The following is a 57,168-nucleotide window of genomic DNA, read 5'->3' on the forward strand; positions in this document are numbered from 1 at the left end:
GCTACTGGGCGGCGGCGACCGTGATGACGGGCATCAGCCTGTCGGTGCTGGATACCACCATCGCCAACGTCGCGCTGCCGACCATCGCGGCCGACTTGAATGCCTCGCCGGCGCAGGCGGTGTGGGTGGTCAATGCCTACAACCTGGCGGTGGTGATGATGCTGCTGCCGTTGTCGGCCCTGGCCGAGCGCATCGGTTTCCGGCGCATGTTCACCTTCGGGCTGGTGCTTTTCACCCTGGCCTCGCTGGGCTGCGCGCTGGCCGGCACGCTGGCGCAACTGACGGCGGCGCGCGTGTTCCAGGGCGTGGGCGCGGCGACGCTGATGTGCCTGTTCGGCGGCCTGGTGCGCAACATCTATCCGCTCAAGATGCTGGGGCGCGGCATCAGCATCAACGCCACCACGGTGGCGGTGATGTCGGTGCTGGGGCCGACGATCGGCTCGGCGATCCTGTCGGTGGCGCCCTGGCCGTGGATCTTCGCCGTCAACCTGCCCATCTGCGTGTTGGCCATGTTCGGCCTGCGCCACCTGCCGGAAGTGCCGCGCAACGACGTGCGGCTGGACTGGATCAGCGCGCTGCTGTGCATGGCGACGCTGGGCGTGTTCATTTCCGGCATCGACATGATGGGCGAGGACCTGCTGCGCGGGATCGGCCTGGTGGCGATTGCCGCCGTGGCGGGCCTGGTACTGGTGCGCCGCGCCAGCCGCCAGCCCGCGCCGCTGGTGCCGGTGGACCTGCTGCGCATCCGGCCGCTGGCGTTCGCGGTGGGGGCGTCGGCCTGCACCTTTGCGGCGCAGATGGCCTCGTATGTGTCGCTGCCTTTCTATTTCCAGCAGGTGCTGGGACGGCCGTATCTCGAGGTGGGCATGCTGATGGGCGCCTGGCCGGTGGGCACGGCGTTGATCGCGCCGCTGGCCGGCCGCCTGTCGGACCGCTACTCCGCCGCCACCCTGAGCGGCGTGGGCGCGGCGACCATGGTGATCGGCATGCTGTGGCTGGCGGCGCTGCCCGCTTCCGTGGGCAACGTGCCCATCATCGCCGGCATGTTCGTGGCGGGCGTGGGCTTTGGTTTCTTCCAGACGCCGAACAACCGCGCCATGCTGTCGGCCGCGCCGCGCGTGCGCAGCGGCGCGGCCGGCGGCCTGCAGGCGACCACCCGGGTGTTCGGGCAGAGCTTCGGCACGGCGCTGGTGGCGATCGCTTTCAGTGTCAGCGCGGCGCACGGACCGGGGCTGGCCCTGGTGCTGGGCACGATCTGCGCGGCGCTGGCGGTGGTCGTGAACACGGTGCGCTTCAGCAAGCTGCGGGCGCCCTAGCGCCAGCCGATCGCCGCGGGCGCCGCGTTCCGGGCGGGCTGGCGGCCCTTCTATAATGGCGACCGGCGCTGGGGCAGGATGCCCGGGCGCGACGATTACCTATTTTTAAGGCGTTCAGGCATGAAGATCACGGTCGTGGGTACCGGTTACGTAGGGTTGGTGTCGGGGGCATGCCTGGCCGACATGGGCAACGACGTCATGTGCCTGGACGTGGATGCGGCGAAGATCGCCCTGCTGCGCCAGGGGGGTATCCCCATCTACGAGCCCGGCCTGGAAGACCTGGTGCGGCGCAACGTGCAGGCCGGCCGCCTGCATTTCACCGACGACGTGGCCCAGAGCGTGGCGTTCGGCGACGTGCAGTTCATCGCGGTGGGCACGCCGCCCGGCGAGGACGGCTCGGCCGACCTGAAATACGTGCTGGCCGCCGCCCGCAACATTGCCCGGCATATGACCAGCCGCAAGCTGATCGTGGACAAGTCCACCGTCCCGGTCGGCACCGCCGACAAGGTGCGGGCCGCGGTGGCCGAGGAATTGGCCAAGCGCGGTGTCGAGGTGCCGTTCAGCGTCGCCTCGAATCCGGAATTCCTGAAGGAAGGCGCCGCGATCAACGATTTCATGAGCCCGGACCGCGTCATCGTCGGCGCCGACGACGACTACACCATCGGCGTCATGCGCCGCATCTACGAGCCGTTCCAGCGCACCCACGACCGCCTGATGGTGATGGACGTGCGCTCGGCCGAGCTGACCAAATACGCCGCCAACGCCATGCTGGCGACCCGCATCTCGTTCATGAACGAGATGGCCAACCTGGCCGAAGCGCTGGGCGCCGACATCGAGCAGGTGCGCCGCGGCATCGGCGCCGATCCGCGCATCGGCTACCACTTCCTGTATCCGGGCGCCGGCTACGGCGGCTCGTGCTTCCCCAAGGACGTGCAGGCGCTGGTCAACACCGCCGCCGAGAATGCGCTGCCGATGCGTGTCATCGAGGCCGCCGAGGCCGCCAACCATGCGCAGAAGTTCCGCCTGTCGGAAAAGCTGGTGGCGCGCTACGGCGAGGACCTGAGCGGCCGCAAGATCGCGCTGTGGGGCCTGTCGTTCAAGCCCAATACCGACGACATGCGCGAGGCCCCCAGCCTGACCGTGATCGACGAGCTGACGCGCCGCGGCGCCACCGTGCGCGCCTACGATCCGGTGGCCATGCACGAGGCCGGCCGGATTCTGGATGGCAAGCCCGGCGTGAGCTTCGCCACCGACATGTACGATGCGCTCGACGGCGCCGACGCGCTGCTGATCGCCACCGAATGGAAGGTCTTCCGCGCGCCCGACTTCGACCGCGTCAAGGCCTTGCTGAAGACGCCGCTGATCATCGACGGCCGCAATCTCTACACGCCGGCCGACGTGCGCGCCCAGGGCTTCGAGTATTCGGGCATCGGCCGCGCATGAAGATCCTGCAGCTCAACTTCGAGAAGGGGTGGCGCGGCGGCGAACGCCAGACGCTGTACTGCATGCGCGCGTTCCGCAATGCCGGCCACCAGGTCGAAGTGCTGTGCCGCGAGGGCGGTCCGCTGGCCGAACGCGTGCGCCAGGAAGGTTTCGTGGCGCACCCCGTCCGCAACGTGCCGGCGCAGCTAGCATTCCTGGCGCGCGCGGGCAGCGGCTACGACATCATCCACGCCCAGACCGCCAACACCATCACCTGGGCGGTGCTGACCAAGTGGCTGCACCGCCGCCCGGTGGCGTTCTCGCGCCGCACTTCGTTCGTGGTCAAGCCCAACGAGGAATGGAAGACCGGCTACAAGTGGCGCCACACCGACCTGTTCGTGGCCATCAGCGACATGGCCGCGAGCGAACCGCGTCGCCTGGGGCTGGATCCGGTCATCATTCGCAGCGCGGTCGAGCCGCACCGGATCAACCAGGAAAACGTCGCCGCGCTGGTGCGCGAATTTGGCCTGGAAGGCAAGAAGGTCATGGCCACGTCGGCCGCGCTGATCCGCGACAAGGATCCGGTGACGCTGGTGCGGGCGGTGGCCGAACTGGCGAAGACGCGGCGCGATTTCGTCTTCCTGCACTTCGGCGCCGGCGGCGATCGCGAGCAGCAGGCGCGCGACGAGGCGCGGGCGCTGGGGGTCGAGGACGTCTACCGTTTCGCGGGCTTTCGCAAGGGCGTCGAGGATTTCTACTGCATCCTCGACGTGTTCGTCATGAGCTCCGAGGAAGAGGCGCTGGGCAGCAGCGTGCTGGACGCCTTCCTGCAACGCGTGCCGGTGGTGTCCACCGATGCCGGCGGCCTGAAGGAAAGCCTGGCGGACGGGCGCGGCGTGCTGTGCGCGGTGGCCGACTTCCACGCCATGGCCCAGGGCATGGCGCGTTGCCTGGATGACGCCGCGTTCCGCCAGGAAATCACCGAGCGCGCGTATCAGTACGTGCGCGACGAGCACGACGTGCAGAAGATGGGCAATCGCTATCTGGCGCAGTTCGAGCGGCTGCTGGCGGCGCGCTAGCGGCGTCGCGGCCCGACCGCCCGGCTCCTATCCGCGCGGATCGATACGGGTCTCGAACTTGGCGCGGTGCACCGAGAAGAACGTGCGCACGTTGCGCACGTTGGCGTGCGCGGTGAAGGCGCGGTGCGCCAGCGCGTGATAGGCCGGCATGTCCTTGACCTGCGCGATCACCACGAAATCCGGTCCCGGCGACACGCGGTAGCACTGCAGCACCGCCGGTTCGGCCAGCATGATCCGTTCGAAGGCGTCCAGGCTTTCGGCCGCCTGCACGTCCAGCGTGATCTCGACGATGGCCGTCAGCGTGCTGCCCAGCTTGTCGGCTGCCAGGATGGCCACCTGGCGCGCAATCACGCCTTCTTCCACCAGGCGCCGCACCCGTCGCAGGCAGGTCGGCGGCGAGGCGTGCACGCGCGCGGCCAGTTCCTGGTTGGTCAGCGAGTTGTCGTCTTGCAACTGTTCCAGGATGCGCAGGTCCAGATCGTCCAACTCAGGCAGGGTGATCGGCTGGTTTTGCATGATTAATTCATAAATTCATGATTAGTGAAATATTATTTAATCACAAATATGTAAGTGAATAAACTGTCAAATATGACCAGATAAAGAAATCAAATTTCTTGGCGGGACGCGCACAATGCGTTCCGTACTCGAACTTTCAGGAGTCTCTCCTATGTGCGGCATTGTTGGCGCCGTCGCCCAGCGCGACATCACCCCGATCCTGGTCGAAGGCCTGAAGCGGCTGGAATACCGCGGCTATGACTCCTGCGGCGTCGCCGTCTACGCCGACGGCCACCTGCGCCGCACGCGCAGCACCCAGCGCGTGGCCGAGCTGGCCGAACAGGTCGCGCAGGACAAGGTGCAAGGTTTCACCGGCATCGCCCACACCCGCTGGGCCACGCACGGCGTGCCGGCCACGCACAATGCCCACCCGCATTTCTCGCACCTGGGCAACGACGAGCCGCGCATCGCGCTGGTGCACAACGGCATCATCGAGAACCACGACGAACTGCGCGCCGAGCTGCAGGCCGTGGGCTACGTCTTCGAAAGCCAGACCGACACCGAAGTGATCGCGCACCTGGTCAACCACCTGTATGCCGGCGACCTGTTCGAGGCCGTGCAGAACGCCGTGCGCCGCCTGCATGGCGCCTACGCCATCGCCGTGTTCTGCCGCGACGAGCCGCACCGCGTGGTCGGCGCGCGCCAGGGTTCGCCGCTGGTGGTGGGCGTGGGCCAGAACGAGAACTTCCTGGCCTCGGACGCGCTGGCGCTGGCCGGCACCACCGACCAGATCATCTACCTGGAAGACGGCGACGTCGTCGACCTGCAGTTGGCGCGCGTCTGGATCGTGGACGCCAACGGCAAGAATGTGGAACGCCAGGTGCATACCGTGCAGGTGCACACCGGCGCGGCTGAACTCGGCCCCTACCGCCACTACATGCAGAAGGAGATCTTCGAGCAGCCGCGCGCCGTCGGCGACACGCTGCAGGACATCGAGGCCATCACGCCCGAACTGTTCGGCGACGACGCCTACAAGATCTTCAAGGACATCGACTCGCTGCTGATCCTGGCCTGCGGCACCAGCTACTACGCCGGCCTGACCGCCAAGTACTGGATCGAATCGATCGCCAAGATCCCCGTGGCGGTCGAAATCGCCAGCGAATACCGCTACCGTGACAGCGTGCCGAACCCGCGTTCGCTGGTCGTCACGATCTCGCAGTCGGGCGAAACCGCCGACACGCTGGCCGCGCTCAAGCACGCCCGCTCGCTGGGCATGGAAAACACGCTGACCATCTGCAACGTGTCCACCAGCGCCATGGTGCGCGAATGCAAGCTGTCGTACATCACGCGCGCCGGCGTCGAAATCGGCGTGGCCTCGACCAAGGCCTTCACCACGCAGCTGACCGCGCTGTTCCTCTTGACGCTGGCGCTGGCGCAAGTGCGCGGCCGCCTGACCGACGAGCAGGAGGCCGAACACCTGAAGGCGCTGCGCCACCTGCCCGTGGCCATCGGCTCGGTGCTGGCGCTGGAACCGCAGATCATGGCCTGGGCCGACCGCTTTGCCTCGAAGGAAAACGCGCTGTTCCTGGGCCGCGGCATGCATTACCCGATCGCGCTGGAAGGCGCGCTCAAGCTCAAGGAAATCAGCTACATCCACGCCGAGGCCTACCCGGCCGGCGAACTCAAGCACGGCCCGCTGGCCCTGGTGACCGAGCACATGCCCGTTGTCACCATCGCGCCCAAGGACGAGCTGCTGGAAAAGCTGAAGTCCAATATGCAGGAAGTGCGCGCGCGCGGCGGCGAGCTGTACGTGTTCGCCGACGCCGACAGCAAGATCCAGAGCGCCGAAGGCATGCACGTGATCCGCATGCCCGAGCACTACGGCAAGCTGTCGCCGATCCTGCACACGGTGCCGCTGCAGCTGCTGTCGTACCACACGGCCTGCGCCCGTGGCACCGACGTGGACAAGCCGCGCAATCTGGCCAAGAGCGTGACGGTGGAGTGATGCCTCGGGGCGTGGCCCCGATGTTGAAAACGAGAAATAAGGTCGGTGTCTCGACAACGCCCGACGCGGCTTTCCGCATTTGAAGAGCGTTGTCTCTCGACACCTGGGCCGCCATCAAGGCGGCCTTTTTCTTTGTGCCGTTCAGCGGTCGACGCGGATCACGATCTTGCCGAAGTGACGGCCCGAGGCCAGGCGCTCGAACGCGGCCGGCGCCTCGTCGAAACCGTAGACCCGGTCTATCACCGGCGCGATGCCGGCGCTGTCGACCAGCCGCGTCACATCTTCCAGCATCTTGCGGCTGCCCACCAGAATGCCCTCCAGGCGCTTGTGGCCGGCGATCAACGCCAAGGGCGAGACCGGCACCGAGTCGAAACCGCTGACACCGCCGATGATGCCGACCGCGCCGCCGTGCCGGACCGCCGCGACCGAGCGTTCCAGCGTGCCCTCGCCGCCGACTTCCAGCACCACGTGGGCGCCTTCGCCGCCGGTGACGCGCAGCACTTCGTCCTGCCATTCGGGGTTGTCGCGGTAGTTGATCACGTGGTCCGCGCCCAACTCGCGCGCCCGCGCCAGTTTCTCGTTGCTGGACGAGGTGATGATGGCGCGCAGGCCCGCTGCCTTGGCCAGTTGCAGGCCCCAGATCGATACCCCGCCGGTGCCCAGCAGCAAGGCGGTCTGGCCGGCTTTGGCGCGTCCCGCGACGAACAGGGCGCTCCAGGCGGTGACGGCGGCGCATGGCAAGGTCGCGGCCTGTTCATCCGAGAGCGAATCGGGAATGGCGACCAGGGAGTGCTCGGAGAAAATGACCTCGCTGGCCAGCACGCCGTCGCTGGCGGCGCCCGGCACCCGCGCGGTGTTGACGGGGTCGGACTCGCCATCGATCCAGTCCGGAAAGAAGGCGCCCATCACCCGGTCGCCCGGCCGGTAGCGTGTGACCCCGGCGCCGACGTCCACGACTTCACCAGCGGCGTCGGACGCTGGAATGACGGGGGCGTCCGCCGGTTTCAGGTAGCCGCCACGCGCGACCATCAGGTCGCGGAAGTTCAGCGAAACGGCCTTGACGCGCACGCGCACCTCATGGGGACCGGGGGCGCGCGCTGCCAGCGCCCCGCGTTGCAACGAGCCGATACCCTGGCCGGCGGTGATCCGATATGCCTGCATGGTGATGTCCTCTGTCTTGGTTCCAGAGAGCCGCACGGCGCGGCCCAGTGCCCGTAAGATATCCGGGACCCGCGCTATCCAGTGACGTCATGAATTCCCTTCAATGTTGCCTGCAAGGAACCAGTGAGGTCGCTACGCCAACTCCCGCCAGGCCATTGCCACTTACATTGCCTCCATCCGCTACCGCGGCGTCGGGCGTGGATCGCGTTGAATGGTGTAGCGAAGGAGATGGTTCATGCGCCGGAGGGCGGGGATCGCGAGCATGATGCCGATGGATATTCTCGACAGCAGGGAAAACCGCGCGACGTCATCGCGGCGATAGCAGTCGGCCTCTTCGGCCAGTTTCAGCGGCGGCGCGAGTGCCTCCAGCTCACGCGGGTCGTCGATTCCCCACTTCAACTGTGCGCCGGTGGCGCGCACCGACGGAATGCGCTGGACGAAGCGAACGCCCAGGGAACTGAGCGCGTCACAGATGAATTCCCCGTGTTGAAACCTGGAAACGATACCCCCGAGTAGCGCCCTGACGTCGTCTCGCGACAGGTACATCAGCAGGCCCTCCGCGATTACGAGCACTGGCAGGTCGGCGGGAACCTGCTCAAGCCACGCGACATCCTGGACAGCGGATGCGATCAGGAAATAGCCTTCCTGCATCGCGAAAAGCCGACGCCGAAGGTCGACCACCTCGGGGTAGTCGACGTCGTACCAGCGCACGCCCGGCGCTGGGGCGATGCGGAAGTAGCGCGTATCCAGCCCGCAACCCAGGTGAAGTACGACGCATCGAGGATGGCGTTCGATGAAGCGGCGCGCCCATTCGTCAAGATGGTGGGCGCGCATCGCCAGACCGATCATCATGTCGCGGCCGACCTTGAGCCTGGCGAAGTCATAATCGATGCGTTTCACCGCTTCCGCGGCATAGCAGTCGTTCAGGAGCGAGTCGCCCAGTTCGGATTCGCCGGCCTTCGCGAACAGCGTGATCAGCAGGGTCTCCTTCTCCTGCGTCAGGTGCACTTTCTCTGGTTTCATTGCGCTACCCTCATTGATGTGCCGCGTCGTTGGTTGACGGTGCAATTTATCTAGATATAATTTATCCAAATTAAAGCGGCGAAGCTACCTGCTGGATGGTGCGCGAAACAGCCCGTCGTTGCGGATGTTGGCCTATCGATGGCAACAGCGCTGCATGCGTTGCGTAATTTCATATCGATCACTGGAAATTGTAAATAGCATGAAGATGAGCGAAGGTGTTGAATGGGCATTGCACTGTTGCCTGACCCTGGCGTGGGTCGGCAATGACGGGCCGGTGCCGACGTCCAGGCTCGCCGCCGCATTCGAACTGCCTTCGCACTATCTGAACAAGTTTCTCCAGAGTCTGGTGCGTGCCGGAATTTTCACTTCTTCGGCGGGCGCCAAGGGGGGCTTTCAACTCGCGAAGGCTCCCGAGGCGATCTCCCTGTTGGATGTCGTGATGGCCATCGAGGGAGATGAGTGGGCATTCCGGTGCACCGAAATCAGGCAGCGTGGCGCGGGATGTCTTGCCAAGCCAAACGACTTCGCGCGTCCCTGTGGAATCGCCGCCGCCATGCAGCGAGCCGAGACCGCATGGAGAAAGGAGCTGGCCGCGCAGACCATTGCCGATCTGATAAAGGCATCTCCGCCATCAGGGAGCCAGCGAATGAAGCAATGGTATGCGGGCTATTCAAGCTAGCCGTTGGAAAAGAGGGTTTCCCTCTTTTTTTGGTTCGTTAATCTAGATATTAAATATCCTGATATGAAAATGGAAAACGTCGAGCAATCAAAGCGCTCCCTGGGCTCAACCCTGGTTTTGGCCTTGGGTACGTTTGCGGTCGGTATGGATGCATTCATCGTTTCCGCATTTTTGCCGGAGATGGCCGAAGACCTGTCTGTGAGCGCATCGATGGCCGGGTGGTCGGTCACTGCGTTCGCCCTTGCCTATGCATTGCTTGCCCCGATCATCGCGACGATGACTTCCACGGTGGCCCGGCGCAGGCTGCTTGTGTCGTCGCTGGTTTTGCTCGGCCTTGCCAACATCGCTTCCGCGGCATGTACGACATTGGGGCTTCTCATACTGACGCGGATAGCCGCCGCCGCATCGGCGGCGGCCTACACCCCGAACGCGGGGGCGACGGCTGCCGCCATGGTGCATCCCGGTCAGCGGGCGCGAGCGCTTTCCGTCGTGATCGGAGGGCTCACCGTCGCCACTGCATTGGGCGTTCCGCTTGGCCATGCGATCAGCGTGTTCATGAACTGGCGCGCCTCATTGGCTTTTGTCGGCGTTCTTGCATTCGCGGCGGCGGCAACGGTCTTTTTTGTGATGAAGCCCATGCCCGGAGGCGCCGCCATCGGTTTGCGGCAACGATTGTCGGTGCTTGCAAGACCAGGTGTCGTGGGCATACTGATGCTCACGGTTTTCGGGATGGCCGCCGCCTATTCGGCGTACGCCTTCGTCATCTCCATCCTGGAAGGCTTTCAGGTCCCGCCCGCCAATTTCACCATGATGCTGTTCATGTATGGGCTTGGCGCCTTTTGCGGCAACTATCTTTCCGGGTGGGCTACGGACAGGCACGGGCCGATCATGACGCTTGCCTGCGCATACCTTGTCATGACCTTGGCCCTTGGCGGCCTGGGCCTCATGTTCGGCGGGAAAGGACTTGAAGCGATCTATCCGATTTCTTTCCTGATAGCGTGCTGGGGGGGCAGCAGCTGGGCCCAGTCACCCGCACAGCAGCAAAGGCTGATCAGCCTGGCTCCACAGGAAGCCAACCTGGTCATTGCGCTGAACTCTTCGGGAATCTATATCGGGATCGCTATCGGGACAATGATAGGCGGCCAGCTGATTGGCCTGGGCGGGTCGTATCCGTTATGGGCCGGGGCGGCACTGGCTGCAATTGCGATGTGCTACATCATGATGTCTGGAAGTACAGGGCGCCAAGGCTCCGATCGCGGATAGCGCTGGGCAGTCGAGCGGCGCCGGGCCGGGCCCCGGGCACGTAGCCGCGCCGGAATCGGGCACCTTGAGAACATAACCTGGGGCTGGCCGGGGATGCCGTGAGCCAGGCCGCGCGGTTCCATCGCGGTCAGCACAGCGACAACATTCTCACGCTGAAACTGGTTCTTGCCACACAGGACCGCAGAAAATATAATGAGAATCGTTTTCATGAACGTGTCGTGGCCATCCTCGTCCCGAACGGCGGCCGCTTTTTTTTATGGCAAGCACCCAGTCCGGTGCGCCTGGCTTGGCCAGCGCGCCGCCCTTGCGGAAATTCCATCGCCTGCGACCCGGCCTGAGCTTGCAGCTTGCTTGCGAGGCCGGTGGCGAGTCGTCGACGGGGTTGGCGACTGTGGACGATTCCCTGCGGATCGTACTGGTGCTCGACGGCAGGATCGACGTCAGCTACGGCCGGGCCGCGCTGAATCTGGTTCGTGGTCAGGGGGCCGACGCGGGTCTGGTGATGCTGCGCGAACCCGAGGAATGCCGGCGTGTGGTGCGAGGGGGAGAATCGTCGCGGCGTGTCAGCATCGGCGTGAGCCGGCAGTGGCTGGAACAGTCGCTCGGCGAGACCGCGGTGATTGCCCCGCATCTGGCGACGCGCTGCTGGAGCGCATCCACGCGGATCCGGCTGCTGGCCGAGCAGTTGCTGAGTCCTCCGCCTATGCCGCGACAGCTGGGCAGCCTCTACCTTGAATGCCGTGCCATCGAACTGGTCATCGAGGCGCTGTCGCATGGCAGGGCGGGCGATTGCCATGGCACCGATCCCATGCCGTTGCCCGCGGCGGTTCATCGTCGTATGGTCGATCTTACGCATTGGCTGCGCTGCCACGCCGACCAGCCCTTGAGCATCGACCAGATCGCGCGCCACATGAATACCACGGCCACCACGCTGCAACGCCATTTCCGGCAGGCGCTGGGGATCACGGTGTTCGACTTCCTGCAGCACGAGCGCCTGCGCCTGGCCCGCCACGCCCTGGAATCCGAGGGGGTGAGCGTGACGCAGGCCGCGGCCATGGCCGGCTATGCCAATCCGGGCAGTTTCTCCACGGCATTCCGCCGCCACTTCGGGCTGACGCCGAACCAGGTGCGCGCGCGCCTGTAAATCCCCGCGCGGCCGCGGCGATTGCCGTTTGCGCGAACGATTCCGCCGTTTCCACAAACGACGTGTGCCACGCTCCCATGCTCTACTTGCCTGAGAACGAATCTTATTTGCTTTCAGGAGAAGTCCCGTGCCCGCCGTCGTCCCGATGCGTCCTCATTCCCGCCGTGTCGCGCGTCCGACCGGGCGCTTGGCTTATCCCTTGTTGGCGGCGCTGCTCGTCCAGGCGGGAACCGCGCTGGCGGCCGACGATGCGGTGAGCCTGGAAGCGGTGACGGTGAATGCCTACCGCCCGGCGGAGACGATCGGAGGGTCGACCAAGACCGATACGCCGTTGCGTGAAGTGCCGCAGTCGGTGTCGGTGATCGAGCGGCGCGAGATGGATCTGCGCGGCGTCAGGAATCTCAACGAAGCCACGCGCTACACCGCGGGCGTGCTGCCCGAGAGCCAGGGCATCGACAACCGCGTGGATGATCTCTACATCCGCGGTTTCGATGCCGGCAGCTTTGGCGCGAACGTGATGCTGGACGGCTTGCGCGCGCCGTCGGACACTAGCCTGAGCTGGAACCGGACGTCCTTCAACACCTGGAACCTGGAGCGCGTCGAGGTGCTGAAAGGCCCGTCCAGCGTGTTGTACGGCCAACTGGCCCCTGGCGGCATGGTGAACCAGGTCAGCAAGCTGCCGACGCCGGAGCAGGATCAGGTGGTGCAGTTGCAGCTGGATAGTCATGGGCGCGCGCAGACGGCGTTCGACCTGGGCGGGGCCAATGGGGACGAAAACGTGCTGTGGCGGCTGGTGGGCCTGTATGGCGATGGGTCCACCCAGATCAAGCACACCGACCACGAGCAGTGGTTCATCGCGCCCAGCGCCACCATGTACTTCAATGACCATGCCACGCGCCTGACGCTGCTGGGGATGTACCAACAGGATCGCGGCGGCAGCACCTTCCAGTTCCTGCCCTACGAGGGCACCGTCGTGCCGGCCGCCGAGGGCTACATCAAGAACACGACGTTCCTGGGCGAACCCGACTGGAACACTTACGACCGCAATATCTGGACCGCCGGCTGGCAGCTCGAACACCAGTTCAACGACGCCTGGAAAGTCAGCCAGAACGCGCGCTACACGCACGTGGACTCGTTGTACCGCGCCACGGTTGGCAATGGCGTGCGCGGCGCCGCGCTTACCAACCTGAGCACGCTCATCGGCGGCCGCATCCTGAATCGTCGCGCGGTCCAGGGCGAGGGCGACTCCGATGCGCAGACCATCGATACGCGCGTGGAGGGCAAGTTCGCGACCGGGCCGGTCGCCCATACCATGGTCGCCGGTTTCGACTGGCAGAAGACGCAGTGGACCTTCCTGCGCCAAGCGGCGGCGGTGTCGCCCGCCGCCATCGCCATCAATGTGTACGACCCCGTCTACACCCACTACGATTTCGAACCGACACTGGCGCCGCAGATGTCCACCCGCGAGACCGATTCGCAGTATGGCGTGTATCTGCAGGACCAGATCGCGCTGGACCGCTGGCGCTTCACGCTGGGCGGCCGACAGGACTGGACGCGCATGGATTCGCTCAATCGCCTGACGGGGACGCGCCAGGTGACCCGCGACGAGGCCTTCACCGGCCGCGCCGGCGTCACGTATCTGTTCGACAATGGGCTGGCGCCCTACTTCAGCTATTCGGAGTCGTTCCAGCCGACCGGCGGAACGACGCGTTCGGGCAGCGCCTTCAAGCCCACCACCGGCAAGCAGTGGGAGGCGGGCATCAAGTACGAACCGCGCGCCATTGACGGCATGATCACGTTGTCGGCCTACGAGCTGTCGCAGCAGAACGTGCTGACGGCCGACCCGCTCAACGAAGCCGACGAGGCCTACCAGGTGCAGACCGGCAAGGTGCGGGTGCGCGGCATCGAGCTGGAAGGCCGTGTCACGCCGCTGCGCGGGCTGAGCCTCATCGGCGCCGTCACCCGCATGGACTCCAAGGTGGTGCGCAGCAACGATGGCAATACCGGCAACCGCATGATCCGCGTGCCCGACTGGATGGGTTCGATGTGGGTCGATTACACCTTCCATGGCGGTCCGCTGGCCGGCCTGGGCATGGGCGCGGGCGTGCGCTACGTCGGCCCGACTTATGGCGACCTGGCCAACTACCTGCATATTCCCGGCTACACGCTGTTCGACGCCGCGCTGCGCTATGACGCCGGCAAGATCGGCGGCATGAACCTGCAACTGGCGCTCAATGGCAGCAACCTGGCCGACAAGCGGTATGTGGCCACGTGCTCGGCCGCCACCTCGTGCTATTACGGCACGGGCCGCACGGTCATGGCGACCGCGAGGCTCACGTGGTGAGTGCGGGCCGGCCCATAACTGCGTGGCTGCTGCTGGTGTTGTCGCTGACGGTGGCGGTCTTCCTGCCGGCGTCCGCGCTGGCCGATGATGGATGGCCGCGCCGTTTCGACAATGCCGACGGCACGCGGACAATGCTGGCTGCCGCCCCGCGGCGCGTCCTGTCGACGTCGGTCACGGTGACCGGCACGCTGCTGGCCATCGAAGCGCCGGTGATCGCCAGTGCCGGCAATGCCAACGGCCGTTTTTTCGACCAATGGGCGGCAGTGGCGCGCGCACGCGGTCTCAAGCCGTCATGGCCGGCCGGGCAGGTGGACCTGGAGGCCGCCTACGCGGCGCGGCCCGATCTGATCGTTGTTTCCGCCACGGGCGCGGATTCGGCGCGTGAGCAACTCGACGCCTTGCGCGCGATCGCGCCGGTCATCGTGGTGGACTACAGCCACCAGACCTGGCAGGAACTGGCCCTGCAGCTGGGCCGGGCGCTGGGCACGGAGGCCGCCGCGACGCGCGCCGTCGCCGGTTTCGATGCCCGGGTTGCCGCGGCGCGTGCCCGCTTGCGCGTACCGCAGGGCAAGGTGAACATCATCAGCTATAACGGCCCGGGCACCAACAATCCCATCGCCACGCCGGCCAGCCCGCATGCGCGGCTGCTGGCGGCCCTGGGGTTTCGGATCGAGGCGCCGGATCCGGCCTGGCACGTCGCGCTGGGCCGCCCCGGAGACTTCGTCTGGGCGCCGTATGAAGCGCTGACCCGCTTGACCGCGCAAACCACCTTCGTGTTGCGCGCGGATGCCGACGATGCCGAGGCGATGTTGCGCGATCCGGTGCTGGCCAACCTGCCTTCGGTACGCGCGCGCCAGGTCTATGGCCTGGGCCGGAACGCTTTTCGCATAGATGCGTACAGCGCGGGCCAGATCCTCGACGCGCTGCTCGAACGGTTCGGGACATGACGCCGATGCCAAGGGCGCGCACGCCGCTTGCGCGTCGCCATACCTGGTGCTTGTTGCTGGCCTGTGCCCTCGCGATTGCCTTGCTGGCGCCGCTGAGCCTGATGATGGGGGCGCGTCCGCTGTCGCTGACGACGGTGAGGCAGGCCTTGGCCGTCTTCGATCCGCTCGACAGCGCGCACCTCATGGTGCGTCACCTGCGCTTGCCGCGCACGCTACTGGCGCTGGCGGCCGGAGCGGCGCTGGGCGCCGCCGGGGCGTTGATGCAGACCTTGACCCGTAACCCGCTGGCCGATCCAGGGCTGCTGGGCGTCAATGCGGGCGCGGCGCTTGCCATCGCCGCGGCCACGGCACTGGGCGTCGTGCACGGCCCGGTCGCGCAACTGCTGGCCGGCCTGGGCGGAGCGGCGCTGGCGGGCGCGCTGGTCCATGCCATTGGCGGACTGCATCGCGGGCGCGATCCCCTGCGGCTGGTGCTGGCGGGCGCGGCCATGTCGGCGATCCTGTTTGCCGCTACGCAGATCATCACTGTCAACAGCGACGATCGCGTCTTCGACCAATTCCGCCATTGGGTGGTCGGCTCGCTGCAAGGACGCTCTGGCGCCGTGCTGGCCGTGGTGCTGCCGGCAACCGTGACGGGCGTCGCCCTGGCGCTGGCATGGGGCCGAACCCTGGACGCATTGGCGTTGGGACGTGAGCTTGGCACGACCCTGGGCACGCGGCCGTACCTGGCCTGGTCAGGCACCGCGGCGGCTATCGTGTTGCTGGCCGGCGCGGCCACCGCCGCCGCCGGGCCGCTCGCCTTCATCGGGTTGGCCGCGCCGCACCTGGCCCGCCACGCCTGCGGGTCCGCGCATCGGCGCCTGATCCCCTGCGCCGCGCTGGTCGGAGCCTGCCTGCTGCTGGCTGCCGATACGCTGGGCCGGATGATCGTCCCGCCCGACGAGATCAGCGCCGGAATCATGGCGGCGCTGCTCGGAGGACCTCTTTTTGTCGCGCTGGCGCGCCGTGCCGGTGCTTGCTGACATGCGCGATTCCGTTCCCATGCCGCCGCGGCGGTACGTGCATCGCTTCGGCTTCCTGGCCCGGCGGCGGGTTTTACTCGGTGGCCTGGCGCTCGCCCTGTGCGCCGTCATCCTGGCATTGATTGCCCTGGGGATCGGCAGCGCGGAACTGTCGCTGGGCCGCATTCTCGACATCGCGATCGGACGATCGTCCGCCACGCCCGGTGAGCGCCTGATCCTGGGCTTTCGCCTGCCGCGGGTGCTGACCGGCCTGTCCGTGGGGGCCGCGCTGGGGGTGTCGGGGGCCGTATTCCAGTCATTGTCGCGCAATCCGCTGGGCTCGCCGGATCTGATCGGGTTCACGACGGGCGCGGCCACCGGCGCGCTGTTGCATATCGTGGTTTACGGTCCGTCCACCGTCGGCGCGGCAATGGGCGCGGTCGCTGGCGGCGCCTTGACCGCGGTCGCCGTCTGGCTGCTTGCGCGGCGCCAGGGCGCGATGGGCACGCGACGCCTGGTGTTGGTCGGCGTTGGCGTGGGCGCGATCCTGCACGCCGTCAATGGCCTGTTGCTGGTCAAGGGCGATCTCGATCACGCATTGCTGGCGAACCTGTGGTTGTCCGGTTCGCTCAATGCGCGCGCATGGGCGCATGCCTGGCTTGCCGGCGTGGCCATCGTCCTGTTCCTGCCGCCCGTCTGGTTGTCGGTGCGCCGCCTGGCGCTGCTTGAAATGGGCGACGACGTCGCCGGGCAGCTGGGCCTGCCGGTAACCCGGGTACGGCTGGCGATGCTGTTCTGCGCGGTGATGCTGGCATCCCTGGCCACCGGCGCAGCCGGGCCGATCGCCTTTATCGCGTTGGCCGCGCCGCAGCTCGCCCGGCGCCTGCTGCGCAGCACCGGACCGTCGGTGGGCGGGGCGGCCGCCATGGGCGCCTGTCTGGTGGTGGCGGCCGACCTGCTCGGCCAGCAGACGTTCTGGCCGTTGCACCTGCCCATCGGCAAGCTGACCGGTTTGCTGGGCGGCCTCTACCTGATCTGGCTGCTGCTGCGTCGGGGCGCCCGATGATTTCCTCTCGCGGACGATTACCCATGCAAGATTGCTCTGCATCCCCGCCTTGCGCGATGGCGCTGCGCGCGCGTGGGCTGACACTGGCGCATGACCTGGGCGCGGTGTGCCAGCAGTTGGACCTCGATATTCCGGCCGGACGCATTACGGTCATCCTCGGGCCGAATGGGTGCGGCAAGTCGACGCTGTTGCGGGGATTGGCGCGTCTGTTGGCGCCGCAGGCCGGCACGGTGCTGCTCGACGGCAAGGACCTGCGGCGCTTTGGAGCGCGCGAGCTGGCCGTTCGCCTGGGCTGCCTGCCGCAGGCGCCGCAAGCCCCCGACGGCATACGGGTGGCGGAGCTGGTGGCGCGTGGCCGCTATCCGCACCAGGCGTTCTGGCAGCCGTGGCGCGCGGAGGATGACGAGGCGGTACAACGCGCGCTGGAACAGACGCGCTTGACGGCCCTGGCCGATCGGCCCGTCGACACCTTGTCCGGAGGCCAGCGCCAGCGCGCCTGGCTGGCATTCGCGCTGGCGCAGAACGCGCCTGTGATGCTGCTCGACGAACCCACCACCTACCTGGATATCGCTCACCAGCTGGAAGTGCTGGATCTGTGCCGCAGTTTGAACCAGCGGCAGGGCAAGACCCTGGTGATGGTGCTGCACGACCTGAACCAGGCCGCCCGCTATGCCGATCACATCGTGGCGCTGCGCGACGGAAAGGTGCAGGCCAGCGGCCCGCCGGCCGAGGTCATCACGCCGGAGCGGGTGCGGCGCCTGTTCGGCATCCGCTGCGTCGTGATGGCAGATCCCGTGTCCGGGACGCCGCTGGTGGTGCCCGTTTCCAGCGCCGAAACCGACTGAACCGATACTCCAAGGAATCTAGCCTCATGTCATCTTCCCCTTTGTGCATCGGCCTGTCGCTGGCCGCCACGTGGTTGTCCGCCTCCGGCTGGCGACGCCCGGACAGTCGGGTCGAGCAACTGCACGGCGCGCCGTTCTACCGCGATGTGGCACGCCGCGCCGAGCAGGCGTGCCTGGACTTCGTGTTCCGGCCGGATGCCTTGTTCCTGGACGTGCCGGCGCTGGCGCGCGGGCCGGGCTTCAGCAGCCTGGATCCGGCGCTGCTGATGGCGGCGCTGGCGCAGGATACGCGGCATATCGGCCTGGTGACGACAGCCGCGACCTCGTTCAATCCGCCCTACGTGGTGGCGCGCCAGCTGCAATCGCTGGACTGGATCAGCGAAGGGCGCGCGGGTTGGAACATCGTCACCGCGTTGGACGGCAGCCGGAATTTCGGCGATGCGCCAATGCCGCCTTCGGCGCAGCGTTATCGCAAGGCGCTCGAGTTCACCGAAGTCGTGCGCGCGTTATGGCGCAGTTATCCGCAGGAGGCGGTGCTGGCGGACCGCGAGTCCGGGCAGTACGCGGATGTCACGCGTATCGCGCCGATCGCGCATCGCGGCGAGTATTTCAGCGTCCAGGGACCCCTGAATGTGCCTGGTCGCGCCCACGGCCGCATTCCCCTGTTCCAGGCGGGCGCGTCCGATTGGGGGCGCGACTTCGCCGCCCGCGTGGCGGATGCGGTGTTCGCCGCTACGCCCGATATCGAATGCGGCGTGGCGTTGCGCCGGGACCTGCGGCAGCGGGCGCTCGACCATGGCCGCGAGCCCGCGGCCATACGGGTGCTGCCGGGGTTGAGCCTGTATCTGGCGGCGTCGCGGGCCCAGGCCCGGGATTTGCATCGCGCGGCCCACGCGGACCAGGACCGGGCACGCCAGCGCCTGTACGTGGGAAGGGCGCTGGGCCTGGATCTTGAACGGCTTGATCCGGACCAGCCCATCACCGTGCGCATGCTGGGGCAACCCGGGCCCGACATGCGCAGCCCCACGCACGTGCAATTGCTGCGTCGGCTGGTCGAGCGCGAGCAACCCTGTCTGCGCGAGCTGCTGGCGCGGCCGGAGGCCGCGGCATCGGCGCATTGGACCGTGGTGGGAACGGTCGACGACGCGGTGGCCGAGATCCAGCGCCGGGCCGAGGCCGGCGCGGCGGACGGGTTCATTGCGCTGCCGGGTGGGGCGATGCAGTCGCTGGATCTGCTGCTGGACGGGGTGATGCCGCGGCTGGCGGCGATGGGATTGGCGCGGCGCGCCTACGCCGGCACCACGTTCGCGAGCAACCTGGGGCTGGCCGGGAGTTGCTGCGAGCCAGGCCGCGCGGTTCCCTAGTCGATGACCTTGCCCTGCCGGTCGATGTCCTGCCACTTGCCGCCTGACCACCAGCGATGTTCACCGTCGCTTTCTTCCTTGCAGCCGAAACCGACGCTGGCCTTGCCGTCTTCATAGGGAAAGGCGCAGTCATAGACCGGGGCGACGACGATGGCGCCGGTTTCCTCGTCCGCAAAGCCGATCTTGCCGTTCAGGCGGATGCGATAGCGGCCTTCCTTGGGGTAGTCGGGCCCGTTGTCGAACAGGTAGACCTGGTAAGGCTCCTGCAAATGCTGGTCGACCACGCGAAATCCACCCGCTTGTTTGTCAAGGTAGATGCAGTAGCGAAACGGGTTGCCGGCCACGAAGCAGTCGTCGATCCACTCGGGTTCGATGGCGCGTTGTTTCAAGGTCTGCCGGGCTTGCTCGGCGTCGGGGTCGACGTGGGTTTGCGCGGCGGCCAGGAGCGGCAACAGCAGAAAAGCGAAGCAGAGCGGGTGAAGGCGAGGCATTGCGGTAGCCGCGTCATCCGGCGCGGCGGCTGGGAGGAAAGGGGCCATCATAAGCCGGCTGCGCCCGGCCGCGCAGGGGCGCGGGCGATGCCGCTCGGCATGCCCGCGCCGCCGTCTGGTTCAGGCCGCGGCGGTCGTGGCGTCGCCGCCTTCCATGCCGCCGACGCCCACTGCCGCGCCGCCGCCGTCGATGGCCTGGGCCGTTTTTTCGGCCTCGGCCAGGGCGTCGCGGACTTCGGCGACCTGCTTCTGGGCTTCCTTGTCGTGCTGCCGCAGCTTGCTCTTGAGCATGGCGAGCAGTTCCTTCATGGCCCGGATGGCATCGCGCACGGCCTGGGCGTCGCCCTCGCGGCGCTTCTGGGCGGCCTGCGGCTCGTGGCGGGATTCGGTGGGGGCGCCGGCCTTGTCGTTCCGGTCGCCGGCCGTGTCGGTGTCGGTGTCGACGGACGCGGATGCGGCCTTGGCGGCGTCCGCCCGGGCCGCGGCGGCGGCGCCTTGTGCCGCGGTGTCGGCCGCGGGTGTGTCGGCCGTATCGGCGTCGCTGTCCAGCGCCGTGTCGCTGGCGGCGGCATAGGCCGCCAGGGCGCGGGAGGCGGCGGTCGTCGGCGTGGGCGCGCCGGCGCCCGTGGCATCGGCGCCTTCGGCCGTGCCGGCCGGCGTGCCGTTGGCGTCACCCGTGGCCGGGACGCCGCTCGCGCCATGCACCACGGGCGCGGCCGCCGCACCCGGCGACGCGCCGGCGGCCTGCACGCCGCCGCTGTCCTTGAGGGCGCTGGCGGCCTGGCCGAGCTCGCCGGCCAGCTGGCGCAGTTCACGCAGGATGGCCTTGGCCGCGGCCTTGCCCAGGAACATCAGCATCTTCTTGAGCGTGTCGATGCGCTGCTTGATCTGCGCGACGCGGGCGCGTGCCAGGTCGTGGCGCGACTGGGCCGCGTCGGTGGCCATCTGGAAGGCGGCCTTGCGCGCCTTGGCGGCGCGCTCGAGCGCATCGTCGCTGAGGATCACGCGGATCGAGACCGGTTTGTCCGCGGGCTGCGCGGCGGCCCGGTCCCGCGCCGCGTCCGCGTCGCGCCTGGCGGCGGCAGGGGCGTCGTTGCTGGCGGTGGCTGTGGTCGGAAGGAGGGTGTCGGTGAGCAGGGGCTGCATGGAGGATTCCGGTAAGGCGGGACACATGGCGTCGCGGCCGGCCGATGGCCGGCGCTGCGACGGCGAGGTGACACGACATGTACGGCAGGCCGATGCGCATTCTTTAACCGCGCCGGCAGGAATCCGTCCGACACTGCCGCGCTGCCCTGCGGCGGTGGTATCTTCTGCCCCATGTCCGTCCGTGATTCCTCCCTGTCCCTGTCCAGCGCGCCGGTGGCGCCGGATGCCGCCAGCGCCGCCCTGCCCGCGGCCCAACCCTATGTGCACGTGGCGGGCACGACGCGCACCCTGCATTTTTCCGACAAGGTCATCCAGAGCCGCATGTCGACCCTCAGCCCCGATGCGCTCGACCTCGAGTACACGCGGATGATGATGGGTTTCGTCCTGTTCGCGCCGGCGCCCGCGGACATCCTGATGGTGGGGCTGGGAGGCGGGTCGCTGGCCAAGTTCTGCCATCGCTACCTGGCGCATTCGCGCATCGAGGTGGTCGAGATCGATGCGGGCGTCATCGCCTTGCGCGATGCATTCATGGTGCCGCCCGATGGCGAGCGTTTCAGGGTGGTCCAGGCGGACGCGGCCGAGCATCTGCGCGGGCTGCGGGACGCCGCCGACGTGCTGCTGCTGGACGGCTTCGACGACGCCGGCATCCCTCCCGCCCTGTGCTCGGCGGACTTCTACGCGGATTGCCATCGCGCCCTGCGCGACAACGGCATCCTGGTGATCAACTTCCATGTGAACCATCCGCTGCACCACGCCTACCTGGACCGGGTGCGCGCCGCGTTCGGCGGCGCCATGTTCGAGGTGGTGGACGATGACATGACCAACAGCATCGTGTTCGCCTGCAAGGGCGACCTGCTGGACGATCCGGCGGCGGCCGACCTGAAGCGGCCGGCGGTCATTCCCAAGGACGCCTGGCGCCAGTTGATGCCCACCCTGCGCGTCATCGGCGCGACGCGCGAACTGAAGTGACGCGGCGCGGTTTTCCGGCGTCCGCTAACGTCCGGTAGCGCGCGGCGGGGTTTTGTTGCACATGGCGAGCCTGCGTCCGTAGCCGCCTTGCTAGCATCCACGCTTTTCCCGCACCGCCAGGATCCTTTCCATGAGCATCTTCTCCCGTTTTTTCGGTCGCGCCGAATCGTCCGCCGACACCGTCGCCCTGACGGCCAATCCCGACATGAAGGATGGCCCGAGCCTGCAGGTCGTGTTCGCCGCGCCGCTGGCGCCGCAGGCCGATGCGCTGGCGGCGGCGCTGCGCGCCTATCACCCCGAGATGCGCGAGGCGCGCGCGGAGATCGAACCGGACATGCCGGAATTGCTGGCCCTGGTCGGCTGGGGCAAGCACGTGGTTCGCCTGGTGGGTTTCAACGCGCCCTTCCCCCAGGATGCGCTGGAGGCGTGCGTGGCGCCGGCGCACTATCCCGCCGAGGTCAAGGAGCAGGTGCGCGGCCACGTCAGCCATGTGCTGCTCTACTACGCCGGCTTCGAGGAGGATCCGCTGGAGCAGTACGTGGCGCTGGCGGCGGTGGCCGGGGCGCTGACTGGATTGCAGGCCGTCGCGGTGTTGAACGAGGATGCCCACACGTCACTGCCGGCGGGGGTGTTCTCGCGCGAGTCGATGGGCGACGAGAGCCTGGAACTGCTGCGTTCGCTGCCCTTGAACATGCTGTACTGCGGCTTCGTGAAGTACGAGGTGGAAGGCGTGCAAGGCGTGTGGATGCGCACCTATGGCGCCGGCCGCTTCGGGCTGCCGGACTTCGCCGTGCTGGCCGAGGGCCATCACCAGGGCGAGCAGTATTCGAACATGTTCAACAACATCATGGCGTACCTGCTCGACAGCGGCGCCGAGCTGGCCGCCGGCCACACCATGCAGATCGGCGAGGACCGTTACATGAAGCTGCGTGAACCGCTGGAGGCCGAGTATTTCCTGCACGGCCCGCAGGCGGTGCTGGTGACGGAGATCATCGACGCCTCGCAGATCAACAAGCCGGCCGACGCCCAGGACGACTGACGGACCTACCGGCCGGCTCTTGGGCAACGGTTCGAGAGGGGGCGCTCACGAGGGAGCGCGCCCCGGCAAAAAGAGTGCCGGCACGGTGCCAATGCCCGAAAAATCTGACTCGTCCGTACGCGGAGTGTTGCAGATGGCCGAGATTGGTGATTTTTAGGACGAAATAACCGGCTTTTCTACATCAATTCTAATTATTACGACTGTATGTAATTGTATATACTCACTGCCCGATTCCATCATTTCACGCTTCGCCCGCCACGCATCGAGTGCCGGGTCTGCAGGAGTAAGGCATGTTGAGCAAGGCAGTAACGCTTGGCGCGGTGACGGTCCTGTCACTGCTGGTGGCCGGTTGCGCCACCGAACGTTCCCAGTCGGTCGCGGTACCCGCGGTCGCCGCGGCCAGCAAGCCCTACCAGGGCGTGCGCAGTCCGATCTCGGTTGGCAAGTTCGACAACCGCACCAACTACCTGCGTGGCGTCTTCTCCGACGGCGTGGACCGCCTCGGCGGCCAGGCCAAGACCATCCTGGTCAGCCATCTGCAGCGCAGCGGTCGGTTCCAGGTGATGGACCGCGACAACCTGTCCGAAATCGCGCAGGAAGCGGCGTTCAACAAAAAGGCCAGCCAGATCAAGGGCGCGCGTTACGTCGTGACGGGCGACGTGACGGCGTTCGGCCGCAAGGTGACGGGCGACCATCAGCTGTTCGGCATCCTCGGCCGAGGCAAGGAACAGGTGGCTTACGCCAAGGTCGACCTCAACGTGGTCGACGTGACGACCTCCGAGGTGGTCTATTCCGCGTCGGGGGCGGGCGAATACAGCCTGTCCAACCGCGAAGTCATCGGCTTCGGCGGCACCGCCGGCTATGACTCCACGCTGAACGGCAAGGTGCTGGACCTGGCGATCCGCGAGGCCGTGGATCGTCTGGTCGATGGCATCGAGCAAGGCGCCTGGCAACCGGTACAACCCTGATAGGTATTCCAATGTCGAACAATCTGGCGAAGGCGCGCCCGCGGGCGCTCGCGCGCATGGGGCGCGCCATGGCGGTGGTTGCCGTGGCGGGGTTGCTGGGCGCGTGCGCGCAGCAACCCAAGAGCATGTACAGCTGGCAGTCGTACCAACCTTCGGTCTACGCCTATCTCAAGGACGATGGCGCCGACTACGCGGCGCAGAGCCTGGCGATGGAAAAGAACATCGAAACCGCGCGGGCGAGCAACGCGCAATTGCCGCCGGGCTTCCGCGCGCATCTGGGCATGCTGTACCTGAAGCTGGGTGATGGCGCCAAGGGCCTGGAACAGCTGGAAGGCGAGAAGGCGGCCTTCCCCGAATCCAAGCCGTTCATGGATTTCCTGCTGCGCAATGCCAGCAAGATGGCGGACAACGCCGCGTCGGCCGCGCCGTCCGAGCCCGCGTCGGCCGCACCGTCGGCGGCGCCCGCCGCGCCCGCCGCCTCGCCCACGCCGGCCAACGCACAGCCGGCCAAGAAAGGAGCCTGAGATGAACACGATCATGCGTATTGCCGTGTTGGCGCTGGTCGCGCTGTTGGCGGGTTGCGCCGCGCCGCAGCGCAATGTGGACTATGCCGCCTTTCGCGAAAGCAAGCCGGCATCGATCCTGGTGCTGCCGCCGCTGAACACGTCCGTGGACGTGGCGGCGGGCGCGGCGGTGCTGGCGCAGGCGACCATGCCGCTGGCGGAATCGGGCTACTACGTCGTGCCCGTGGCCGTCATGGAAGAGACCTTCAAGCAGAATGGCCTGACCAACGCGGACGAAATCCACGAGTTGCCGGCCGCGCGCCTGCGCGAGATCTTTGGCGCGGATGCCGCCTTGTATATGACCGTCAAACAGTACGGGTCGAGCTATGCGGTCCTGTCCAGCTCGATCACGGTTTCGATCGACGCCGCGCTGGTGGACCTGCGCACGGGCGCCAAGCTGTGGGATGGCAGCAAGGAGGTCGTGCAAGCCAGCAACAGCAGCGGCGGCCTGATCGGCATGCTGGTGCAGGCGGTGGTGGATCAGGTCGTCAATACGCTCTCCGATCGCAGCTATGGCGTCGCCGGCATGACGAACAACATGCTGCTCAGTGCCGGTACTTCCGGCGGCATTCTGTACGGCCCTCGCTCGCCGCGCTACGCCGCCCAACCCTGACCGGGCCTTGCCGGCCACGCTGCCCTCGCCCCGTTGACCACGGCGCGAGGGCAGTGTCGCAATCGTCACGGCCGATGATTGCGGGGCGGCATTGCAGGGCTTGCGGGTAGGGCCGAACGGTCAGGCCAGTCCTGGTTGAAATGCGCGCCGCGGCTTTCGCGGCGATCGCGCGCGTCGCGTACCGTCAAATCGGCGACCAGGGCCAGATTGCGCAGTTCCAGTCCTTCCAGGCTGTCGTCGAGATGGTCGCGGGCATCGAGCGCGCGGCGCAAGGCGGCGATGTGGTCGGCGGCGCGCCGCAGCGAGGCATCGCTGCGCACGATCCCCGCTTCGAGGGTCATCAAGGCGCGCAGCGATTGCCGCAGCGGGGTGGCGAAGGCTGCCGCCGATGTGTCGCGGGCCGGCACCGCGCAGGCCGGGGTGCCGACCCGTATCCTTGCGGGGCGCGCCAGGATGTCGCGGGCCGCGGCGCGGCCCGTGACGACGCATTCCAGCAGTGAATTGCTGGCCAGTCGATTGGCGCCGTGCAGGCCGGTGCAGGCCGCTTCGCCCACCGCGTACAGGCCGGCCACGCTGCTGCGGCCGCGGGTGTCGGTGGCGATGCCGCCGCAGGTGTAGTGGGCGGTCGGCGCCACGGGAATGGGCGTGGTGGCGATGTCCAGTCCCAGCGCCAGGCAGTGCGCGTGGATGGCGGGAAAGTGCGCCAGCAGGAAAGCGCGCGGGCGGTGGCTGATATCCAGGTAGACGCAGTCGAGCGCGTGGCGCCGCATTTCGGCATGGATGGCGCGCGCGACGATGTCGCGCGGGGCCAGTTCGGCGCGGGGATCGTAGGCCGGCATGAAGCGGCTGCCGTCTGGCAGGCACAGCCGTCCGCCCTCGCCGCGCACGGCTTCGGAGACCAGGAAGCCGTCGGCGAGCGGGTGATGCAGGCCGGTGGGATGGAACTGCATGAACGCCAGGTTGGCGGTGCGGGCGCCGGCGCGCGCGGCGATGGCGATGCCGTCGCCGGTGGCGCCGGATGGCGCGGTGGTGGTGGCGTAGACCTGGCCGGCGCCGCCGCTGGCGATCACCACCTGGTCGGCGGAGACCTCGCGGCGCAGGCGCCGGTCCAGGTCCAGCAGGCGCACGCCGCGGCAGCGGCCGCCGGGCGCGTCCAACAGCAGATCGACGGCGCAGTGGCGCTCCAGCACCGTGATGGCGGCAAGCCGGGTCACCTGCTCGCCCAGCGCCGTCATGATGGCGCGGCCGGTGGCGTCGGCCGCATGCGCGATACGGCGTTGGCCGTGGCCGCCCTCGCGGGTCAGGTGCAGCGCCTGGCCCTCGGTCGTGAACGCCACGCCTTGCGCCTGCAACCAGGCGATGGCCGCGCGCGCCTGGTCGAGGATGGCGCGCGCGGCCGCCGCGTCGCACAGGCCGGCACCGGCATCCAGCGTGTCGCGCAGGTGCGCGGCCACGCTGTCGCCCGGCCCCAGCGGCGCGGCAATGCCGCCCTGCGCGTGCGGGCTGGCGCCGGCATGCAGCGCGCCCTTGCTGACCAGCGCAACCTGCCGGTGCGGCGCCAGTTCGAGCGCGGCGGCCATGCCGGCCAGACCGCTGCCGACGATGATGACGTCGAAATGCATGACGGGACCTCGCAGGAAAAGCCGATGGCCACGCGCTTCAGGCCGGGCCGACCCGCTGGAACAGCGCGCCATCGCGCGCCAGGTCGCCGCTGGCCCGCACCGCACGCTTGCGCGCCTGGGCAAAGTCCAGCATGCGATCGATCGGCGCTTTGGCGCGCCGGGCCAGCGCCGGGTCCAGCTCGATCTCGTTGATGCCGTGCTCCAGGACGTGCGCGACACCGGCCAGTCCGTTCATCGCCATCCAGGGACACTGGGCGCAGCTCTTGCAGGTGGCGCTGTCTCCCGCGGTGGGCGCCGCCAGGAAATGCTTGCCGGGCGCCCGTTGGCGCATCTTGTGCAGGATGCCCTGGTCGGTGGCGACGATCAGGCGCCGCGTATCCAGTGTCCGCGCGGCCTCGATCAGCTGGGTGGTGGAGCCGATCACGTCGGCCTGCGCCAATACCGGGGAAGGCGATTCGGGATGCGCCAGCACGCGCGCATCGGGGTACTGGGCGCGCATCAGCGCCAGCTCGGCGCCCTTGAATTCGTCGTGCACCAGGCATGCGCCCTGCCACAGCAACATGTCGGCGCCGGTCTGTTGCTGCACATAGTGGCCCAGGTGCCTGTCGGGCGCCCACAGGATCTTCTCGCCGCGCGCATGCAGGTCGGCGACCAGGTCCAGCGCGATCGACGAGGTGACGACCCAATCGGCGCGCGCTTTCACCGCGGCGCTGGTGTTGGCGTAGACCACCACGGTACGGTCGGGATGCGCGTCGCACCAGGCCGCGAAGTCCGGCGCGGGACAGCCCAGGTCGAGCGAGCAACTGGCCGCGAGATCCGGCATCAGCACGCGCTTGCCGGGGCTGAGGATCTTGGCGGTGTCGCCCATGAAGCGCACGCCCGCCACGACCAGCGTCCCGGCGGGGTGGTCGCGGCCGAAACGGGCCATTTCCAGCGAGTCGCCGACGCAGCCGCCGGTGGCTTCGGCCAGTTCCTGGATGTCGGCATCGACGTAGTAATGCGCCACCAGCACGGCGTTCTCGCGGGCCAGCAGCGCACCGATGCGGCTTGCCGCCTCGGCGCGTTCGGCGGCGGAAAGGGGGGCGGGCACCCGGGTCCAGGCCTGGCCGACGATGCCGGGCTGGCCGGCGCCGGGCAGGTCGAATTCGACGAAATGCGTGGGATCGGCGGTCATGGCGAAGGTCCATAGCGTATAAATGCTCAATATGAGCATTTATGGATTAAAAAAAAGGCGACTTATGTTTTTTTTGAGCATAAATCAGATCGCCAGGATTTTCACCCGTGTTTTCCCGAGGCGGCCTTCGCACGGCGGGGGGCGCGAGCGCGGCGGGCCGGACGACCCACCGCGCAGCGGCAACCTCAGGCCGGGCAACCGGCACGGTCACGGCGCGGGCGCCGGGCGGACCACACGCGTAGCAGCAACGCGCCGACCGCCGCGGTCGTGGCGACCACCGTGACACCGATCCAGCCCCAGTGTGCCAGCGCCAGGCTGCCCAGCGCCCCGCCGGCGGCCATGCCGATGAACACGCTGACCATCAGCACCGCGTTGAGCCGGCTGCGGGCGCCGGGATCGATGCCGTAGACGATGCTCTGGTGCGCGATCAGCGCCACCTGGATGCCGAGGTCGAAGCCGATGGCGCTGGCGGCGATCAGCCACAGCGCGGCTTGCGTCGACAGCAGCGGCAGCAGTGCCATGGCCGCGAACGAAACCGCGGTGAGCGCGGCGCCCAGGCGGCTGACGGCGTTGGGGCCGCGCCGGTCGGCGTAGCGGCCTGCCAGGGGCGCGGCCAATGCGCCCGCCGCGCCCGCCAGGCCAAAGGCTCCGGCGGCGGCGGCGCCCAGGTGGAACGGCGCGCCGTGCAGCATCACCGCCAGGGTCGACCAGAAGGCGCTGAAGCCGAGCGACAGCAGTCCCTGCGCGAGCGCGGCGCGGCGCAGTTCGCCATGCTGGCGCCAGAGTCGGGGCAGCGAGCGCAGCAATTCGACGTAAGGCAGCGCGGTGGTCGGCGCGAACGTCGGCAGGCCGCGCCACAAGGCCGCGCCCAGCGCCAGAATCGAGAGCGCCGCGACCAGGAACATTGCGCGCCAACCGAACTGTTCGGCGACGAACCCGCTGACGACGCGCGACAGCAGGATGCCCAGCAGCAGTCCCGTCATCACCGTGCCCACGATGCGGCCGCGGTGGGCGGCCGGCGCCAGCGTGGCGGCCGCGGGGACGATGTCCTGCGCCAGGGTGGCGGACAGGCCGATGGCGAAGCTGGCGGCCAGCAGTACGCCGATGTCCTGCGCCAGCGCGGCCAGCATCAAGGCGGCGCTGAGGGCGCCCGCCTTGATGAGGACGATGCGCTTGCGGTCATAGCGGTCTCCCAGCGGCGCCAGCGTCAATATGCCAAACGCATAACCGAGCTGAGTCAGCGTGGGAATCCAGCCCAGTTCGCCGGCGCCGGCGCGCAGGTCCGCGCCGAGGATGCCAAGCATCGGCTGGTTGTAATAGAGGGACGCGACCGCGAGGCCGGCGCCTATCGCCAGCAGCAGCACCAGCCGCGCGGAAAGCTCGTGGAAAGCGGGGGCGGCGTGCGCCCGGGTATCGAAGGTCATGGGGGGAATCCGTTCAGAATGGCGCACCGTCATGTGCGTATGGCGCAGATTCTGAGCGCACCGAGCGGCCTTGGGTAGCCGGCTTGGGGGTAGATCCGTTATACGATACGCGTATGAGCACCCCTGCCCTTGCCGTCGCGACCGGCACCGACCGCATGTTGTTGATCGAAACCTTCGTGCGCATCGTGGAGGCCGGCAGTCTGTCGGCCGCCGCGCTGCAGCTCGGCGGCACGCAACCGACCGTCAGCCGTCGGTTGCAGCTGCTGGAGCGCACCCTTGGGGTGCGGCTGTTGCAGCGCTCGACCCACGCCATCCGCCTGACGGAGGATGGCCAGCGCTGCTACGAGCGTGCCCGGGAGCTGCTGGCGACCTGGCAGTCGTTCGAGAATGACGTGCGCGGGGCTGGCGAGGAACTGGCGGGCACGCTGCGCGTGGTGGCGCCGCACGCGTTCGGCCAGAACCAGTTCGTCGAGCCCTTGGCGCAATACCTGCGCCAGTATCCCCGCATGCGGGTCGAATGGCTGCTGCATGACCGCGTGCCGGATTTCATCGCGGAGAATATCGATTGCGCGATCAAGGTCGGGGCGGTGCAGGACCCTTCCGTGGTCGCGCTCAAGCTGGGCGAGGTGCCGCGCAGCGTGATGGCGGCGCCGTCATTGCTGGACGGCGGACCCGTGCCCGAGCATCCGTCGGAACTGGCGCGCCTGCCATGGCTGGCGCTGCGCACGTTCTACCGCAACGAGGTGAGCCTGACCCACGTGGAGACCGGCGAGGTGTCCCGCTTCGAGATCCAGCCGCGCCTGTCCACCGATGGGCTGTATGCCTTGCGCCGCGCGGCGCTGCTGGGCCTGGGCGTGGGCATCGCGTCGGCGTGGGCCTTGCGGGATGAACTGGCCAGCGGGCGGCTGGTGCAGCTGGCGCCGGCCTGGCGCGCCGCGCCCCTGCCCGTCTACCTGATCTATGCGCCTTCGCGATTGCAGCCGGCCCGCCTGCGCCGCTTCATCGAGGTCATGCGCGAATACCTGCCGGCCGAACTGCGGTCCGGGACCGGGCAGGATTAGGGCCGGCCGCCACGGCGGTCAATCCGGCCGGGCCGTGGGCAGGGGATCGCCGGCGCCGGTGCGTTCGACGATCAGCCGGTAATGCTGCGGGCTGCGGTGCTTGGCGAAATTGAAGACGTGGTCGCGGAAGGCCTGGCCCAGGCCGAGGTCGATGCGGGCGGTAATGACTTCGTCTTCCTCGCTGCTGGCGCGGGCCACGATTTCACCGGACGGCGCCACGATCATGGAACTGCCGATCATGTGATGGCCGTCCTCGTGGCCGCACTTGGCCGCGGCGCCGATCCAGACCGCGTTCTGGTAAGCGCTGGCCTGCAGCACGATTTCGTGCGTGGTGGTGCGCAGGTGCGCGGGCTCGTCCCAATGGATATTGAGTGACGGCGTGTTGTAGCCCAGCACGATCAGCTCGGCGCTCTGCAGCGACATGACGCGGTAGGTTTCGGGCCAGCGGCGGTCGTTGCACAGGCACATGCCGATCCGGGTGCGGTCCATTTCCCAGACACCGAATCCCAGGTCGCCGACTTCGAAGAATTTCTTCTCCAGATGCTGGAAGGGGGCGTCGGGCTTGTGGTCGGAATGGCCTGGCAGGTGGATCTTGCGGTATTTGCCGATGATGCGGGCGTTGCGGTCGACCAGGATGGCGCTGTTGAACTGGCGGCCTTCGGGGGTGAGTTCGGCATAGCCCAGGTAAAAGCCCACGCCCAGTTCCCGGGCCGTGTCGAACAGCGGCTGCACGTCGGCGTTGGGCATGGATTTCTCGAAGAATCGCTCGACCGCCTCGGCGTCGTCCATCCAATAGCGCGGAAAGAACGTGGTCAGCGCCAGTTCGGGGAACACCACGAATTCGGCCTTGCGGCCGGCGGCCTCCCGCAGCATCTCGACCAGGCGCTTGACCACGGCCTGGCGGCTGTCGGCAAGATTGACGGCGCCCATCTGGGCGACGGCCAGGCCCATCTTGCGGGCGGGGGATGCATTGCTCACGATATCGATCTCCAGGTCCGCTCAGGGCATGCTGCATGCGGGCGGTGTGTGCGTTATGGGGGCGCGCGGGCGCGCCGGAAGCCGTCCCGACGCGTCGTCGCAGGCTCAAGCATGCATGTGCGGGCGGGAAACGACAAACCCGGCGGCGGCGGCCGCGAAGCGGCTCGCGGGGGCCGCGGCATCGCGCCAAGCGCTTGATATGTCGACGTATTTGCCGCATTGCGGCAGGAAATCGCGTCCGCCATGCATAACGCGCAGGCATGGGCGCCATGCATATTTCTATATCCGGGCAGCCTGGATCCGGCGGCGCCGCGGCCGGATTGCGACAAGTGGCATCGGCCGTTGCCAGAATGGCAAGTTCGCCGCGTTTTGTGTGGAAAGTGGACGCTAGGCATTGACCGGCCCATCGGCCAGAATTTCCCTACCGATACATCAGGGGAAAATAATGACGACACTGCTCACCACCACCGACGTCGCGAAAATCGTGGCCGCGCAGGGCCCGCGCAAGGTATTCGAAGACCTGCTGGATTATCTGCTGGCCGATTTCCTGCGCTGGCAGGAGTTCGACAAGAGCGCGCGCGTCGCCAGCCACTCGGCGACCGGCGTGATCGAACTGATGCCCACCGCCGACCACGAGCTCTACAGTTTCAAGTACGTCAATGGCCATCCGGGCAATCCGCTGGCCGGGCTGAGCACGGTGATGGCCTTTGGCGCGCTGGCGCGGGTCAGCACCGGCGAACCGCTGCTGATCAGCGAACTGACGTTGACCACCGCGCTGCGGACCGCCGCCACCTCCGCCCTGGCCGCGCGCGCCCTGGCGCGTCCGGGATCGCGCCGCATGGCCTTGATCGGCAATGGCGCGCAAAGCGAGTTCCAGGCCCTGGCATTCCATCACATCCTGGGTATCGACACCCTGCATCTGTATGACGTTGACGGCGCCGCCACCGACAAGCTGGCACGCAACCTGGCGGGCGTGGCGGGGCTGCGCCTGCGTCGTTTCGACAGCATTGCCGCGGCCGTCGCGGGAACCGATATCGTGACCACCGTCACGGCCGACAAGGCCTACGCCACCATCCTGACGGCCGATATGATCGAGCCGGGCATGCACATCAATGCGGTGGGTGGCGATTGCCCCGGCAAGACCGAGCTGCACGCGGATGTGGTGCGCGCCGGACCGGTGTTCGTCGAGTACGAGCCGCAGACCCGCATCGAAGGCGATCTGCAGCAGATGCCGGCGGACTTCGCCGTGACCGAACTGTGGCGCGTGCTGACGGGCCAGTGCGCCGGGCGTGGCGATGCCCGCGACGTCACCCTGTTCGACTCGGTCGGCTTTGCGCTGGAGGATTTTTCGGCGCTGCGCTGGCTGCGCGACAGCGCGCTCAAGCACGGCATCGGCACGCGCGTCGAAGTGGCGCCGCAACTGGCCGATCCGAAGGATCTGTTCGGATTGGTGCGTGCCCGCCAGACCACCGTCCGGGCGGCCCGCGACACGCAGGCGCTGCTCAGGGACTGACGCGGGACGTGGCGCGCCGCGCGCGGGCTGTCACGGTTTCATGCGCTGCTTCAAGGCCTGGGTGATCATCGGGATGTCGAGATCCTGGCCCGGATGCTTCTGGCAGAAGTCGTACAGCACCGCGACATAGGCGTTGCCCAGCAGCTTGGTGATGGCGCCGGCGGTGGTGGCGGCGATGGTGCCGCCCACGGCGCTGCCGGCGCCGGGGATGAACTTGAGCAGGCCCGACACCACCGAACGCCCGACCAGCGTGGCCGCCGACGCGCCCAGCGAGGAAGTGACGAGCGTGCTGATGGCGGCGGTGTTCAGCTCCATGCCGAAGGTGATGCCGATCTTGGCGATCATGCCGACCTGGATCGGCACCAGCGCCACCGCATCGGAAAATGGAATCGGCGCGGCGGCGGCGGACGCGGCCAGTCCGGCCGCGATGTTCACTTCTATTTCAGCCCGCTTTTTTTTTACTTCCAGGGCTTTCTGGTTGCGGGTCGATAGCGCATTGGCATAAGCGCGTTGCTGTGATTCGGGGATGTACTGGGCGGTGGCTTCGATCAGCGCGTCCAGTCCCATCGGCGGCAGGTCCGCGTCCAGTTCCTCGATGCGTTCGGGCAGCGCGCGTACCGCCACCACCTGGCGCGCGCGCGGCAACAGGGCGCGGGCCTGTTCCAGGAAAGGACTGTTCTTGCGCGCCTTGGTGAGCACGACGATAACCGGGATGCCGGCGTCGGCCAGCAGGGCGCTCAGCTCGATTTCGGCGTCTTCGACGCGGTGGCCGCTGTCCTGGATGCACAGCCAGGCGGCGTGCAGGTGCCGGTCCTGGTCATCCGCGGCGGAGCGTTCGCGGATCAGGTCGGCCAATTGCTGGCGTGAGTGGGCGTAGTCGCCCACTTCCAGGCCACGGGTGTCGATGATGGTCAGGGGGTGGCCGGGCCGCGAGAATTCCTGCGTGGTCTGGGTGACCGGCTTGCCGGCGCCTGTCTTGGCCAGCTCGCCGCGGAACACGGCGTTGATGAGCGTGCTCTTGCCCACGCCGGTCTTGCCGGCCACCAGGATGTTGACGCGTCCCGCGCCGCGCGTGGCGGTGCTGATCGCATCGGCGATGGCGTCCTGCAATTGGGGCGTGTCGTGGCGGGGCGGATTCATGGCAGGCGGCGGGCGCGGGAAACAGGCATGGCTTGATTCTAGCGATAAAAGCGCGCGGGCCGGATTCAGCCGTACAGGTGCCGCGACTCGGGAAAGCGGCGCGCGCGCACGTCGGCGGCGTAATCGCGCGCGGCCGCCTGGATGCGGTCGGCCAGGGTGTCGTAGCGTTTGACGAAGCGGGCGGTGCGCTCGAACATGCCGAGCATGTCGTCCACCACCAGCACCTGGCCGTCGCAGCCGGCGGAGGCGCCGATGCCGATCGTGGGGCAGGCGATGGCCTCGGTGATGGCCAGCGCCAGCGGCTCGACCACGCCTTCGATCACCACGGCGAAGGCGCCGGCCTCGGCAACCGCCGTGGCGTCGGCGGCGATGCGGGCGTATTCGGCATCGCCCCGGCCGCGGGCGCCATAGCCGCCAAGGATGTTGACCGCCTGCGGCGTCAGGCCGATGTGCGCCATGACCGGAATGCCACGCGTCGACAGATAGGCGATCGCCGGCGCCATGGCCTGGCCGCCTTCCAGCTTGACGGCGCTGGCGCCGGTTTCCTTCAGGACGCGGGCGGCCGAACGGAAGGCCTGCTCCGGGCTTTCCTCGTAGCTGCCGAACGGCATGTCGACCAGCACCAGGGCCTGGCGCGCGCCGCGCACCACCGCGGCGCCGTGCGCGATCATCATGTCCAGCGTGACGGGCACGGTGGACGGCAGGCCGTAGATGGTCTGCGCCAGGCTGTCGCCCACCAGCAGCGCGTCGCAGTGCGGATCCAGCAGTTCGGCCATGCGCGCGGTGTAGGCGGTGAGCATGACCAGGGGTTCGGCGCGCTTGCGGGCGCGAAACGCCGGGACGGTCATGCGGCGCGGCGCGCCGGCGGCGGAATTCAGGGTGGCGGTAGTGGACATGCGGGCTCCTGGTATGCGGCGCGCAAGGCCCGTGGACGGGCGCCGCGCGCGGCACAGGTATATCACGGCGTGGCGTCCGGCGCAGCCAGCAGCGCCGCGCGCATGTCTTCGAGGAAGGCCGCGGCGATGTCATCCAGGTGGCTGCGCCGCTTGGCCACCATGCTGATTTCGACGTCGTAGTGATAGGCGTCGGCATCCAGCGCGTGCAGCAGGCCGGCCGTCACGTACGGCGCGGCGTAGTGCTCGGGCAGGTAGCCCAGGTGCGCGCCCGACAGGATCAGGATCAGCGCGGCCTCCATGTTGTCGGCTTCCGAGGTGATGTGACGCGGGCGGCCGGCGAACGACGATTCCGGCAGCGGATAGGTGCGCCAGGTCCAGTCGGCGTCGGCGATGTCCGCTTCGGTGACGCGGCCGGCGCGCGCCGCCAGCGGATGGCTGGCGCCGCAGTAGGCGACCTGCCTTTCCTGGAACAGCGGCGTGTAGTCCAGCATCGGCACGCGGTGCAGGAAATAGCCGATGGCCACCTGCATTTCGTCTTTCAGGATCAGTTCCTCCAGTTCGCGCGGGCTGCGGATCAGCACCGACAGGCGCACCGCTTCGTCGCGCCGGCGGAATTTCTCGATGGCGTGGCCGATGCGCGCGTTCTGCGCCATGGTGGCGTTGCCGATCAGGCCCAACGTGAGGTTGCCGACCAGTTGCCGGTGCATGTTGCGCGCCTGCGCGCTGAAGTCGTCCAGCGAGGCCAGCGCGCGCCGCGCCAGCTTGTCGAAGCGCTGCCCCTTGGCGCTCAGGCGAAAGCCGCCGCGGCCGCGTTCGCACAGGGTGAAACCCAGGCGGGTCTCCAGCGTGGCCAGTTGGCTGCTGATGGTGGACTGGCCCACCCCCAGCAGCGCCTGCGCGGCGGAGACGCCGCCGGCGTCGACGATGGTGAGGAAGACGCGGATCAGGCGCAGGTCGAGGTCGGAAACGTTCGAGAGCATAGGGTAATCACCGACAAAACATCGATGAGTATCGATGTGAATTTTCCGAACTAGGCATGGATGGAAAAAGCCCGGATTTCTATTATTCCACCCGGGTTGTCGATTCGATGCAAGGCCGGCGCTGGCGCCGGCAAGCGCGCGAACCGGGGTCTGGAAGGATGCATTTTCCAGATTCACTTCTATTTCAATAGCTGTTTTGCCGGCGGCGCTCGATGGCCCGTGCCGCACGTGACGAAACAAGGGGAAGAACATGGTTCTGGACATCGGTGTAGTCGTGGCCTACCTGGCCGCGATGCTGTTGCTGGGGTGGTATGGGATGCGGCAGGCCCGGACGCACGAGGATTTCCTGGTGGCGGGCCGCAATCTGGGGCCGGCCTTCTACATGGGCACCATGGCGGCCACGGTGCTGGGCGGCGCCAGCACCGTCGGCACGGTGCGGCTGGGGTATGTGCATGGCATCTCCGGCTTCTGGCTGTGCGCCATGCTGGGCCTGGGCATCATCGTGCTCAACGTGTTCCTGGCCCGGCCGCTGCTGAAGCTGCGCATCTTCACCGTGACGCAGATCCTGGAGTTCCGCTACAGCGCGCGCACCCGGCATGTCAGCGCGCTGGTGATGATGGCCTATGCGCTGATGCTGGCCGCGACCTCGGTGATCGCGACCGGCACGGTGATGCAGGTGCTGTTCGACATGCCCTTCTGGCTGGCGATCCTGGTGGGCGGTGGCGTGGTGGTGGTGTATTCGGCGGTGGGCGGCATGTGGTCGCTGACCCTGACCGACATCGTGCAGTTCCTGATCAAGACCGTTGGCCTGATGGCCGTGCTGCTGCCGATCTGTCTGTCGCGGGTCGGCGGTTGGGACCAACTGGTGGCGAAACTGCCGGCGGCCAGCTTCGAGCCGACCGCGATCGGCTGGCCCACCATCGTGACGTACTTCCTGATCTATTTCTTCGGCATCCTGATCGGCCAGGACATCTGGCAACGCGTATTCACTGCCCGCAGCGAGCGGGTGGCGAGACTGGCGGGCGCTGCGGCGGGGCTGTATTGCATCGTCTATGGCCTGGTGGGCGCGCTGATCGGCATGACCGCCAGGGTCTTGCTGCCCGACCTGGACAACGTCAACAACGCCTTTGCCGCCATCGTCCAGGCCGAGTTGCCGGCTGGCATTCGCGGCCTGGTGATCGCGGCGGCGCTGGCGGCGATGATGTCCACCGCCAGCGCGGCGATGCTGGCGTCTTCCACCGTGCTGGCCGAGGACCTGCTGCCGGCCTTGCGCGGCGGCCGCGGCTTTACCCACGTGCGCAGCCATCGCCTGATGACGCTGCTGGTCGGCCTGGCCACGCTCGGCATCGCGCTGGTGGTCGACGACGTGCTGGACGCGTTGACCTGCGCCTACAACCTGCTGGTCGGCGGCATGCTGGTGCCGATCCTGGGCGCCATCTGGTGGCGCCGTGGAACGACCGCCGGCGCGATCGCCAGCATGCTGCTGGGCTGCGCCACGGCGATCGGCTTCATGATCCGCGACGGCCTGGCGGCCAACACGCCGATCTACGCCAGCCTGGCCGTCAGCGCCGTCAGTTTCATCATCGTCAGCCTGATCGGACAGGCGGCGGCGCCGGTTCACGGCGATTCATCTTCCAGGAGCACCCCATGAGTTTCACCCCCGAGAAACTGGCCGCGCTGCGTGCCCGGTTTGGCGGAGCCAACGAGGCCGTCATCCACGATCCGCACTTTCGCGCGGTGGCGGCCAACGTCATCGACGACAGCGGCACCCGCAGCGCGCCCTATGCCGGCATGCCGACATTGCTCGACGCGCCGGCGCGGCAGGTCGACTGGACCCAACCGGATTTCGGCGACCTGCAGGTGGCGCTGCTCGGCGTGCCGATGGATCTGGGCGCCAGCAACCGCAGCGGCTGTCGCTTCGGGCCGCGCGCGTTGCGCGCCATCGAGCGGGTCGGCCCCTACAACCATGTGCTCAAGTGCGCGCCGGTGCGCGAGCTGCGCGTGGCCGACATCGGCGACGTGCCGATGCGCAGTCGCTACAGCCTGGAACAGTCGCACGAGGACATCCACGCGGCCTACGAGAAACTCGTGGCAGCCGGCGTCGCGCCGCTCTCGGTGGGCGGCGACCATTCCGTGACACTGCCCATCCTGCGGGCGCTGGGCGCCCGGCAACCCGTGGCGCTGGTGCATTTCGATGCGCATTGCGACACCGGCGGCCCCTTCGACGGCAGCCGCTTCCATCACGGCGGGCCATTCCGCCAGGCGGTGCTGGAAGGCGTGCTCGACCCGACGCGCACGATCCAGATCGGCATCCGTGGATCGGCCGAATACCTGTGGGAGTTCTCGTATGAATCCGGCATGACCGTGATCCATGCGGAGGACATTCCGCGGCTTGGGGTGGACGCCATCATCGCCCAGGCGCGAGCCATCGTCGGCGACGCGCCCGTGTATGTGTCGTTCGACATCGATTGCCTGGATCCCGCTTTCGCGCCCGGCACCGGCACGCCCGAGGTTGGCGGCGTGACGGTGCGCGAGGCCCAGGCCATGCTGCGCGGGCTGGCGGGCCTGGACATCGTTGGCGGCGACCTGGTGGAAGTGGCGCCGTCGTATGACGCCACCGCCAACACGGCGCATGCGGGGGCGCAGATCCTGTTCGAGATCCTCAGCCTGATGCGGCTGCGCGGCCCGCGCTGAGACGCTGGCGCTTCAGCGCACAGTGGCGCCCGCCACCCGCAGCAAGGTGTAGCGCCGGCTCGAGTACAGGGGCGTTACCGTGCCGTGCCAGCCCGCCAGCAAGCTGCCAGCCTCGTCCTTGGGGACCGCCAGGAAAACCCGCTGGCCGGGTTCCGGCAGCACGGCGGCCAGGTCGGCGGGCTCGATCAGACCGGCGGTATCGCGCGAATAGTAGCGGGCCGAGAACGGGCGGCTGTCGACGAAGTAAAGCCTGTCGCCTTCCCGCATGGCGGCTTCGGCCTGTTGCACCAGCTGCTTCTCCGTCTTGTAGTGAACCGGCCGGGCCCATGCCAGCAGCGCCAGCGCCAGCGCGGCGGCCGGCGCCAGCGCCATGCCCGCCAGCAGCAGCCTGCCCGGGCGCGCCGCGCGCCACTGGCTGGCCTGGTTGCCGAGCGCCAGCGCCACCGGCGGCAGCGCCGGCAGCACATAGGTCCACAGGATGTTGCCCGACAGCGTGAAGAAGGCCGGCGTGGCCAGCGCCCAGGCCAGCAGGTAGGTCGTGGCTGGGTCGCGCAAGGCCGTCGGCACGCGCCGGCGTAGCGGCGCTTGGCGACGCGGCCACAGCAACAGGCCAAGCCAGACCAAGCCCCATGGCAGGGTCGCCAGCAGCCAGTCCAGCCAGATGGCGCCGTAAGGCCGTTGGTGGGCCGAGCCGTAGCGGTCGCCCTGCCAGCCCGGATCGACGAAGCGCAGGAAGTGTTCACCGATGATGAAGTAGCGCAGGAAGCCTGGCGTCTTGAGTTCGGCGGCGATGTACCAGGGCAGCGCCAGCATCAGCGTCAGGGCGATGCCGCTGGCCCAGGGCAGGGCTTGCAGCTGTGCGCGTCCATTGCGGTGCCACAGCATCCACGGCACGATCGCGGCGGCCGTCAGCACCACCGCCAGCGGCCCCTTGGACAGCAGGCCGATCGTCAGGCCTGCAAAGAATCCATAACGCCACCATGGGCGGGGCTCGCGTGGCGCCAGCAGGAAGGAGACCATCGACAGCGTGATGCCCAGCGCCAGGAACGCGTCGGTCAGCACCGCGCCGGCGCTGGCGAACGGCAGCAGCATGGTGGCGAACAGCAGCGTGGCCCAGCGCGCCGCCTGTTCGCCGTGCAGGCGGCGGCCGCACGCATGCACCAGCGCCAGCACGCCCAGCATGGCCAGCCACGATGGCAGGCGCACCGCCAGTTCCGACAGGCCGAGCAGCCGGATCGACAGCGCCGGCGCCCAGAACGCGAGCGGCGGCTTGCCCCAGAATGGCACGCCCGGCTCGAACCAGGGCGTGATCCAGTCGCCGCTTGCCGCCATCAGGCGGGCGATTTCGGCATAGCGCGGCTCGGAGGTGTCGGCCAGCGGCATCAGCGTCATTGCCAGCAGCCGCAACGCCAGGATGACGCCCAGACCCAGCAGCAGGCCCCTAGAAGTTAACCGCATGCGGACCCTTGCCGGTGTCGGCCAGCGGCAGGACCGCCGCGGCGCTGTGCTGCACCTCGCTCACAAGGTAGACGGGCCGCTGCTTGGCTTCCATGTAGGTCTTGCCCATGTATTCGCCCAGCAGGCCGATGGTGATCAGCTGAATGCCGCTCAGGAAAGTGATCATGGCCATCAGCGAGGGATAGCCCTCGACGGGATCGCCGAAGATGAGTGTCTTGAAGATGATGGCCAGGCCAAACAGCGCGCCGAGCAAGGCGGCCGTCACGCCGGCGGCCGTGGCCCAGCGCAGCGGCGCGGTGGAGAACGAGGTGATGCCTTCCATTGCCAGCCGCAGCAGCGCGAAATAGTTCCACTTGGTGGCGCCGGCGGCGCGGGGAGCGCGGTCGTAGTCGATGACGCGGGTGGGCATGCCGATCCAGGCGTACAGGCCCTTCATGTAGCGGCATCTCTCGGGCAGCCGCAGCAGCGCGTCGACCGCGCGCCGGCTCATCAGGCGGAAATCGCCGGTGTCCGGCGGGATCGCGGCCCGGCTCAGGCGGCTGAGCAGCCGGTAGTAGGCATAGGCCGAGGCGCGCTTGAGCCAGCTTTCGCCCGCGCGGCTGCGGCGCCGCATGCAGACCACGTCGGCGCCCTCGCGCCAGGCCCGCACCATGTCCGGGATCAGTTCCGGCGGGTCCTGCAGGTCGGCGTCCAGCAGGATAACGGCCGCGCCCGTGGCATGCTCCAGGCCCGCCGTCATGGCGGCCTCTTTGCCGAAGTTGCGGCTCAGGCGCACCAGCTTCAGCCCGGGCTCGCGCGCCATGAGGCCCGCCAGGTATTCGGCGCTGCCGTCCTGGCTGCCGTCGTCGACGAACACGATTTCCCAGGGTTCGCCCAGGGCGTCCAGCACCTGCCGCAGCCGCGCGTGGCACAGGGGCAGTACCTCGCGTTCGTTCAGGAAGGGAATGATGATGGAGACCTGCACCGGACGCGGCGGGGTCCGTGGCAAGGTCGGCAGATCAGGATAGGGACGCATTGTCTGGGTACTTTCAGGTGGAGCTGACGGGCCACGCAGGCCGTGAAGCGCCGGCGTTTCGCCACTTTATTGGGCCGTCTTCGACAGCTTCCGGACGGCGACATTACATTTGCGCAAGGGTCGAGGCCGTGGGCATGACCCCGTCGGTTCATCCGGCGGCGGGCCGTTCCTGGCGTTGCGCTTCGCTTTCCGCCAGCTCCGCCTCCTCGGCATCCTTGCGGTGCATCAGCCGGTACAGCGCCGGCAGCACCAGCAGCGTCAGGATGGTCGAGGAGATGATGCCGCCGATGACCACCGTGGCCAGCGGCCGCTGCACCTCGGCGCCGGTGCCGGTGGCGATCGCCATGGGGACGAAGCCGAGCGAGGCCACCAGCGCGGTCATCAGCACCGGCCGCAGGCGCGTCAGGGCGCCTTCGCGCACCGCCTGGTCGAGCGGCTTGCCGGACTCGCGCAGCGAGCTGATGAACGACAGCAGCACCAGGCCGTTCAGCACCGCCACGCCGCACAGCGCGATGAAGCCCACCGCCGCGGTGATCGACAGCGGAATGCCGCGCAGCCACAGCGAGATGACGCCGCCGGTCAGCGCGAAGGGAATGCCGGTGAACACGATCAGGCCGTCCTTGATGTTGCCGAACATGGCGAACAGCAAGCCGAACACCAGCAGCAGCGCCGCCGGCACCACGATTCGCAGGCGCTGGGCCGCGGACTGCAGCTGTTCGAAGGTGCCGCCCCAGGCGGTCCAGTAGCCGGCCGGGACCTTGATCTTCTCGGCCAGCGCCGCCTCGGCGTCGGCCACGAAGGAGCCCAGGTCGCGGCCGCGCACGTTGGCGCTGACGACGATGCGGCGCTTGCCGTCCTCGCGCGAGATCTGGTTGGGGCCGGGCGCCAGGTCGAAGCTGGCCACCTCGGACAGCGGGATGTAGGCGGTCTGCGCCTGTCCCTCGCTCCTGGGCAGGGCGATGGGCAGCTTGCGCAGCGCCGGGATGCTCTCGCGCACGGCTTCCGGAAGACGCACCACGATGTCGAAGCGGCGGTCGCCCTGGAAGAAGGTGCCGGCTTCGCGGCCGCCGATGGCAATGCCCAGGGTGTCCTGCACGTCGGCCAGGCTCAAGCCGTAGCGGGCGGCGCGGGCGCGGTCGATGTTGACCGTCAGCACCGGCAGGCCGGTGGTCTGCTCGATTTTGACTTCGGAGGCGCCGGGAATGGCCTGCAGTACCTGCGCGACCTCGGCGGCGGAGCGGTTCAGCACGTCGTTGTCGTCGCCGAAGATCTTGACGGCCACGTCGCTGCGCACGCCGGAGATCAATTCGTTGAAGCGCAGCTGGATCGGTTGCGAGAACTCATAGTTGTTGCCCGGCATCTGCGCCGCCTCTTCCTGGATCGCGCGCAGCAGCTCGGCCTGGGTCTTGCGCGGGGCGGGCCATTGATCCTTGGGCTTGAGCATGATGTAGCCGTCGGAGATGTTGGGCGGCATCGGGTCGGAGGCGATCTCGGCGGTGCCGGTGCGGGCGAAGACGCGCTCGATCTCGGGGAATTTCTGCTTCAGCCGGGTTTCCAGCTGCTTCTGCATCTCCAGCGACTGGCTCAGGCTGGTGCCGGGAATGCGCAGCGCCTGGATGGCGATGTCGCCTTCGTTCAGGTTGGGGATGAACTCGCTGCCCATGCGCGAGGCGATCACGCCGCACAGCGCCACGAACAGGGTGGCGCCGGCCAGCACCAGCGGCGTGCGGCGCAGCGCCAGGTCCAGCAGCGGCGCGTAGCGGCGCTTGGCCCACAGCATCAGGCGGTTCTCCTTTTCCGACACCTTCTTGCCGATGAACAGCGCCACCGCCGCCGGCACGAAGGTGACGGACAGGATCATCGCGCCCAGCAGCGCCAGCACCACGGTCAGCGCCATGGGGTGGAACATGCGTCCTTCGACCCCCGTCAACGCGAAGATCGGCAGGTACACCACCATGATGATGAGCTGGCCGAATAGCAGCGGCCGGCGAGCTTCGCGCGCGGCGGCGAACACCTCGTGAAAGCGCTCGCTGCGGCTCAGGGGCCGGCCCTGGTGTTCCTGCGCGTGGCTCAGGCGCCGCACGCAGTTCTCGACGATCACCACGGCGCCGTCGACGATGATGCCGAAGTCCAGCGCGCCCAGGCTCATCAGGTTGGCGCTGACCTTGTACGTGACCATGCCGGTGAAGGTGAACAGCATCGACAGCGGGATCACCATGGCGGTGATCAGCGCGGCGCGGATGTTGCCCAGGAACAGGAACAGAATCACGATCACCAGGGTCGCGCCTTCCAGCAGGTTTTTCTTGACCGTGGCGATGGCCTTGTCGATCAGGTTGCTGCGGTCGTACACGGTGACGGCCTTGATGCCGGGCGGCAGGGTCTTGTTGATGGCGTCGATGCGCGCCGACACCGCCTGCGACACCGAGCGGCTGTTTTCGCCGATCAGCATGAACACCGTGCCCAGCACCACTTCCTGGCCGTTGTCGGTGGCGGCGCCGGTGCGCAGTTCGCGGCCGATGCTGACGTCGGCCACGTCGCGGATGCGGATGGCCTGGCCGTCGACGGCGGTCAGCACCACGTCGCAGATGTCGTCGATGGAGCGCACCTGGCCCGGCGCGCGGATCAGGTACTGCTCGCCCTTGCGCTCGATGTAGCCGGCGCCGACGTTGGCGTTGTTGCGGTCCAGCGCCGCCATGATGTCGGTCAGGGACAGGCCATAGGACGCGAGCCGCTCGGTGTTGGGCGCCACCTGGTATTCCTTGGCGAAGCCGCCGATCGAGTTGATCTCGGTGACGCCGGTGATGTTGCGCAGCTGCGGCTTGATGACCCAGTCCTGGATTTCGCGCAGGTCCGTGGGAGTGTAGGGGCTGCCGTCGTCCTTCTTCGCGCCTGGCTCGGCCTCCACTGTCCACAGGTAGATCTCGCCCAGGCCGGTGGAGATCGGGCCCATGGTCGGCGTGATGCCCTCGGGCAGGCTTTCCTTGGCCTCCTGCAGCCGCTGGTTGACCAGCTGGCGCGCGAAATAGATGTCGGTGCCGTCCTTGAAGATCACCGTCACCTGCGACAGGCCGTAGCGCGACAGCGAGCGCGTCTGCTGCAACCCGGGCAGGCCGGCCATGACGGTCTCGATCGGATAGGTGATCCGCTGTTCGGTTTCGAGCGGCGAATAGCCGGGCGCGCCGACGTTGATCTGCACCTGCACATTGGTGATGTCCGGCACGGCGTCGATGGCCAGCCGGGTGTAGTTGTAGACCCCGATGGCGGCAACGCTCAGGGTGACGAAAAGGACCAGCCACCGTTGCTCGATGGCGAAGCGGATCAGGCGTTCGAACATGTCTGGATGCTCCGGCTCAGTGCGCGTGGCTGGCGCTGGCCTTGCCCTGCTCGGCCTTCAGCACGAAGGCGTTGCGCGCGACATAGCGGGTGCCGGCGGCCAGGCCCGACAGCACTTCGACCTGCTCGCCGGAGGCGCGGCCGAGCTTGACCGGCTGCGCCAGGAAGCCGCCCGGCGCTTCGACGTACACCACCGATTCGTTCTCGACCGTCTGGACCGCGTCGGCCGCCACCGCCACCGGCACGTCGGCGCTGCTGGTGACCACGTTGACGGAGACGAACAGCCCCGGACGCCAGGCCATGTCGGGGTTGTCGAGCGTGACCCGGGCCGTGGCCGTGCGGGTCTGCTGGCCAAGCAGCGAGCCGATGTACGACACCTTGCCGCGGGCCTGGCCGGAGAAGGCCGCCGAGGCGACGCTGGCGGTTTCGCCCACGCGCACGTCCTGCAGGTCCTTGGGCGCGATCACGAACTCGGCCCAGACGGTGCGCAGGTCCGACAGCGTGAAGATGCTGGCGGTGTCGGCCAGCGCCTCGCCCAGGGCGATGTGTTTTTCGACCACCACGCCATCGAACGGCGCGCGGATCTCCAGCCGGCTCAGGTCCTTGGACTGCGGCGGCGCGCCAATGGCCGCCAGCTTCTGCGCGGCGTTCTGCACCGCGATCTGCGCCTCCTGCAGCGCGGTGCGGGCCTGCTGGTAGTCCTGCTCGGCGGATACCTTTTCGCGCCACAGCTTGAGTTCGCGCTGGTGCGTGGCGGCGGCCAGGTCGCGGCGCTTGCTGGCGGCCAGCCATTCGCTGCGCAGTTCCGACAGCGCGGTGCTCGACAGCGCCGCCAGCAGATCGCCCTTCCGGACCTGCTGGCCCAGGTCCGCCGACACCTCCTGCACCACACCGGCCAGCCGCGGCACCACGTGCGCGGTGCGGTCGGCGTTGAATTTGATCTCGCCGGGAAATTGCGCCGCCGTCTCCAGGCGCGCGGGACCGGCCGTTTCGATCCCGAGATCGGCGGCCTGGATCTGCTCGGGACTCAGCGTGATCTTGTCTTCATCATGGTCTTGCGGCGTGGCCGTGCTGTCGGCGGCAACGCGCGTATCGGAGCCGGCGGGGGCCTGGCCGTGCCCGGCATCGGCCAGGGCCGGCCCTGGCAGGGCCAGCGCCAGCAGGCAGGCGGCGGACAGGGCGACGGCCAGCGCCGGACGGGTAAAGGCGGAAAGCGCGGTATGCATGGTCATGGGGAAGGTAGGGTTCAACGTCCGAGAATGCGATCGATGTCCGCCGAAGCCTGATAGGCGCTGGCCAGGACGTTCAGGTAGCCGATGTTTCCTTGCGACAGGGTGCGTTGCGCGTCCAGCACTTCCAGGAAGCTCACCTTGCCGGCCTCGAAGCCTTTGCGGGCGCTGTCGTAGGCTTCGGCGGCGCCGGGCAGCACGGTGGCGCGGTACTCGCGCGCCGAGTTGGCGGCCAGGTCGAATTGCGATACGGATTGCAGCAGGTCGGCGGTCAGGCGCGATTCCAGCTCGCGGTACATGTCCTGCGCCTTGTACGACTGCATCGTGGCCGAGTAGACGTTGCCCTGGTTGCGGTCGAACAGCGGCAGCGGGATCGCCACGCCGAACTGCGCCTTGTTGCGGCCCTGCTCGTTGTCGCGGGCGACGCCGGCGCTCAGGGTGATGTCCGGATAGCGCTTGCTTTTCTCGACTTCCAGCTGCGCCCGGCCCATTTCGACCGAGAGGCGCCCCGCCTCCATGCGCGGCGACGTGGCCAGCGCGGCCCGCAGGTCGTCGATGGCTTCGCGCCGCGGCAGCGTGCCCAGGTCGGCGCCGACCTGCGCGAAATCCGGCTGCGGCGCGCCCCACAGTTGCCCCAGCTTGCGGCGCGCGGCCTGCAGCGCGCTGTCGGCCGCGCGCGCCTCGATGCGCGAGTTGGCCAGTTCGACGCGGGCCTTGCTGCTTTCCAGCGGCGGCGCCTTGCCGGCCGCGACGCGCCGTTCGGCCAGGCGCAGGGCGCTCTGCGCGATCTCCACGGCGCCCTGCGACACGCGCACGGTTTCCTGCGCCACCGCCACGTCGAAGAAGGCGGCGATGACGGCGGCGCGCAGGTCGGCGCGCGCGCTCGACAGGTCGCGCTGGGCAATGTCGCGCGCCAGGCCGGCGGCCTTGACGCGCGCGGCGCGCTTGCCGCCCAGTTCCACCGGCATGCTCAAGGTCGTGGTGGTGGTGCGCGTGGTGCGGCGGTTGTCGTCGATGCCGACCTCGATGCTGGGATTCGGAATGACGCCGGCCTGTGTGAGCTGGCCTTCGCTGGACGCGGCTTCGTTGCGGGCGGCCGCCAGCAGCGGGCTGCGTTCATAGGCGGTCGCCAGCGCCTGTTCCAGCGTCAAAACCTGGCCCGCCGGCATGGCGCGCGGGGAAGGCGTGGGACTGGCGGGGCCGGGCTGGGCCCAGGCCGGCGTGAGGCACAGGGCCGCCGCCAGGGCGAGCGGTATCGGGGATAAACGCATGAGGTCAACCAAGGGAGAGCGCCACGGACTCGGGCTGAGGCAGGCATTGGTGGGCACTCTATCCAACGGTCCTCGTCAGATCCTCGACAGAAAAATGACATTTCCGTAAGGTTCGCGCGCCTTACGAATTCGTAATCGGCGTGTTGGCGAATTGACGCGGTCGCGTCCTTAAAGTGTCTTCACCGCTTGACAGAAGCGTGCAGGCGCGGCGCTCCAGCCGCCCCGGCAAGTCACTGAAACTGGGAGACCCTCATGAAGCAACGCATTGTCACCACCCTCGCCCTGTGCGGCGCCCTGGCCGTGCCGGCCCTGGCCAGCGCCAACAGCACCTGGCACCAGACCAATACCGAGATCGGCTACAGCATCGCGCCGGATCACGCCACCGGTGGCAAGACCGGCGAACAGGTGGCCAACGAACTGGCCGCCGCCAAGGCCGACAAGCGGCAGTGGTTCTTCCTGACCTACAACAACCTGGCCAAGCCGGGCTGGGCCAAGCAGGGCACGTCGCGCACCCGCGCCGATGCGCTGGCGGAAGTCGAGGCGATGACGCCAGCCGAGCGCGCCCGCCTGGACGCGATCTACACGCCGGGTTGATCGGACCCTTGCCCTTGCCTGCCGCCATCGGCGGCAGAGCCGGCCAGGCGACCGCCGACCGCGACCCGCCGTCCCGCGCCCTGGCGCCAGGACGGCGGACGCCGTTGCCCGCCGTCGCGCACGTAGAATAGGGTGGCGACGCGTCGCGGTTCGTCCCTCTTTCCATTCGGGGCCCCATGAAAATACTGGTCATTGAAGACGAAAAAAAACTCGCTGAGTACCTGCGCCGCGCGCTGACCGAACACAGCTATGTGGTCGATGTGGCGATGGACGGCGTCAGCGGCCTGCACCTGGCGCGCGAAAGCCAGTACGACCTGATCCTGCTGGACGTGATGCTGCCGGGCATGGATGGCTTTTCCGTCCTGCACGAACTGCGCAAGACCGACCGCGTGCCGGTGCTGATGCTGACCGCGCGCGACAAGCTGGAGGACCGCGTCAAGGGCCTGCGTGACGGCGCCGACGATTACCTGGCCAAGCCGTTCGCCCTGTCCGAACTGCTGGCGCGGGTGCTGGCGCTGGGACGCCGCAGCGGCCACAACGTGGCCGAGGCCGGCGGCCAGAACGTGCTGCGCATCGGCGACCTGGAACTCGACCTGCTGCGCCGGCGCGCCTACCGCGCCGGCACGCGGCTGGACCTGACGGCCAAGGAATTCACCTTGCTGGCGCTGCTGATGCGCAAGCAGGGCGAAGTGCTGTCGCGGCTGGAACTGGCCGAGCAGGTCTGGGACATCAATTTCAACAGCAATACCAATGTGGTGGAAGTGGCGGTGCGGCGCCTGCGCGGCAAGGTCGACGACCCCTTCGAGAAGAAGCTGCTGCACACCGTGCGCGGCATGGGCTACGTGCTGGAAACGCGGGACGACTGATGCCGGCGCCGCGCCCCAGATCATTGCGCCGCTGGCTCACGCGCTGGCTGGCGATCCTGACGTTCGCCGGCCTGGGGCTGGTGTGCGTCGCGGTCTATTGGGCCACCAACCGCAATCTGTCGATCCGCCAGGAAGCGCTGCTGGCGCAGAAGATGGAGGTGATCAGGCACCTGGTCGAGGAGAACGCGGCCAAGGGCGATTCGGCCTCGCTGCGCCACAAGCTCGAGGACTTCTTCTACGGCCGGCCCGATTTTTCGCTGGCGCTGGAGATCGATGGCGCCAGGGTGGTCTATGGCGGGCCGGGCGATGGCGAGGCCGGCCATGGCCGCCATATCAATTTCGCGTTGCCGGTGCCCGGATCGCCGGGCGGTTCGACGAATGCCGAACTGGTGCTGGACATCACGTCGGACCTGCATCTGCGCGCGGCCCTGGCGTGGACGCTGCTCGCCTGCGCCTTGGCCGGCGCCATCGTCGTGTCGGCGATTGGCACGCGATTGGTGCGGCGGGCGCTGGCGCCGATCGACGAACTGGGCCGGCAGGCTGCCCGCCTTTCGCCCGACCGCATCGGCGAGCGGCTCGACGAAAGCCAACAGGCCGAAGAGATCCGGCCATTGGTGCACCAGTTCAACGCCGTGCTGCAGCGGCTGGAGCGGGCCTACGTGCAGATGGAGGGGTTCAACGCCGACGTCGCGCACGAATTGCGCACGCCGCTGGCCACGCTGATCGGCGAGACCGAGCTGGCGCTCAGCGGCAAGCGGCCGGAGGCGGTGCTGCGCGATATCCTGGGATCGAACCTGGAGGAATTGCAGCGCCTGTCGGGCATCGTCAACGACATGCTGTTCCTGTCGCAGGCGGACCGCGGCGCGCAGGCGCGCGGCAGCTGGACGGCAAGCCTGGCGCAGGTGCTGTCGGAGGTGGCGGACTACCACGAGGCCGAGGCCATGGATGCCGATCTGTCGTTCGCGGTATCGGGCGAAGCCGCGGCGCATGTCGACCGGCCGCTGCTGCAGCGAGCGGTATCCAACCTGGTGTCCAACGCCGTGCGCTATGCGCACCGCGGCACGCGCATCGACCTGCTGATCGATCGTGGTGATGAAGGCATCCGCATCGCGGTGCGCAATCACGGTGATCCCATCGGCCAGGAGCATCTGCCGCGGCTGTTCTACCGCTTCTATCGCATGGAAACCGCGCGCGTGTTCGATGCCAACCACCATGGGTTGGGCCTGGCCATCGTTGCGGCCATCGCGCGCATGCATGGCGGCAGGCCGTTCGCGTGTTCCGAGGGTGGCGTCATCACCATCGGATTCTGGATCGCGGACCGCAACATTACAGAAAACTAATCTTCCCGTGCGGATTCTGTCGCAACGCGTTGCCTAGACTGCTCCTGTTCCCCGCCGCGCCGGTTGGCGGCGCGGGGTGGACGCCTGGGAGCGCTCATGCAGCGATCGAATCGGGCGGCGTGGGCCGCCATATTGGTGGCCGGCCTGGCGGTCGCGATGCCGGTGGCGGCGGCGCAGCCAGCGGCCAGCCCACGCGCGCCGACGGCGCTGGCGGGCGAATGCGAACTGCCGGACTCGACGCGCGAGGCATACGCCGCGCGCCAGGCGCGGGGCGAGGTCACGCGCGCCCAGGTGCGGGCGCAGGTCGAGGTGTGGCGCGCATCCGGCATGGCGCAGCTGTCTCGCGCGCGGCCGTTGCCCGACGTCTACAGCGAACGCTATCGGCAGCACTATGCGGCCTATGCGCAGATGCGAAACGGTCCGGCCTACGCGCAGGCGTTGTGCCAGGAGCTGGGCAATGAGTGAGCGCGGCCCTTGTCACGGCGCGCGCCGACCATGAAGCGCCCACTGCTATCGCGACTGTTGTCGAGCCGGCCCCTGGCCAAGGGGTTGCGGATGCTCTATCGCCACACGCGGCCACCGGCCCAGCGCCACAACGCCGTGCTGTGGCCCTTTGTGCGGGTGCAACGCGATCCGGCCGGCCGCCTGTCGGGCTGCGCGTTGCGGGGCGCGACAGGTCCGGGCCTGTTGCCGCTGGCCATGGTGGCGCGGCGCATCACGGCCGCGGCGCACCTGATCCTCAGCGGCCCGTCGGTGGCCCGCATCGACTACGACCAATGCGTGCTGGAGACGGTGATGGGCGTGAATGGCTCGATTGCGCTGCGCCAGAGGCACCCCGGCTTGCGCTTCGACTACTACGCCATGCTGGATGCGGGATTCGTGCGCCGCCGCCGCGACCTGGTGGCGCAGGTGCTGTCGCAGGACCTGCTGTTGTTCGTCACCCCCGAGGTCTATCGCTGGATCGCGTTCCTGTTCGATGCGCGGCGGATACGGTGTTCCATCGCGCTGTTCGAGGAGGTGCACCAGCGGGCCCAACAACCGCGCGCCGACCCGGATGCGCTGGCGCGTGAACTGGAAGGCGATGCCGGGTTGGTGCTGTTCGATGCCCACCATCCGGAACATGCGCACGGCTTCAGCCTCGACCCGCCTCGCGGGCTGTTCGGCGGAGGCACGGTGGCGTACACCGCGCTGCAGCTGCTTGCCTGGCTGGGCGCGCCCACGGTGTATCTGCATGGCCTGGACCTGACGAGCGCGGCGGGGCCGCGCTTCTATGAGCATGGCGGCGCGGCGCTGGCGACGGCGCTGGACCGGCAATTCGACGGGCACATCGAGCCGGCATTTCGCCGCGCGGCCGCCCTGCTCGCGGCGCGCGGCGTCAAGGTCTACAACCTGTCCGAGGCCAGCCGCCTGGGGCCGGACGTATTCGAGAAGCGGCACTGGCGCTGCCTGCTGCCACCCGGGACGGCCACGGGAACGTTTGCGGAATCCGATTGATGAAGATCCTCTATACCAATTTCCACCAGGGCGACGGCGGCGGCCATACGACCTACGTCATTTCGCTGGCGCGCATGCTCAGCGGAAAGGCCGACATCACCATTGCCGCGCCATGCGGCAGCCGCCTGCTGGATGAAGCCGGCGCCCTGCCCGGCGTGCGCGCGATCGCGCTGCAGTTCAAGGGCGCGCCCGCCCGGCAATGGCGCGCGCTGCGGCAGTTGCGCGCGCTGCTGCGGGCCGAGGCATTCGACGTGGTCCACGTCAATGGTTCGGCGGACCACCGTCTGTGCATGCTGGCGTCGATGGGCATGGGGCCGTTGCGTCCGTTCATGGTCTATACCCAGCACAACGGCCGCCATCCGCGCAGTCTTGGCACGCGGCTGCGGGCCGGGCTGGCGACCGACCGGGTCATCTGCGTCAGCCAGCATACCTTCGACGGCATGCGTCGTTCGGCGTTCCGGCCGGCGGACCTGCGGCTGGTGCGCAACGGCGTGGATACCCGGCGCTTTCGTCCCGCGTCGCCGCATGAGGCGGCCCTGGCGCGCGAGCAGTTGTTGCCGGCGGCGCTGAGGGGCCGGCTGGTGGTGGGAAGCCAGGCGGGCACCGCGGCCTACAAGAATTGGCTGGATATGGTCGCGGCCGTGGCAATGCTGCCCGAGGCGCAGCGGCGCCAGATCGCCGTCCTGATTGCCGGCCAGCCGCCCAGCGCGGCCGACCTGCAGCGGGTCGACGAGATGGGCATGCGCGACGCGGTGGTCTTCACGGGTTTGCTGCAGGACGTGCGGCCGCTGCTGGCGGCGACGGACCTGGGCTTCGTGCTGTCATCCAGTCTGGAGACGATCTCGTTTGCCTGCCGCGAAATGATGGCGGCCGGCAAGCCCGTCATCGTCAGCGACACGGGCGGGCTGGCCGAGAATGTCGTCAACGGCAGCAGCGGCTGGATCGTTCCGGCCGGCGCGGTGGCGCGCGTGGCGGAGATACTGGCCGATGTCCTGGAAAACCGGATTCTGCTGGACTGGATGGCGGCGGCGGCGCGGCGCAAGGCGGTCAGGGATTTCTCGCTGGAGACCTTCGTGCGCGGCACCGAGCAGGTCTACGCAGAAAGCGGGCGCGCCGCGCTGCCGCGCCAGGACCTGGCCCCCGCTTGGAGGGGGCCAGGTCCGCAGGCTCATTCGCTGTAGGTCTTGGTGCTGTAGAGGTCGATCGGCAGCAGGTTCAGCACCGGCAGGCCGGACACGGGGTCCTTGGCCTGCCTGTCGATGTAGGCCTGCAGCACGTCGGCATCCAGCACGCCGATGTCCTGGCGCCGCGCCGCCGGCACGTTGGCGAGAGTCTTGTAGCCGTCGCCGCCGGTGGCGTTGAAGCTCAGGACGAACAGCTTGTAGGTGCGGTTCAGGTCCAGCGGCAGCCAGTTGCCGCTGGCGTTGTCGCGCACCTCGATGTTCGACACGCGGCTGCCCTGGGCCAGGGCCGCATTCACATCCCAGCGCAGGCCGCCCGCGTACGGGTAGGGGCCGGTGGAGCCGCCGGGGCCGTAGACCGCCTGCATCCCGTCTTCCAGCATGCTCTTGACCTCGGCGCCGGTGACATCCAGGCGCCACAGCATGTTGCCGAACGGAACCACCTCGATCACGTTGGCCGCGGTCACGTTGCCCAGCAGCGGCACGCGCACCCCGCCGCCGCTTTGCAGCGAGATATCGGCGCCGCCATAGTTGGCATTGGCCACTTCCAGGTAGGCCTGCGCGACGAGTTGCTGGATGTCGCCACCGTGCAGGCTGACGTTGCCGAGCGTGTTGCAGGCGACGCTGGAGCGGCCGTAGTCGCGCGAGCCGGGGCCGCCGGGGACGCGCCGCGAGCACAGCTCCTGCGGCACCGTCGCCACCAGGCTGGCGCTGAACGCGTCGACCTTGGCCTTGAAGGGTTGCAGCACGGCCGTGGCCTGCGCGTCCGGGGCCTGCACGCGCAGGAAGCCGCTGGCGGCCGCGTCGGCCACGATGGCGGCCTGGTCGGCCGAGGCGGGCGCGGCCCCGCCGATCTTGAAGGTGTCGCCCATCAGCACGTGGGGCGTGCCGGCGCAGGCGGTCACATCGCCATTCGCGTCGAAGCTCACCTTCAGTTCGCCGACCACCTGTGAGTATTCCCAGGCCTGCACCAGGCAGACGAGCTTGCCGTCCTTGTTGCGCAGTTCGGTGGGGTACGCGCCGGCGGGCGAGCCGACGCCATAGGTGGACAGCGCGGCCGGGCCCAGCAGGGTGTGCGAGTCGCCGCCGACCACCACATCCACGCCGCTCAGGTTGGGAATGATCCGCTTGTCGTAGTCATAGCCGATGTGGCTCATCACCACGATCTTGTTGACGCCTTGCGCGCGCAGGGCGTCGATCTGCTGCTGCGCGGCGGCGGTTTCGTCGGAGAACAACGTGCCGGGGTCGGGGCTGGACGACTGCTGCGTCTTGTTGGCGATGGTCAGGCCGACCAGGCCGATGGGCTGGCCGTCGCGTTGCAGCACGATGGATGGCTTGACCATGCCGGGCGCGCGCGACGGATTCAAGGCCGAGTTGGCGCCGAAGGTGACGTTGGCGCTGAGCACCGGCGTCTGGCATGTGCCGGCGTGCAGCAGTTCGACGAAGCGCTTCAGGCCGCTGTCGCCCTTGTCGAACTCATGGTTGCCCAGCGTCATGGCATCGAAGCAGACCGTGTTCATCAGGGCGGCGTCGGCCTCGCCCGGTTCGCCGGCGCGATTGAAGTAGAGCGTGCCGGTGGTGGCGTCGCCGGCATGCAGCTTGAGCACGTTGGGCGCCTGCGCGGACAGCGCCTGGAAGGCGGCCGTCACGCGCGGGAAGCCGCCGATCTCGGCATTGACCGTGACGCGCGAACCCGCGGCGTTCAGCAGCTTCAGGTCTTTTTTCTTGCTGTCCAGGTTGGAATGATGATCGTTGATGTGCAGGATCGTCAGTTCCATCGGCCGGCTGGCGACCGGCGCGGGATTCGGCGCCGGGCTGGCCGGCGTGTCGTCATCGTCGCTGCCCCCGCAACCGGCCAGCAGCGCCACCAGGCTCAATGCGGCCGCGCCGGCCGTCCTCTTCCACGTGATCATTCGCGAGCATCCCTCTGTCTTCGGAGGGCGCATGGTCGCGGGCCGAGATGACGTGAAGATGAATGACAGGCCTGTCACATCGATCGTGGCGGCTGTCGCGGATCTGTCATGCAAAAGAAGCGGGCCCGGCGCGCAAACGCCGGGCCCGCGGGGACGTCGGTCGGCGCGTCAGTAGTGGATCACGGTACGGATCGACTTGCCTTCATGCATCAGGTCGAAGGCCTCGTTGATGCGGTCCAGCGGCAGCGTGTGCGTGACGAACGGGTCCAGGTCGATCTTGCCGCTCATCGCGTCCTCGACCATGCCGGGCAGCTGGGTGCGGCCCTTGACGCCGCCGAAGGCCGAACCGCGCCAGACGCGGCCGGTGACCAGCTGGAAGGGGCGCGTGCTGATTTCCTGGCCGGCGCCGGCCACGCCGATGATGATGCTCTCGCCCCAGCCCTTGTGGCAGCATTCGAGCGCGGCGCGCATCACGTGCACGTTGCCGATGCACTCGAACGAGAAGTCCACGCCGCCGTCGGTGAGTTCGACGATGACCTCCTGGATCGGCTTGTCGTGGTCCTTGGGGTTGATGCAGTCGGTGGCGCCCATGGCGCTGGCCAGCACGAACTTGTTGGGGTTGGTGTCGACCGCGATGATGCGGCCGGCCTTGGCCTGCACCGCGCCCTGGATCACCGCCAGGCCGATGCCGCCCAGGCCGAACACGGCCACGGTGTCGCCTTCCTTGACCTTGGCGGTGTTGTGCACCGCGCCCAGGCCGGTGGTGACGCCGCAGCCCAGCAGGCAGACCTTCTCGTGCGGCGCGGCCGGGTTGATCTTGGCCAGCGAGATCTCGTTGACCACGGTGTATTCGCTGAAGGTCGAGCAGCCCATGTAGTGGTAGAGCGGCTTGCCCTCGTAGCTGAAGCGCGAGGTGCCGTCGGGCATCACGCCCTTGCCCTGGGTGGCGCGCACTTTCTGGCACAGGTTGGTCTTGCCCGACAGGCAGAACTTGCACTCACGGCATTCGGCCGTGTAGAGCGGAATGACGTGATCGCCCGGCTTGAGCGAGGTCACGCCTTCGCCGACCTCGACCACCACGCCGGCGCCTTCATGGCCCAGCACGGCGGGGAACAGGCCTTCGGGGTCGTCGCCGCTCAGGGTGAAGGCGTCGGTGTGACAGACGCCCGTGTGGGTGATCTGCACCAGCACTTCGCCGCGTTGGGGCGGCGCGACGTCGATTTCAACGATTTCCAGCGGCTTGCCAGGGCCGAATGCGACGGCGGCGCGTGATTTCATGGGAGGCTCCAGAAGGTCGGATGGGGTTATTTGAGGTAAGAGCGGACGATGCGCATGACCTGGTCGATTTCCGCTTCGGGTTCGAGCGTGGCGCCGGATCGTCCGCCCTGGGCGGATTGCAGGAAGGTTTCGCGCAGATGGCTTTCGAGCACTTCGGCCATCAGTCCCGTGGCCGCGCCGCGCAGGGCGGCCAGCTGTTGCAGCAGCGCGCCGCATTCCGTGCCTTCGTTGACGGCGCGCTCCAGCGCCAGCGCCTGGCCCTGGATGCGGCGCAGGCGCGTGGTGACGCGCTTTTTCTCTGCGGGGGAATGGGGCACGGCGGGCTCCGGTATATACAGGGGGGGAGTATACGCGGACATCGCCAGGACGTCCAGCGCGGGCCGCCTGTCTGTACATGTCTAGGGCCCTATAATCGCCATTCGTCCAACGGCACGACACAGGATTACACGTGGCCTCTCACCCGCCTCGCTTGCCGCCCCAGGCCAGCGCCCTGCCGGCGCCACTTTATGCGCAGCTCAAGCAGATGATCGCGCAGCAGATCCGTACCGGCGCGTGGCCGGCGCATTACCGCGTGCCGTCGGAAAGCGAGCTGGTGCAGGAACTGGGTTATTCCCGCATGACGGTCAACCGGGCGTTGCGCGAGCTGACGGCCGAAGGCCTGCTGGTGCGGATGCAGGGCGTGGGCACGTTCGTGGCCCAGCCCAAGGCCCGGTCGGCGCTGTTCTCCGTCAACAACATCGCCGACGAGATCACGGCGCGCGGCCATCGGCACCACAGCCGCGTGGTGCGCCTGGTCGAGGAGCCGGCGGGCAGCGAGCAGGCGGCGGCGCTCGACATCCGCGAAGGCCAGCCGGTGTTCCATTCGCTCATCGTGCACTTCGAAGACGATGTGCCGATCCAGCTCGAAGACCGTTACGTCAACGTGCGGCTGGCGCCCGACTATCTCAAGCAGGACTTCACCCAGCACACCCCCTATGAATATCTGACGCGGGTGGCGCCGTTGACCGAGGGCGAGCACGTGGTGGAAGCCATCGTCGCCAAGCCGCGCGAGTGCCAGCTGCTGCAGATCGACCGTAGCGAACCCTGCCTGCTGATCCGCCGCCGCACCTGGTCGGGCGAGCGCGCGGTCACGCTGGCGCGCCTGATCCATCCCGGATCGCGCCACCGCCTCGAAGGAAAATTCACCACATGATTTCGCATGACGTGCGCCTGTACCGGGCACAAGACTATCCCCGCATGCCCTGGCGCAATGGCGGCGGCACCACCCAGGAAGTGGCCTGCAACGATGGCGGCAGCACGAGCGCGTTCGAATGGCGCCTGTCTATCGCCGACGTGGCGCAGGACGGCGGCTTTTCGCTGTTCAGCGGCCTGCAGCGCATCATCACGGTGCTGGAAGGCGCCGGCATCGCGCTGACCGTCGACGGCCGCGCGCAGCCGCCGCTGCGGCCGCGCGAGGCCTACGCCTTTTCCGGCGATGCCGCCGTCGATTGCCGGCTGCTGGACGGCCCCATCCGCGATTTCAACCTGATCTACTCCCCGCGCCATTACCGCGCCCGCCTGCAATGGATCGGCGCCGCGCGGCACTGGCGTTTCCACAGCGCGGCCAGCACCGTGCTGCTGCTGAACGCGGGCGGGCCGCTGACGGTGTGGCGCGACGGCCAGCCGCTGCCAGCGCCGGCGCGCTATGACTGCCTGCACATCGAGCGTACCGCGCTCGATGCGCAGCGCGACGGCCTGGCCGAATTCCGGCTGGAAGCCCCCGGCGCGCTGG

At 68.1% G+C, this 57,168-nt stretch carries 51 protein-coding genes (2 of these 51 running past the window's edge); 31 read left to right on the forward strand and 20 right to left on the reverse strand.

The features are described from left to right. The 3 genes from DK459_RS28580 to DK459_RS28590 form a co-directional block, all read left to right on the forward strand. Positions 1–1,316: the 3' portion of an MFS transporter gene (locus DK459_RS28580; protein WP_006388104.1), read on the forward strand. 76 nt of this gene lie to the left of the window's left edge; only the last 1,316 of its 1,392 coding nucleotides appear in the window; the start codon falls outside the window, past its left edge; the stop codon is at positions 1,314–1,316. 120 nt (positions 1,317–1,436) lie between these two features. Continuing rightward, on the forward strand, positions 1,437–2,759 hold the full coding sequence (locus DK459_RS28585) for a UDP-glucose/GDP-mannose dehydrogenase family protein (protein WP_006388105.1): 1,323 nt from the start codon (positions 1,437–1,439) through the stop codon (positions 2,757–2,759). After that, entirely contained in the window at positions 2,756–3,817 is a 1,062-nt protein-coding gene (locus DK459_RS28590; RefSeq protein WP_110135212.1) for a glycosyltransferase family 4 protein, read from the forward strand. The genes DK459_RS28585 and DK459_RS28590 overlap by 4 nt, the downstream gene beginning before the upstream one ends. A 27-nt stretch (positions 3,818–3,844) precedes the next feature. On the opposite strand, the gene DK459_RS28595 is transcribed toward DK459_RS28590, so the two are convergent. Beyond that, positions 3,845–4,333, reverse strand: coding sequence for an Lrp/AsnC family transcriptional regulator (locus tag DK459_RS28595; RefSeq protein WP_110059132.1), 489 nt, complete (start codon positions 4,331–4,333; stop codon positions 3,845–3,847). Positions 4,334–4,484: 151 nt separating this feature from the next. On the opposite strand from DK459_RS28595, the gene glmS reads away from it, so the two are divergent. After that, entirely contained in the window at positions 4,485–6,317 is a 1,833-nt protein-coding gene (gene glmS, locus DK459_RS28600; RefSeq protein ID WP_020925581.1) for a glutamine--fructose-6-phosphate transaminase (isomerizing), read from the forward strand. 141 nt (positions 6,318–6,458) lie between these two features. Here glmS and DK459_RS28605 read toward each other — a convergent pair whose 3' ends face one another. Then, positions 6,459–7,478 carry an NAD(P)-dependent alcohol dehydrogenase gene (locus DK459_RS28605; RefSeq protein ID WP_054506092.1) on the reverse strand — a complete coding sequence of 340 codons (1,020 nt, stop codon included), beginning with the start codon at positions 7,476–7,478 and terminating at the stop codon, positions 6,459–6,461. A gap of 180 nt (positions 7,479–7,658) precedes the next feature. Further along, a complete protein-coding gene (locus tag DK459_RS28610) occupies positions 7,659–8,501 on the reverse strand; it encodes a class I SAM-dependent methyltransferase (protein ID WP_110135213.1) in 843 nt (280 codons plus the stop codon). Positions 8,502–8,700: 199 nt separating this feature from the next. Between DK459_RS28610 and DK459_RS28615 the strand changes: the two genes are divergently transcribed. The 10 genes from DK459_RS28615 to DK459_RS28655 all read left to right on the forward strand — a co-directional run bounded on the left by DK459_RS28615 (position 8,701) and on the right by DK459_RS28655 (position 19,154). After that, the gene (locus tag DK459_RS28615; RefSeq protein WP_006388111.1) at positions 8,701–9,180 is read left to right on the forward strand and encodes an Rrf2 family transcriptional regulator; all 480 of its coding nucleotides are present in this window, start codon (positions 8,701–8,703) and stop codon (positions 9,178–9,180) included. 3 nt (positions 9,181–9,183) lie between these two features. Then, positions 9,184–10,443 (forward strand): MFS transporter, encoded by a 1,260-nt coding sequence (locus tag DK459_RS28620; protein WP_233256871.1) that lies wholly within the window; start codon positions 9,184–9,186, stop codon positions 10,441–10,443. A gap of 98 nt (positions 10,444–10,541) precedes the next feature. Further along, on the forward strand, positions 10,542–10,781 hold the full coding sequence (locus DK459_RS30670) for a hypothetical protein (protein WP_158288285.1): 240 nt from the start codon (positions 10,542–10,544) through the stop codon (positions 10,779–10,781). Between the two features lie 53 nt (positions 10,782–10,834). Beyond that, positions 10,835–11,587: a helix-turn-helix domain-containing protein gene (locus DK459_RS28625; protein WP_054506089.1), complete on the forward strand. Its 753-nt coding sequence runs from the start codon at positions 10,835–10,837 to the stop codon at positions 11,585–11,587. Between the two features lie 187 nt (positions 11,588–11,774). Next, positions 11,775–13,931 carry a TonB-dependent siderophore receptor gene (locus DK459_RS28630; RefSeq protein WP_006388114.1) on the forward strand — a complete coding sequence of 719 codons (2,157 nt, stop codon included), beginning with the start codon at positions 11,775–11,777 and terminating at the stop codon, positions 13,929–13,931. Continuing rightward, a complete protein-coding gene (gene fepB, locus DK459_RS28635) occupies positions 13,859–14,878 on the forward strand; it encodes a Fe2+-enterobactin ABC transporter substrate-binding protein (RefSeq protein ID WP_233256872.1) in 1,020 nt (339 codons plus the stop codon). Before DK459_RS28630 ends, fepB begins: the two co-directional genes overlap by 73 nt. Further along, entirely contained in the window at positions 14,875–15,900 is a 1,026-nt protein-coding gene (locus DK459_RS28640) for an iron ABC transporter permease (RefSeq protein WP_070539830.1), read from the forward strand. Before fepB ends, DK459_RS28640 begins: the two co-directional genes overlap by 4 nt. Beyond that, positions 15,866–16,945 carry an iron chelate uptake ABC transporter family permease subunit gene (locus DK459_RS28645; protein ID WP_020925568.1) on the forward strand — a complete coding sequence of 360 codons (1,080 nt, stop codon included), beginning with the start codon at positions 15,866–15,868 and terminating at the stop codon, positions 16,943–16,945. Before DK459_RS28640 ends, DK459_RS28645 begins: the two co-directional genes overlap by 35 nt. Before the next feature lie 23 nt (positions 16,946–16,968). Continuing rightward, positions 16,969–17,790: an ABC transporter ATP-binding protein gene (locus tag DK459_RS28650; RefSeq protein ID WP_050807753.1), complete on the forward strand. Its 822-nt coding sequence runs from the start codon at positions 16,969–16,971 to the stop codon at positions 17,788–17,790. Between the two features lie 26 nt (positions 17,791–17,816). After that, entirely contained in the window at positions 17,817–19,154 is a 1,338-nt protein-coding gene (locus DK459_RS28655; protein ID WP_024067458.1) for an NtaA/DmoA family FMN-dependent monooxygenase, read from the forward strand. On the opposite strand, the gene DK459_RS28660 is transcribed toward DK459_RS28655, so the two are convergent. Together DK459_RS28660 and DK459_RS28665 are read right to left on the reverse strand one after the other, a co-directional pair. Further along, positions 19,151–19,645, reverse strand: a complete 495-nt coding sequence (locus tag DK459_RS28660; RefSeq protein WP_024067459.1) for a hypothetical protein — start codon at positions 19,643–19,645, stop codon at positions 19,151–19,153. The genes DK459_RS28655 and DK459_RS28660 overlap by 4 nt on opposite strands. Positions 19,646–19,765: 120 nt before the next feature. After that, positions 19,766–20,791 carry a hypothetical protein gene (locus DK459_RS28665; RefSeq protein ID WP_110059134.1) on the reverse strand — a complete coding sequence of 342 codons (1,026 nt, stop codon included), beginning with the start codon at positions 20,789–20,791 and terminating at the stop codon, positions 19,766–19,768. Between the two features lie 171 nt (positions 20,792–20,962). Here DK459_RS28665 and DK459_RS28670 point away from each other — a divergent pair, with 171 nt between their 5' ends. From DK459_RS28670 to DK459_RS28690, 5 genes are all read left to right on the forward strand, one after another. Then, complete coding sequence (locus tag DK459_RS28670) at positions 20,963–21,760, forward strand: fused MFS/spermidine synthase (RefSeq protein WP_024067461.1); 798 nt, start codon at positions 20,963–20,965, stop codon at positions 21,758–21,760. Between the two features lie 130 nt (positions 21,761–21,890). Beyond that, positions 21,891–22,799 (forward strand): DUF4261 domain-containing protein, encoded by a 909-nt coding sequence (locus tag DK459_RS28675; protein WP_024067462.1) that lies wholly within the window; start codon positions 21,891–21,893, stop codon positions 22,797–22,799. A 290-nt stretch (positions 22,800–23,089) separates the two neighbouring features. Beyond that, the gene (locus DK459_RS28680) at positions 23,090–23,767 is read left to right on the forward strand and encodes a CsgG/HfaB family protein (RefSeq protein ID WP_020925561.1); all 678 of its coding nucleotides are present in this window, start codon (positions 23,090–23,092) and stop codon (positions 23,765–23,767) included. 11 nt (positions 23,768–23,778) lie between these two features. Further along, positions 23,779–24,291, forward strand: coding sequence for a DUF4810 domain-containing protein (locus DK459_RS28685; protein WP_047992471.1), 513 nt, complete (start codon positions 23,779–23,781; stop codon positions 24,289–24,291). 1 nt (position 24,292) lies between these two features. Then, entirely contained in the window at positions 24,293–24,943 is a 651-nt protein-coding gene (locus DK459_RS28690) for a DUF799 domain-containing protein (protein WP_006388126.1), read from the forward strand. A 65-nt stretch (positions 24,944–25,008) separates the two neighbouring features. Here the strand turns inward: DK459_RS28690 and nadB are convergent, their stop codons facing one another. The 3 genes from nadB to DK459_RS28705 form a co-directional block, all read right to left on the reverse strand. Continuing rightward, on the reverse strand, positions 25,009–26,565 hold the full coding sequence (nadB, locus tag DK459_RS28695) for an L-aspartate oxidase (protein ID WP_110059135.1): 1,557 nt from the start codon (positions 26,563–26,565) through the stop codon (positions 25,009–25,011). Positions 26,566–26,602: 37 nt separating this feature from the next. Then, complete coding sequence (gene nadA, locus DK459_RS28700) at positions 26,603–27,739, reverse strand: quinolinate synthase NadA (RefSeq protein WP_045952905.1); 1,137 nt, start codon at positions 27,737–27,739, stop codon at positions 26,603–26,605. A gap of 185 nt (positions 27,740–27,924) precedes the next feature. Beyond that, entirely contained in the window at positions 27,925–29,163 is a 1,239-nt protein-coding gene (locus DK459_RS28705; RefSeq protein WP_070543091.1) for an MFS transporter, read from the reverse strand. Between the two features lie 113 nt (positions 29,164–29,276). On the opposite strand from DK459_RS28705, the gene DK459_RS28710 reads away from it, so the two are divergent. Further along, positions 29,277–30,224 (forward strand): LysR family transcriptional regulator, encoded by a 948-nt coding sequence (locus DK459_RS28710; protein ID WP_049055319.1) that lies wholly within the window; start codon positions 29,277–29,279, stop codon positions 30,222–30,224. Between the two features lie 18 nt (positions 30,225–30,242). Here the strand turns inward: DK459_RS28710 and DK459_RS28715 are convergent, their stop codons facing one another. Then, the gene (locus tag DK459_RS28715; protein ID WP_172561415.1) at positions 30,243–31,175 is read right to left on the reverse strand and encodes an N-carbamoyl-D-amino-acid hydrolase; all 933 of its coding nucleotides are present in this window, start codon (positions 31,173–31,175) and stop codon (positions 30,243–30,245) included. Between the two features lie 472 nt (positions 31,176–31,647). Between DK459_RS28715 and DK459_RS28720 the strand changes: the two genes are divergently transcribed. After that, a complete protein-coding gene (locus DK459_RS28720; protein WP_070543090.1) occupies positions 31,648–32,715 on the forward strand; it encodes an ornithine cyclodeaminase in 1,068 nt (355 codons plus the stop codon). A 30-nt stretch (positions 32,716–32,745) separates the two neighbouring features. Here DK459_RS28720 and DK459_RS28725 read toward each other — a convergent pair whose 3' ends face one another. The 3 genes from DK459_RS28725 to DK459_RS28735 form a co-directional block, all read right to left on the reverse strand. After that, complete coding sequence (locus DK459_RS28725) at positions 32,746–33,855, reverse strand: YcjF family protein (protein WP_026383683.1); 1,110 nt, start codon at positions 33,853–33,855, stop codon at positions 32,746–32,748. 65 nt (positions 33,856–33,920) lie between these two features. Continuing rightward, a complete protein-coding gene (gene panB, locus DK459_RS28730) occupies positions 33,921–34,751 on the reverse strand; it encodes a 3-methyl-2-oxobutanoate hydroxymethyltransferase (protein ID WP_070543088.1) in 831 nt (276 codons plus the stop codon). A 62-nt stretch (positions 34,752–34,813) separates the two neighbouring features. Continuing rightward, positions 34,814–35,731 (reverse strand): LysR family transcriptional regulator, encoded by a 918-nt coding sequence (locus DK459_RS28735; protein WP_006387247.1) that lies wholly within the window; start codon positions 35,729–35,731, stop codon positions 34,814–34,816. Between the two features lie 250 nt (positions 35,732–35,981). On the opposite strand from DK459_RS28735, the gene DK459_RS28740 reads away from it, so the two are divergent. After that, the gene (locus tag DK459_RS28740; protein WP_110135214.1) at positions 35,982–37,382 is read left to right on the forward strand and encodes a sodium:solute symporter; all 1,401 of its coding nucleotides are present in this window, start codon (positions 35,982–35,984) and stop codon (positions 37,380–37,382) included. Further along, positions 37,379–38,425: an agmatinase gene (gene speB, locus DK459_RS28745; protein WP_024067471.1), complete on the forward strand. Its 1,047-nt coding sequence runs from the start codon at positions 37,379–37,381 to the stop codon at positions 38,423–38,425. Before DK459_RS28740 ends, speB begins: the two co-directional genes overlap by 4 nt. 12 nt (positions 38,426–38,437) lie before the next feature. On the opposite strand, the gene DK459_RS28750 is transcribed toward speB, so the two are convergent. From DK459_RS28750 to DK459_RS28770, 5 genes are all read right to left on the reverse strand, one after another. Beyond that, positions 38,438–39,883: a glycosyltransferase family 39 protein gene (locus tag DK459_RS28750; RefSeq protein WP_024067472.1), complete on the reverse strand. Its 1,446-nt coding sequence runs from the start codon at positions 39,881–39,883 to the stop codon at positions 38,438–38,440. Then, positions 39,867–40,898, reverse strand: a complete 1,032-nt coding sequence (locus DK459_RS28755) for a glycosyltransferase family 2 protein (protein WP_006387251.1) — start codon at positions 40,896–40,898, stop codon at positions 39,867–39,869. The genes DK459_RS28750 and DK459_RS28755 overlap by 17 nt, the downstream gene beginning before the upstream one ends. A gap of 148 nt (positions 40,899–41,046) precedes the next feature. Next, a complete protein-coding gene (locus DK459_RS28760) occupies positions 41,047–44,232 on the reverse strand; it encodes a CusA/CzcA family heavy metal efflux RND transporter (RefSeq protein WP_024067473.1) in 3,186 nt (1,061 codons plus the stop codon). Positions 44,233–44,248: 16 nt separating this feature from the next. Then, on the reverse strand, positions 44,249–45,463 hold the full coding sequence (locus tag DK459_RS28765; RefSeq protein WP_024067474.1) for an efflux RND transporter periplasmic adaptor subunit: 1,215 nt from the start codon (positions 45,461–45,463) through the stop codon (positions 44,249–44,251). 14 nt (positions 45,464–45,477) lie between these two features. Continuing rightward, complete coding sequence (locus tag DK459_RS28770) at positions 45,478–46,731, reverse strand: TolC family protein (protein WP_054473341.1); 1,254 nt, start codon at positions 46,729–46,731, stop codon at positions 45,478–45,480. Positions 46,732–46,983: 252 nt separating this feature from the next. Between DK459_RS28770 and DK459_RS28775 the strand changes: the two genes are divergently transcribed. The 6 genes from DK459_RS28775 to DK459_RS28800 all read left to right on the forward strand — a co-directional run bounded on the left by DK459_RS28775 (position 46,984) and on the right by DK459_RS28800 (position 52,206). Then, on the forward strand, positions 46,984–47,325 hold the full coding sequence (locus DK459_RS28775; protein ID WP_006387256.1) for a DUF4148 domain-containing protein: 342 nt from the start codon (positions 46,984–46,986) through the stop codon (positions 47,323–47,325). A 176-nt stretch (positions 47,326–47,501) separates the two neighbouring features. Continuing rightward, positions 47,502–48,191 carry a heavy metal response regulator transcription factor gene (locus DK459_RS28780; RefSeq protein ID WP_020925543.1) on the forward strand — a complete coding sequence of 230 codons (690 nt, stop codon included), beginning with the start codon at positions 47,502–47,504 and terminating at the stop codon, positions 48,189–48,191. After that, positions 48,191–49,531, forward strand: coding sequence for a heavy metal sensor histidine kinase (locus DK459_RS28785; protein WP_024067476.1), 1,341 nt, complete (start codon positions 48,191–48,193; stop codon positions 49,529–49,531). The genes DK459_RS28780 and DK459_RS28785 overlap by 1 nt, the downstream gene beginning before the upstream one ends. 96 nt (positions 49,532–49,627) lie before the next feature. Then, complete coding sequence (locus DK459_RS28790; protein ID WP_227740117.1) at positions 49,628–49,996, forward strand: hypothetical protein; 369 nt, start codon at positions 49,628–49,630, stop codon at positions 49,994–49,996. A gap of 30 nt (positions 49,997–50,026) precedes the next feature. Continuing rightward, positions 50,027–51,025, forward strand: coding sequence for a putative lipopolysaccharide glycosyltransferase (locus DK459_RS28795; RefSeq protein ID WP_024067478.1), 999 nt, complete (start codon positions 50,027–50,029; stop codon positions 51,023–51,025). Beyond that, positions 51,025–52,206: a glycosyltransferase family 4 protein gene (locus tag DK459_RS28800; protein WP_024067479.1), complete on the forward strand. Its 1,182-nt coding sequence runs from the start codon at positions 51,025–51,027 to the stop codon at positions 52,204–52,206. The genes DK459_RS28795 and DK459_RS28800 overlap by 1 nt, the downstream gene beginning before the upstream one ends. Here DK459_RS28800 and DK459_RS28805 read toward each other — a convergent pair. The 3 genes from DK459_RS28805 to DK459_RS28815 form a co-directional block, all read right to left on the reverse strand. Continuing rightward, positions 52,194–54,119 (reverse strand): bifunctional UDP-sugar hydrolase/5'-nucleotidase, encoded by a 1,926-nt coding sequence (locus tag DK459_RS28805; protein WP_110135215.1) that lies wholly within the window; start codon positions 54,117–54,119, stop codon positions 52,194–52,196. The genes DK459_RS28800 and DK459_RS28805 overlap by 13 nt on opposite strands. A gap of 168 nt (positions 54,120–54,287) precedes the next feature. Then, positions 54,288–55,397 (reverse strand): S-(hydroxymethyl)glutathione dehydrogenase/class III alcohol dehydrogenase, encoded by a 1,110-nt coding sequence (locus tag DK459_RS28810; protein ID WP_006387263.1) that lies wholly within the window; start codon positions 55,395–55,397, stop codon positions 54,288–54,290. 26 nt (positions 55,398–55,423) lie between these two features. Then, positions 55,424–55,714 carry a metal/formaldehyde-sensitive transcriptional repressor gene (locus DK459_RS28815; protein ID WP_006387264.1) on the reverse strand — a complete coding sequence of 97 codons (291 nt, stop codon included), beginning with the start codon at positions 55,712–55,714 and terminating at the stop codon, positions 55,424–55,426. A gap of 131 nt (positions 55,715–55,845) precedes the next feature. Here DK459_RS28815 and hutC point away from each other — a divergent pair, with 131 nt between their 5' ends. Continuing rightward, entirely contained in the window at positions 55,846–56,589 is a 744-nt protein-coding gene (hutC, locus tag DK459_RS28820; RefSeq protein WP_172965872.1) for a histidine utilization repressor, read from the forward strand. Further along, on the forward strand, positions 56,586–57,168 hold the 5' portion of the coding sequence (locus DK459_RS28825) for a HutD family protein (protein WP_054441369.1). The gene runs 38 nt beyond the window's last position; the window shows 583 of its 621 coding nt (coding positions 1–583); its start codon is at positions 56,586–56,588; its stop codon lies beyond the right edge, outside the window. The genes hutC and DK459_RS28825 overlap by 4 nt, the downstream gene beginning before the upstream one ends.

Origin of the sequence: Achromobacter sp. RW408, assembly GCF_003184165.1 — a bacterium.
Lineage (GTDB): Bacteria > Pseudomonadota > Gammaproteobacteria > Burkholderiales > Burkholderiaceae_B > Achromobacter > Achromobacter xylosoxidans.

Coding starts and splice junctions, on each gene's coding strand:
- DK459_RS28810 (WP_006387263.1), bottom strand. CDS start 55,397: ATGAAATCACGCGCCGCCGTCGCATTCGGCCCTGGCAAGCCGCTGGAA.
- DK459_RS28800 (WP_024067479.1), top strand. CDS start 51,025: ATGAAGATCCTCTATACCAATTTCCACCAGGGCGACGGCGGCGGCCAT.
- panB (WP_070543088.1), bottom strand. CDS start 34,751: ATGTCCACTACCGCCACCCTGAATTCCGCCGCCGGCGCGCCGCGCCGC.
- DK459_RS28755 (WP_006387251.1), bottom strand. CDS start 40,898: ATGCGTCCCTATCCTGATCTGCCGACCTTGCCACGGACCCCGCCGCGT.
- nadA (WP_045952905.1), bottom strand. CDS start 27,739: ATGACCGCCGATCCCACGCATTTCGTCGAATTCGACCTGCCCGGCGCC.
- DK459_RS28595 (WP_110059132.1), bottom strand. CDS start 4,333: ATGCAAAACCAGCCGATCACCCTGCCTGAGTTGGACGATCTGGACCTG.
- DK459_RS28710 (WP_049055319.1), top strand. CDS start 29,277: ATGAGCACCCCTGCCCTTGCCGTCGCGACCGGCACCGACCGCATGTTG.
- DK459_RS28750 (WP_024067472.1), bottom strand. CDS start 39,883: ATGCGGTTAACTTCTAGGGGCCTGCTGCTGGGTCTGGGCGTCATCCTG.
- glmS (WP_020925581.1), top strand. CDS start 4,485: ATGTGCGGCATTGTTGGCGCCGTCGCCCAGCGCGACATCACCCCGATC.
- DK459_RS28725 (WP_026383683.1), bottom strand. CDS start 33,855: ATGAATCCGCCCCGCCACGACACGCCCCAATTGCAGGACGCCATCGCC.
- DK459_RS28685 (WP_047992471.1), top strand. CDS start 23,779: ATGTCGAACAATCTGGCGAAGGCGCGCCCGCGGGCGCTCGCGCGCATG.
- DK459_RS28670 (WP_024067461.1), top strand. CDS start 20,963: ATGTCCGTCCGTGATTCCTCCCTGTCCCTGTCCAGCGCGCCGGTGGCG.
- nadB (WP_110059135.1), bottom strand. CDS start 26,565: ATGCATTTCGACGTCATCATCGTCGGCAGCGGTCTGGCCGGCATGGCC.
- DK459_RS28715 (WP_172561415.1), bottom strand. CDS start 31,175: ATGGGCCTGGCCGTCGCCCAGATGGGCGCCGTCAATCTTGCCGACAGC.
- DK459_RS28795 (WP_024067478.1), top strand. CDS start 50,027: ATGAAGCGCCCACTGCTATCGCGACTGTTGTCGAGCCGGCCCCTGGCC.
- DK459_RS28790 (WP_227740117.1), top strand. CDS start 49,628: ATGCAGCGATCGAATCGGGCGGCGTGGGCCGCCATATTGGTGGCCGGC.
- DK459_RS28665 (WP_110059134.1), bottom strand. CDS start 20,791: ATGCAGCCCCTGCTCACCGACACCCTCCTTCCGACCACAGCCACCGCC.
- DK459_RS28610 (WP_110135213.1), bottom strand. CDS start 8,501: ATGAAACCAGAGAAAGTGCACCTGACGCAGGAGAAGGAGACCCTGCTG.
- speB (WP_024067471.1), top strand. CDS start 37,379: ATGAGTTTCACCCCCGAGAAACTGGCCGCGCTGCGTGCCCGGTTTGGC.
- DK459_RS28740 (WP_110135214.1), top strand. CDS start 35,982: ATGGTTCTGGACATCGGTGTAGTCGTGGCCTACCTGGCCGCGATGCTG.
- DK459_RS28760 (WP_024067473.1), bottom strand. CDS start 44,232: ATGTTCGAACGCCTGATCCGCTTCGCCATCGAGCAACGGTGGCTGGTC.
- DK459_RS28590 (WP_110135212.1), top strand. CDS start 2,756: ATGAAGATCCTGCAGCTCAACTTCGAGAAGGGGTGGCGCGGCGGCGAA.
- DK459_RS28660 (WP_024067459.1), bottom strand. CDS start 19,645: ATGCCTCGCCTTCACCCGCTCTGCTTCGCTTTTCTGCTGTTGCCGCTC.
- DK459_RS28735 (WP_006387247.1), bottom strand. CDS start 35,731: ATGCTCTCGAACGTTTCCGACCTCGACCTGCGCCTGATCCGCGTCTTC.
- DK459_RS28690 (WP_006388126.1), top strand. CDS start 24,293: ATGAACACGATCATGCGTATTGCCGTGTTGGCGCTGGTCGCGCTGTTG.
- DK459_RS28805 (WP_110135215.1), bottom strand. CDS start 54,119: ATGATCACGTGGAAGAGGACGGCCGGCGCGGCCGCATTGAGCCTGGTG.
- DK459_RS28720 (WP_070543090.1), top strand. CDS start 31,648: ATGACGACACTGCTCACCACCACCGACGTCGCGAAAATCGTGGCCGCG.
- DK459_RS28655 (WP_024067458.1), top strand. CDS start 17,817: ATGTCATCTTCCCCTTTGTGCATCGGCCTGTCGCTGGCCGCCACGTGG.
- DK459_RS28675 (WP_024067462.1), top strand. CDS start 21,891: ATGAGCATCTTCTCCCGTTTTTTCGGTCGCGCCGAATCGTCCGCCGAC.
- DK459_RS28605 (WP_054506092.1), bottom strand. CDS start 7,478: ATGCAGGCATATCGGATCACCGCCGGCCAGGGTATCGGCTCGTTGCAA.
- DK459_RS28640 (WP_070539830.1), top strand. CDS start 14,875: ATGACGCCGATGCCAAGGGCGCGCACGCCGCTTGCGCGTCGCCATACC.
- DK459_RS28785 (WP_024067476.1), top strand. CDS start 48,191: ATGCCGGCGCCGCGCCCCAGATCATTGCGCCGCTGGCTCACGCGCTGG.
- DK459_RS28775 (WP_006387256.1), top strand. CDS start 46,984: ATGAAGCAACGCATTGTCACCACCCTCGCCCTGTGCGGCGCCCTGGCC.
- DK459_RS28780 (WP_020925543.1), top strand. CDS start 47,502: ATGAAAATACTGGTCATTGAAGACGAAAAAAAACTCGCTGAGTACCTG.
- DK459_RS28770 (WP_054473341.1), bottom strand. CDS start 46,731: ATGCGTTTATCCCCGATACCGCTCGCCCTGGCGGCGGCCCTGTGCCTC.
- DK459_RS28585 (WP_006388105.1), top strand. CDS start 1,437: ATGAAGATCACGGTCGTGGGTACCGGTTACGTAGGGTTGGTGTCGGGG.
- DK459_RS28680 (WP_020925561.1), top strand. CDS start 23,090: ATGTTGAGCAAGGCAGTAACGCTTGGCGCGGTGACGGTCCTGTCACTG.
- DK459_RS28615 (WP_006388111.1), top strand. CDS start 8,701: ATGAAGATGAGCGAAGGTGTTGAATGGGCATTGCACTGTTGCCTGACC.
- DK459_RS28765 (WP_024067474.1), bottom strand. CDS start 45,463: ATGACCATGCATACCGCGCTTTCCGCCTTTACCCGTCCGGCGCTGGCC.
- DK459_RS28705 (WP_070543091.1), bottom strand. CDS start 29,163: ATGACCTTCGATACCCGGGCGCACGCCGCCCCCGCTTTCCACGAGCTT.
- DK459_RS28650 (WP_050807753.1), top strand. CDS start 16,969: ATGCAAGATTGCTCTGCATCCCCGCCTTGCGCGATGGCGCTGCGCGCG.